The 57,671-nt window shown below is 58.3% G+C and carries 46 protein-coding genes and 18 pseudogenes (1 of these 64 running past the window's edge); 33 read left to right on the top strand and 31 right to left on the bottom strand.

The genetic code is table 11. From position 1 onward, the window contains the following. On the bottom strand, positions 1-864 hold the 5' portion of the coding sequence (locus tag FGD77_RS04355; protein WP_255006662.1) for a PLP-dependent aminotransferase family protein. It extends 153 nt beyond the left edge of the window; 864 of the gene's 1,017 nt are visible here — the first part of the coding sequence; it begins with the start codon at positions 862-864; its stop codon lies beyond the left edge, outside the window. Positions 865-1,016: 152 nt separating this feature from the next. Between FGD77_RS04355 and FGD77_RS04350 the strand changes: the two genes are divergently transcribed. From FGD77_RS04350 to FGD77_RS04300, 11 genes are all read left to right on the top strand, one after another. Next, on the top strand, positions 1,017-2,144 hold the full coding sequence (locus FGD77_RS04350) for an extracellular solute-binding protein (protein ID WP_255006581.1): 1,128 nt from the start codon (positions 1,017-1,019) through the stop codon (positions 2,142-2,144). Between the two features lie 73 nt (positions 2,145-2,217). Beyond that, entirely contained in the window at positions 2,218-3,306 is a 1,089-nt protein-coding gene (locus tag FGD77_RS04345; RefSeq protein ID WP_255006580.1) for an ABC transporter ATP-binding protein, read from the top strand. A gap of 95 nt (positions 3,307-3,401) precedes the next feature. Next, positions 3,402-4,349 carry an ABC transporter permease gene (locus FGD77_RS04340; RefSeq protein WP_255006658.1) on the top strand — a complete coding sequence of 316 codons (948 nt, stop codon included), beginning with the start codon at positions 3,402-3,404 and terminating at the stop codon, positions 4,347-4,349. Further along, the gene (locus FGD77_RS04335; RefSeq protein ID WP_255006655.1) at positions 4,346-5,173 is read left to right on the top strand and encodes an ABC transporter permease; all 828 of its coding nucleotides are present in this window, start codon (positions 4,346-4,348) and stop codon (positions 5,171-5,173) included. Before FGD77_RS04340 ends, FGD77_RS04335 begins: the two co-directional genes overlap by 4 nt. Positions 5,174-5,199: 26 nt before the next feature. After that, positions 5,200-6,780, top strand: a complete 1,581-nt coding sequence (locus FGD77_RS04330) for an alkaline phosphatase family protein (RefSeq protein WP_255006653.1) — start codon at positions 5,200-5,202, stop codon at positions 6,778-6,780. Between the two features lie 286 nt (positions 6,781-7,066). After that, positions 7,067-7,846, top strand: coding sequence for an inositol monophosphatase family protein (locus FGD77_RS04325; RefSeq protein WP_255006651.1), 780 nt, complete (start codon positions 7,067-7,069; stop codon positions 7,844-7,846). Further along, on the top strand, positions 7,846-9,528 hold the full coding sequence (locus FGD77_RS04320) for a Na/Pi cotransporter family protein (RefSeq protein WP_255006650.1): 1,683 nt from the start codon (positions 7,846-7,848) through the stop codon (positions 9,526-9,528). The genes FGD77_RS04325 and FGD77_RS04320 overlap by 1 nt, the downstream gene beginning before the upstream one ends. After that, positions 9,525-10,277 carry an N-formylglutamate amidohydrolase gene (locus tag FGD77_RS04315; RefSeq protein WP_255006648.1) on the top strand — a complete coding sequence of 251 codons (753 nt, stop codon included), beginning with the start codon at positions 9,525-9,527 and terminating at the stop codon, positions 10,275-10,277. The genes FGD77_RS04320 and FGD77_RS04315 overlap by 4 nt, the downstream gene beginning before the upstream one ends. A gap of 115 nt (positions 10,278-10,392) precedes the next feature. Next, on the top strand, positions 10,393-11,643 hold the full coding sequence (locus FGD77_RS04310; RefSeq protein WP_255005911.1) for an IS256 family transposase: 1,251 nt from the start codon (positions 10,393-10,395) through the stop codon (positions 11,641-11,643). 99 nt (positions 11,644-11,742) lie between these two features. Next, on the top strand, positions 11,743-13,020 hold the full coding sequence (locus FGD77_RS04305) for a glutamine synthetase family protein (protein WP_369682757.1): 1,278 nt from the start codon (positions 11,743-11,745) through the stop codon (positions 13,018-13,020). 11 nt (positions 13,021-13,031) lie between these two features. Beyond that, positions 13,032-14,201 (top strand): aldehyde dehydrogenase family protein, encoded by a 1,170-nt coding sequence (locus FGD77_RS04300; RefSeq protein WP_255006646.1) that lies wholly within the window; start codon positions 13,032-13,034, stop codon positions 14,199-14,201. Here FGD77_RS04300 and FGD77_RS04295 read toward each other — a convergent pair. The 10 genes and pseudogenes from FGD77_RS04295 to FGD77_RS04250 form a co-directional block, all read right to left on the bottom strand. Then, positions 14,198-14,428: pseudogene (locus tag FGD77_RS04295) on the bottom strand (hypothetical protein); the annotation flags it as partial. The gene FGD77_RS04300 and the pseudogene FGD77_RS04295 sit on opposite strands and share 4 nt — an antisense overlap. Continuing rightward, the gene (locus FGD77_RS04290) at positions 14,425-15,078 is read right to left on the bottom strand and encodes a DNA methyltransferase (RefSeq protein ID WP_255006645.1); all 654 of its coding nucleotides are present in this window, start codon (positions 15,076-15,078) and stop codon (positions 14,425-14,427) included. The pseudogene FGD77_RS04295 and the gene FGD77_RS04290, both read right to left, overlap by 4 nt. A 49-nt stretch (positions 15,079-15,127) precedes the next feature. Next, positions 15,128-15,523, bottom strand: a pseudogene (locus FGD77_RS22380) (DNA cytosine methyltransferase); the annotation flags it as partial. A gap of 71 nt (positions 15,524-15,594) precedes the next feature. Beyond that, the gene (locus FGD77_RS04280; protein ID WP_255006642.1) at positions 15,595-16,563 is read right to left on the bottom strand and encodes a helix-turn-helix domain-containing protein; all 969 of its coding nucleotides are present in this window, start codon (positions 16,561-16,563) and stop codon (positions 15,595-15,597) included. Further along, a pseudogene (locus FGD77_RS04275) lies at positions 16,560-16,886 on the bottom strand (VRR-NUC domain-containing protein); the annotation flags it as partial. The gene FGD77_RS04280 and the pseudogene FGD77_RS04275, both read right to left, overlap by 4 nt. Further along, positions 16,880-17,062: pseudogene (locus FGD77_RS04270) on the bottom strand (acyl-CoA transferase); the annotation flags it as partial. The pseudogenes FGD77_RS04275 and FGD77_RS04270, both read right to left, overlap by 7 nt. Before the next feature lie 98 nt (positions 17,063-17,160). After that, entirely contained in the window at positions 17,161-17,544 is a 384-nt protein-coding gene (locus FGD77_RS04265) for a hypothetical protein (protein WP_255014070.1), read from the bottom strand. Positions 17,545-17,549: 5 nt separating this feature from the next. Then, positions 17,550-18,152 (bottom strand): hypothetical protein, encoded by a 603-nt coding sequence (locus FGD77_RS04260; RefSeq protein ID WP_255006640.1) that lies wholly within the window; start codon positions 18,150-18,152, stop codon positions 17,550-17,552. 195 nt (positions 18,153-18,347) lie between these two features. Beyond that, positions 18,348-18,698, bottom strand: a pseudogene (locus FGD77_RS04255) (DUF6441 family protein); the annotation flags it as partial. 45 nt (positions 18,699-18,743) lie between these two features. Next, a pseudogene (locus FGD77_RS04250) lies at positions 18,744-19,112 on the bottom strand (hypothetical protein); the annotation flags it as partial. A gap of 120 nt (positions 19,113-19,232) precedes the next feature. On the opposite strand from FGD77_RS04250, the gene FGD77_RS04245 reads away from it, so the two are divergent. Both FGD77_RS04245 and FGD77_RS04240 read left to right on the top strand, forming a co-directional pair. Next, entirely contained in the window at positions 19,233-19,502 is a 270-nt protein-coding gene (locus FGD77_RS04245) for a hypothetical protein (protein ID WP_255006637.1), read from the top strand. Positions 19,503-19,596: 94 nt separating this feature from the next. Then, positions 19,597-20,130: a DUF3489 domain-containing protein gene (locus tag FGD77_RS04240; protein ID WP_255006635.1), complete on the top strand. Its 534-nt coding sequence runs from the start codon at positions 19,597-19,599 to the stop codon at positions 20,128-20,130. Between the two features lie 285 nt (positions 20,131-20,415). Here the strand turns inward: FGD77_RS04240 and FGD77_RS04235 are convergent, their stop codons facing one another. From FGD77_RS04235 to FGD77_RS22375, 10 genes and pseudogenes are all read right to left on the bottom strand, one after another. Then, complete coding sequence (locus FGD77_RS04235; protein ID WP_255006633.1) at positions 20,416-21,780, bottom strand: site-specific DNA-methyltransferase; 1,365 nt, start codon at positions 21,778-21,780, stop codon at positions 20,416-20,418. Further along, a complete protein-coding gene (locus FGD77_RS04230; protein WP_255006632.1) occupies positions 21,777-23,036 on the bottom strand; it encodes a site-specific DNA-methyltransferase in 1,260 nt (419 codons plus the stop codon). Before FGD77_RS04230 ends, FGD77_RS04235 begins: the two co-directional genes overlap by 4 nt. A 494-nt stretch (positions 23,037-23,530) precedes the next feature. Then, on the bottom strand, positions 23,531-26,572 hold the full coding sequence (locus FGD77_RS04225; RefSeq protein WP_255006631.1) for a type I restriction endonuclease subunit R: 3,042 nt from the start codon (positions 26,570-26,572) through the stop codon (positions 23,531-23,533). An 8-nt stretch (positions 26,573-26,580) separates the two neighbouring features. Further along, positions 26,581-27,888: a restriction endonuclease subunit S gene (locus FGD77_RS04220; protein WP_255006630.1), complete on the bottom strand. Its 1,308-nt coding sequence runs from the start codon at positions 27,886-27,888 to the stop codon at positions 26,581-26,583. Then, entirely contained in the window at positions 27,885-30,278 is a 2,394-nt protein-coding gene (locus FGD77_RS04215) for a class I SAM-dependent DNA methyltransferase (protein ID WP_255006629.1), read from the bottom strand. The genes FGD77_RS04220 and FGD77_RS04215 overlap by 4 nt, the downstream gene beginning before the upstream one ends. A 145-nt stretch (positions 30,279-30,423) precedes the next feature. Further along, positions 30,424-31,118: pseudogene (locus FGD77_RS04210) on the bottom strand (RES family NAD+ phosphorylase). Beyond that, positions 31,112-31,525, bottom strand: a complete 414-nt coding sequence (locus tag FGD77_RS04205) for an MbcA/ParS/Xre antitoxin family protein (RefSeq protein ID WP_255006628.1) — start codon at positions 31,523-31,525, stop codon at positions 31,112-31,114. Before FGD77_RS04205 ends, FGD77_RS04210 begins: the two are co-directional and overlap by 7 nt. Positions 31,526-31,604: 79 nt before the next feature. Next, positions 31,605-32,257 (bottom strand): annotated as a pseudogene (locus FGD77_RS04200) (hypothetical protein). Beyond that, positions 32,254-32,997 carry a DNA methyltransferase gene (locus FGD77_RS04195; RefSeq protein ID WP_255006627.1) on the bottom strand — a complete coding sequence of 248 codons (744 nt, stop codon included), beginning with the start codon at positions 32,995-32,997 and terminating at the stop codon, positions 32,254-32,256. The pseudogene FGD77_RS04200 and the gene FGD77_RS04195 overlap by 4 nt, the downstream one beginning before the upstream one ends. A 52-nt stretch (positions 32,998-33,049) precedes the next feature. After that, positions 33,050-33,424, bottom strand: a pseudogene (locus FGD77_RS22375) (DNA cytosine methyltransferase); the annotation flags it as partial. Positions 33,425-33,547: 123 nt separating this feature from the next. On the opposite strand from FGD77_RS22375, the gene FGD77_RS22370 reads away from it, so the two are divergent. Continuing rightward, complete coding sequence (locus tag FGD77_RS22370; protein ID WP_369682702.1) at positions 33,548-34,027, top strand: hypothetical protein; 480 nt, start codon at positions 33,548-33,550, stop codon at positions 34,025-34,027. A 399-nt stretch (positions 34,028-34,426) separates the two neighbouring features. Here FGD77_RS22370 and FGD77_RS22365 read toward each other — a convergent pair. The 4 genes and pseudogenes from FGD77_RS22365 to FGD77_RS04170 all read right to left on the bottom strand — a co-directional run. Continuing rightward, positions 34,427-34,567 (bottom strand): annotated as a pseudogene (locus FGD77_RS22365) (helix-turn-helix domain-containing protein); the annotation flags it as partial. Beyond that, entirely contained in the window at positions 34,564-34,959 is a 396-nt protein-coding gene (locus FGD77_RS04180) for a VRR-NUC domain-containing protein (RefSeq protein ID WP_255006622.1), read from the bottom strand. The pseudogene FGD77_RS22365 and the gene FGD77_RS04180, both read right to left, overlap by 4 nt. Continuing rightward, positions 34,956-35,222, bottom strand: coding sequence for a hypothetical protein (locus tag FGD77_RS04175; RefSeq protein WP_255006619.1), 267 nt, complete (start codon positions 35,220-35,222; stop codon positions 34,956-34,958). Before FGD77_RS04175 ends, FGD77_RS04180 begins: the two co-directional genes overlap by 4 nt. Beyond that, a complete protein-coding gene (locus tag FGD77_RS04170; protein WP_255006617.1) occupies positions 35,219-35,464 on the bottom strand; it encodes an AlpA family transcriptional regulator in 246 nt (81 codons plus the stop codon). Before FGD77_RS04170 ends, FGD77_RS04175 begins: the two co-directional genes overlap by 4 nt. 440 nt (positions 35,465-35,904) lie before the next feature. On the opposite strand from FGD77_RS04170, the gene FGD77_RS04165 reads away from it, so the two are divergent. Further along, positions 35,905-36,501 carry a hypothetical protein gene (locus tag FGD77_RS04165; RefSeq protein ID WP_255006616.1) on the top strand — a complete coding sequence of 199 codons (597 nt, stop codon included), beginning with the start codon at positions 35,905-35,907 and terminating at the stop codon, positions 36,499-36,501. Between the two features lie 26 nt (positions 36,502-36,527). On the opposite strand, the pseudogene FGD77_RS04160 reads toward FGD77_RS04165, so the two are convergent. Further along, a pseudogene (locus FGD77_RS04160) lies at positions 36,528-37,788 on the bottom strand (tyrosine-type recombinase/integrase). A 542-nt stretch (positions 37,789-38,330) separates the two neighbouring features. Here FGD77_RS04160 and FGD77_RS04155 point away from each other — a divergent pair. The 10 genes and pseudogenes from FGD77_RS04155 to FGD77_RS04120 form a co-directional block, all read left to right on the top strand. Beyond that, on the top strand, positions 38,331-39,707 hold the full coding sequence (locus FGD77_RS04155) for an HD domain-containing protein (protein ID WP_255006614.1): 1,377 nt from the start codon (positions 38,331-38,333) through the stop codon (positions 39,705-39,707). Positions 39,708-39,722: 15 nt separating this feature from the next. Further along, positions 39,723-40,244, top strand: a complete 522-nt coding sequence (locus FGD77_RS04150) for a hypothetical protein (RefSeq protein WP_255006613.1) — start codon at positions 39,723-39,725, stop codon at positions 40,242-40,244. A gap of 658 nt (positions 40,245-40,902) precedes the next feature. Then, the gene (locus FGD77_RS04145) at positions 40,903-41,313 is read left to right on the top strand and encodes a transposase (protein ID WP_255006611.1); all 411 of its coding nucleotides are present in this window, start codon (positions 40,903-40,905) and stop codon (positions 41,311-41,313) included. Next, the gene (tnpB, locus tag FGD77_RS22360; RefSeq protein WP_369682701.1) at positions 41,310-41,489 is read left to right on the top strand and encodes an IS66 family insertion sequence element accessory protein TnpB; all 180 of its coding nucleotides are present in this window, start codon (positions 41,310-41,312) and stop codon (positions 41,487-41,489) included. The genes FGD77_RS04145 and tnpB (FGD77_RS22360) overlap by 4 nt, the downstream gene beginning before the upstream one ends. Then, a complete protein-coding gene (gene tnpB / locus FGD77_RS22355; protein ID WP_369682700.1) occupies positions 41,425-41,634 on the top strand; it encodes an IS66 family insertion sequence element accessory protein TnpB in 210 nt (69 codons plus the stop codon). The genes tnpB (FGD77_RS22360) and tnpB (FGD77_RS22355) overlap by 65 nt, the downstream gene beginning before the upstream one ends. 561 nt (positions 41,635-42,195) lie before the next feature. Further along, a pseudogene (locus FGD77_RS22350) lies at positions 42,196-42,471 on the top strand (recombinase family protein); the annotation flags it as partial. Positions 42,472-42,616: 145 nt separating this feature from the next. Then, a pseudogene (locus FGD77_RS22345) lies at positions 42,617-43,120 on the top strand (recombinase family protein); the annotation flags it as partial. 86 nt (positions 43,121-43,206) lie between these two features. Continuing rightward, on the top strand, positions 43,207-44,142 hold the full coding sequence (locus FGD77_RS04130) for a hypothetical protein (protein ID WP_255006608.1): 936 nt from the start codon (positions 43,207-43,209) through the stop codon (positions 44,140-44,142). 56 nt (positions 44,143-44,198) lie between these two features. Beyond that, positions 44,199-45,806 (top strand): annotated as a pseudogene (locus tag FGD77_RS04125) (IS66 family transposase). Positions 45,807-45,937: 131 nt separating this feature from the next. Continuing rightward, positions 45,938-46,075: pseudogene (locus tag FGD77_RS04120) on the top strand (transposase); the annotation flags it as partial. 154 nt (positions 46,076-46,229) lie between these two features. On the opposite strand, the gene FGD77_RS04115 reads toward FGD77_RS04120, so the two are convergent. From FGD77_RS04115 to FGD77_RS04105, 3 genes and pseudogenes are all read right to left on the bottom strand, one after another. Then, positions 46,230-46,796: a helix-turn-helix domain-containing protein gene (locus tag FGD77_RS04115; RefSeq protein ID WP_255006607.1), complete on the bottom strand. Its 567-nt coding sequence runs from the start codon at positions 46,794-46,796 to the stop codon at positions 46,230-46,232. Between the two features lie 38 nt (positions 46,797-46,834). Continuing rightward, positions 46,835-47,880, bottom strand: a pseudogene (gene tdh / locus FGD77_RS04110) (L-threonine 3-dehydrogenase). Between the two features lie 8 nt (positions 47,881-47,888). Beyond that, positions 47,889-49,092 (bottom strand): annotated as a pseudogene (locus tag FGD77_RS04105) (glycine C-acetyltransferase). Between the two features lie 208 nt (positions 49,093-49,300). Here FGD77_RS04105 and FGD77_RS04100 point away from each other — a divergent pair. Beyond that, complete coding sequence (locus FGD77_RS04100) at positions 49,301-49,624, top strand: hypothetical protein (protein WP_255006606.1); 324 nt, start codon at positions 49,301-49,303, stop codon at positions 49,622-49,624. Between the two features lie 175 nt (positions 49,625-49,799). On the opposite strand, the pseudogene FGD77_RS04095 reads toward FGD77_RS04100, so the two are convergent. Both FGD77_RS04095 and FGD77_RS04090 read right to left on the bottom strand, forming a co-directional pair. Continuing rightward, a pseudogene (locus FGD77_RS04095) lies at positions 49,800-50,536 on the bottom strand (IS630 family transposase); the annotation flags it as partial. 247 nt (positions 50,537-50,783) lie between these two features. Next, positions 50,784-52,127 carry a PLP-dependent aminotransferase family protein gene (locus FGD77_RS04090; RefSeq protein WP_255006605.1) on the bottom strand — a complete coding sequence of 448 codons (1,344 nt, stop codon included), beginning with the start codon at positions 52,125-52,127 and terminating at the stop codon, positions 50,784-50,786. 152 nt (positions 52,128-52,279) lie between these two features. Between FGD77_RS04090 and FGD77_RS04085 the strand changes: the two genes are divergently transcribed. The 7 genes from FGD77_RS04085 to FGD77_RS22325 all read left to right on the top strand — a co-directional run bounded on the left by FGD77_RS04085 (position 52,280) and on the right by FGD77_RS22325 (position 56,838). Further along, positions 52,280-52,930 (top strand): extracellular solute-binding protein, encoded by a 651-nt coding sequence (locus FGD77_RS04085; protein ID WP_255006604.1) that lies wholly within the window; start codon positions 52,280-52,282, stop codon positions 52,928-52,930. A 7-nt stretch (positions 52,931-52,937) separates the two neighbouring features. Beyond that, positions 52,938-53,672, top strand: coding sequence for an extracellular solute-binding protein (locus tag FGD77_RS22340; protein WP_369682699.1), 735 nt, complete (start codon positions 52,938-52,940; stop codon positions 53,670-53,672). Further along, positions 53,633-53,968 (top strand): ATP-binding cassette domain-containing protein, encoded by a 336-nt coding sequence (locus FGD77_RS22335; protein WP_369682698.1) that lies wholly within the window; start codon positions 53,633-53,635, stop codon positions 53,966-53,968. The genes FGD77_RS22340 and FGD77_RS22335 overlap by 40 nt, the downstream gene beginning before the upstream one ends. Positions 53,969-54,244: 276 nt before the next feature. After that, on the top strand, positions 54,245-54,577 hold the full coding sequence (locus FGD77_RS22330; protein ID WP_369682697.1) for a TOBE domain-containing protein: 333 nt from the start codon (positions 54,245-54,247) through the stop codon (positions 54,575-54,577). A 96-nt stretch (positions 54,578-54,673) separates the two neighbouring features. After that, the gene (locus FGD77_RS04070; protein ID WP_255006603.1) at positions 54,674-55,621 is read left to right on the top strand and encodes an ABC transporter permease; all 948 of its coding nucleotides are present in this window, start codon (positions 54,674-54,676) and stop codon (positions 55,619-55,621) included. Between the two features lie 185 nt (positions 55,622-55,806). Further along, a complete protein-coding gene (locus tag FGD77_RS04065; protein WP_255006598.1) occupies positions 55,807-56,229 on the top strand; it encodes an ABC transporter permease in 423 nt (140 codons plus the stop codon). A gap of 249 nt (positions 56,230-56,478) precedes the next feature. After that, complete coding sequence (locus FGD77_RS22325; RefSeq protein WP_369682696.1) at positions 56,479-56,838, top strand: sulfatase-like hydrolase/transferase; 360 nt, start codon at positions 56,479-56,481, stop codon at positions 56,836-56,838. Positions 56,839-57,671: the final 833 nt, after the last annotated feature.

Below are 57,671 nucleotides of genomic sequence, written 5' to 3'. Positions count from 1 at the left end.
CTTCGCAAGGCTTAACGTGACACCCAAGGGGTGATGGCGCGAGGGCATAGTGATTGCGAGGCGTGCATCGTTGTGGTCTCTGATCCCGGTACCCACATCCATTCCGTCTGGCTCAACATCAAGATTGGAAATGGTACGGTTAAGTGCCTTCAAAGTCAGACGCACACCGTCTGGCCCGGGATCTTCGAGCCAAACCTTGTCACCCGGGTTGCTGAGCAAGGTCACTGCCAGATGCAACGCAAATGTGGCCCCTGGCACAATCAGAATTTGGTCGGGGTCACAAACGTCTCCGCGGTGGACGGCCAAATACTGAGTTATACTGGTGCGCAGGGCCAGACTACCCGCCGAATCTTCATACCCAAGCATGTTTGGTTTAGACTGCTTAATGCACCTATTCCGGAGTTTCTGCCATTGCTCAAACGGAAACAGATCATAGGCTGGAACGTTTGGAAGAAATGCAGAATATTGAGTGCGGTAAGAGTGAGATGTTAACTTAGCAAACTGCGCCCCAACGTCTGACAGCGGCTTTGGAGCGGACACCTTGCTGGAACGGGCGTCAGGGTACTGTACGGTTGGTTCTGGCAGGTGATCGGGCAGCATTTTTGGAACAAATGTCCCGGCACCATGGCGAGATTCGAGAAACCCTTCAAACGTTAGGTATTCATAGGCTTGGATGATCGTCGGACGCGAAACTTTAAGCTCGCGCGCCAGTGCCCGAGACGAAGGAAGCTGCATATTTGGCTTCAAAGTACCTGCCAATACCGCTGTGCGAATCTGATCTTCAATTTGCCGGTAGATCGGCGTTGAAGCGGAATTTTCGACTTTTAGAAGCGGTAACGCTACGCCTTTTTCTAACCTGGACATCGGAAACCTCCAAACGTGCCACGCTACCTATACCTGAAAGTGGTATGGTTAGAAAGCGTAAACTGGATAGCAACGGTTTAACCAGTTTGACGCAAGCTGCATGTCAAGAAAAGCATGTCTTGCAGCCATCAACACACATAAGGAGGAGCATCATGGCGACGGAAAATACGATTGGTCGGCGTACACTATTGAAGGGAGCTTTGGCTAGCGGATTGGCGACCCCGTTCTTGGCGCGTCAAGCGTTTGCATCGTCTGGCGAGATCAAGGTGTTTTCGTGGGGCGGCTATATCCAGCCCAACATGATCGAGGCTTTCGAGAAGAAAACCGGCACAACAGTCAATCTTTCGACCTATGGCTCTAACGAGGAGGCCAACAGCAAGCTGCGCGCCGCCGGAGGCGAAGGGTTCGACTTGATCTTCCCGTCGGTTGATAACCGCCCGGATTATGATGACGGCAATCTGCTTCAGGAGATCGACGAGAGCCGGATCGACACCGATCAGGTCCAGACGGCGCTCTGGCGCAATTCGCTGCGGCTCGGGGCGTCGCATCGCGGCAAGCGTTATCTTGTCCCCTTCAACTGGGGCACCGAGGGCATCACCTACGACAGCTCGGTTCATGACTTTGAGCCAGGACAGGTCTCTTACGGTGACCTGTGGAAAGACGGGCTGGATGGCCAAGTAGCCGTAAGGCAAAAATCGGTGTTGATCGCCATTGCGCTCTACCTCGATGCTACAGGCGAACTGCCGTCGGATCGTGGCATGGACCTCTACAAGTCCGAGGCTGACACGCGCCGCATCTTTGACGCCTGCGTGGACTTTGCCGCCAAGCACAAGAAAAACATCGGCGCCTATTGGAACAACGCGACCGAGGCGACTGGCGTCTTCACTGACGCGGGTTGCACGATCGGCCAGACTTGGGACACCACTGGCATCCGGCTTCATATCGATGTCGATCCCAAGTGGCGCTATGCAGTACCCAAGGAAGGCGGGCTTGGATGGATGGACACCGTCGGGATTCCGTCGGGGGCCGAGAACGTCGACGGCGCGTATGAATTCATCAACTTTCTACTGTCGCCCGAAATCGGCGCGATGCATGCCAACAATACCGGCTACAATACCGCCGCGGCGGGGGCGACCAAATACCTGTCGGAGGCCAACCGCGAAGCCTTCGACTTCGCCTATCCGGAGGGTGCGATCGATAACCTGTGGTGGTGGCCGGTCTTCACCCCGTGGTTCTCGGAAGTACGCCAGGAATACGTAGAAAAGCTGACCAACGCATAATCCCTCATGCAAGGGCGGGCGCGGACAGATCATTGCCCGTGCCCTTTCCATTCTCCGAAAGGACTTTTTTCATATGCGCGGCAAGGATATCATCCTGGAAAAGGCGTCGGTGACGTTTGGAGCTTTCACCGCGGTCCATCCGCTCGACCTAAAAATCGAGGCCGGCGAGTTCTTTTCGATCCTCGGCCCCTCGGGCTGTGGCAAGACGACGCTGCTTCGGATGCTCTCGGGCTTTTTGCAGCAAAGCACCGGTGATGTGATGATCGGGGGCGAGGTGATGAACGGTATCGGACCAAGTGCAAGGCCGACATCGCTGATCTTTCAGAACCTGGCACTGTTTCCGCTGATGACGGTCTGGGAGAACGTCGCTTTCGGGCTGGAAATGCGCGGCTGGGCCAAAGGTAAGCGCAAGGCACGCGCGCTGGAATTGCTGCAAACCGTCGCCCTGTCAGAGCAGAGCGAGAAAACGCCAGGCCAGCTCTCGGGTGGGCAGCGCCAGCGCGTTGCCATCGCGCGTGCCCTCGCGGTCGAGCCGGCGGTTCTGCTGTTGGATGAGCCGCTCTCGGCGCTCGACCTGAAGCTGCGCCAACACATGCGCGCCGAGCTCAAACAGCTCCAAAAGGCGACCGGCATTACCTTCGTCTATATCACCCACGACCAAGGTGAAGCGCTGACCATGTCCGACCGCATCGCCGTGATGAAGGAGGGCCGGATTGAGCAGGTTGGCACCGCCGATCATGTCTACAGCGATCCGGCCAATCCCTTCGTCGCCAGCTTTGTGGGTGAGAACAACATCCTGCGCGGGAAAATCGCGGGAACGGAGGGCGACATGGCGCTACTGGATGCGGCCCAGGGCCGGTTCCGCGCGGCCAATCCGCACAGCCTCACTACTGGAGACCGCGCCATGCTGTTCGTGCGCCCCGAGCGTGTTGAGATAGCGCAGAACGGCGCGCAGCAGCAGAACGCCATGAGCGCCCGCTTCCTGCGCCGCGATCTGGAAGGGCCGTTCTCCAACCTGCACGTCACATGCGAGGGCGTGGAATTTTCGATCCATCAAACCAACGTACGGACCACCGATTATGCGCCGGACGAGACCCTGACCATACACTTCGCGCCTGAAGCCGCGGTCGTCATGGCAGAAGGGACGCTGAGCGATGACTAACCTGCTGCGCGCGTTCGGTGGGCCGTTGACGGCCTTGATCCTGCTCCTGGTCGGAACCTGGATCATCGGCATGATCGCTTACCCCACAGCTGATCATGATGGAGCGCTCGCTCTGGACCATGGAGCGGCCCGAGGGCGGGGCGGAACTGTCAGTCAAGATCGACCGTCTCTACAACAGGATCGACCTTCTGACCTTCGATAAGATGGACGTCGAAGAAGAGTCCCAATCGTCCGAGCGCGATGAAAAACTGGCGGAGTTCGACGACGAGATCGCGGCGCTGAACGACGAGATCGCCGAATTGGAGGCGGTCGAAACGAAACCGCGCAAGGTCTACACGCTCGAGAATTACCGCCTGATGGGCTCAGCGCATCTGTCGATCTTCATCAAGACGGTGCTGGCGTCGCTCGGAGTCACGGTGATCGGTTTCATTGTCTGTTATCCAATCGCCTACACCGTGGCGAAACTGTCGACGCCTGGCCAAGCGGCGATGATCCTGCTAGCGCTGACGATCCCCTACGCGATCAACGAGTTGCTGCGCATCTTCGCCTGGCAGATGATCCTCAACTACAACGGCTCCGCCAACGCGCTTCTGGGGCTGTTCGGGCTCGACCCGGTGCCGTTTCTCGAAAGCGGATCGGGCGTCTTCATTGCCATGGTCTATGCCTACATCTTGTTCATGGTGTTTCCGATCTACAGCACGATGGAGACGCTCGATAGCAACCAGATCGAGGCGGCCAAGGATCTGGGCGCGGGCGTCTGGAGCGTGCATAGCCGCGTTGTCTTCCCGCATGCGCGCCCTGGTGTGGCGGTGGGTTGCATCATGACCTTCATGTTGTCGGTGGGCTCCTACGCGGTGCCCTACATCATGACGCGCGGCACCGCCGAGCCATGGTTCACGCAGCTGATCTACAACAAGTTCTTCGAGTCCAACAACTGGAACGTCGGCACCGCCTATGCCGTGACGCTGCTGGTGGTCTGCGTCGTTTTCATCTTCCTGATGATGAAGGTTCTGAAAGTACGTCTACAGGATATCGCGAAATGAGTGGTCAAACCAAAGTGGATATCGGTCGCACCAGCAAGCTGGTTCTGAACGTCTATATGGGTGTGTTTTTTCTCTACATGTTCTTTCCGCTCATTATCATGATGGTTGCCGGCTTCAACGACTATCCGCAGCCCTCGGTCACCGTCTGGCGCGGCTTCACGCTGAAGTGGTTTGGCGCACTGATGCAGGATACGCGAATGTGGACGGGGCTGGCCAATTCGCTGTTCATCGCCGCCTGCGTCATCGTCATCGCCATGCTCCAGGGCCTCGCGGGCGCGCTGCTGATCACGCGGCTGCAGTCGCGGGTCACTGGTCTTCTCTATACGATCATGGTGTCGCCCATCCTGACGCCGGGCATTATCGTCGGTATTTCCACGACGATCTTCTGGCGCGACCTCGGGGTCGGCGGCGGGTTCTTTACCGCGATCCTTGCACAATCAACGTTCATCTCGTCCTTTGCGATGCTGATGTTCATGGCGCGCCTGCAACGTCAAGACATCAGTCTTGAGGAAGCGGCGCTGGACCTCGGCGCGACCCATGCCCAAGCATTCCGACGCATCACCATCCCATTCCTCAAGCCGACAATCGCCACTGCCTCTGTGATCGCCTTTCTGCAGTCGTTTGAGAACTACAACACCACGATCTTTTCCATCGGCGGGGAGCATACGCTGGTCACCGAAATCGGCTCGCGCATGCGCTTCGGCTTGAGCCCGACGATCAACGTGATCGGGATCATCTTCGTCGTACTGACCGTCATTTTTGCGACCACCTATGTTCTCTTTCGTGAACGCGAACGGCGCAAGGCAGCTGCAATCGAAGTGTAATAGCAAGAAATGGGAATGTTTCCTTTATGAATGTACTGTTTATTACTGCCGATCAATGGCGCGGTGAATGCCTGTCATGTCTGGATCACCCCCAGGTCAAGACGCCAAATCTGGATGCCCTTGCGGCAGACGGTATCACGTTCAAGCGGCACTTCGCACAGGCTACGCCTTGCGGGCCGTCACGCGCGTGTCTTTATACCGGGATGTATATGCAAAACCACCGTTCGGTGTTGAACGGTACGCCTATGGATTCCAGACACACCAATGTGGCATTGGAGGCCCGCAAATACGGATATGAGCCGATGCTTTTTGGCTATACAGACACAAGTTTAGATCCCCGAAAGTTCGGGGATGGGAAAACTGTACCGGGTGGATATGAAGGTGTACTGCCCGGTATGGACCCGACGTATGCCCTCACGGGCGATTGGAAACCATGGTTGGACGAGTTGAAGGCAAAGGGGTATGAGGTCCCTGATGATCCGGACGAGATTTTCAAGCCTATACAGGCGACCGAAAGTTCTTGCGGCAAGGGAAAAACTTTTCACCCCGCCTGTTTCAGAGCAGAGGATAGTAACTCCGCATATCTGACCGACAAGGTGATAGAATATACCACGAAAAATCAATCGTCTGCTTGGTTTGCTCATTTGTCGTTCTTTTCACCGCACCCGCCTTTTATCGCCCCGGAACCCTTCAATGCGATGTATGACGCAGATGAAATGCCCATGCCTATCCGGCAGGTGACGCCAGAGAAGGAATCTGCGCAGCATCCTTGGCTGGCGTACTATTTGTATAATCAAAGCGGTAAGGGCTTTAGTTTTGGTGAAGACTCTGAGGACAACCTGACAATTTCCGACGAAGACCTGCGTCAGATCAAGGCAACCTACTTTGGAATGATGTCCGAGGTGGATGCACAAATTGGGCGTTTGATAAATCATCTCAAAGAACTGGGCTGTTACGACGACACGCTGATTATTTTCACATCAGATCACGGTGAACATCTTGGAGATCACTGGATGTTTGCGAAATATAGTTATTTCGATCAAACATTCCACATCCCGTTGATTATGCGTGATCCGTCGGAAAAGGCGGACAAGCATCGTGGAGCAGTGATTGAGTCCTTCACTGAAAGTGTGGATATCATGCCGACAATTCTTGATTCAATCGGAGCGGCAACCCCAAACCAATGTGACGGCCACTCTCTGTTACCGTTCTGTCGTGGCCTTGAACCACAACATTGGCGGCAGGAGTATCATGCGGAGTTTGACTTAAGGAGCCCCTACGGGAATGAGGAAAGTAATCCACTAGAACTGAAATCCAATCAATGCACGGCGAACATTGTTAGTGGCAATCAGTATAAGTATGTTCACTTCACTGCTTTACCGCCGCTCTTTTTCGATCGTGCGGATGATCCGAACGAATTTCGAGATCGCTCGTCGGATTCCTGCTATCGGGACCTGATGATTGAATACGCCGGCAAGATGTTAAGTTGGCGTATGGAGCACGACGATCCCGCTCTTACTAACCTGTATCTGGCGGATGACGGAACTGTCCTGCAGAGCAACCGTCCGAGCTCAAGTGGCACAACACTCAAAGATACATCGTTATAACTGTCCAATCGCAACGCGAACTGGATTTGCTTCATGTGCTGAAGCAGTCGGGCGGTTCTGCGCGCGCCACGGTACCAGTCGCATCTGACAGTCGCAATGAGTTCGATCAATGTGGCGGAGACACTGGTCAATATCAATGGCAATCGCGTGCATCTGCTGGGTGGCAAAATGCAAAGTGACAAACGCGCCGTGTTCAGGTTTGTGACCAATCGGCAGCCTACCAGATAATTCTAAGCATCGCTGGGAAACTGGAATTCAAATCTCGTATTACAAGGAGCCGATGCCGATGCTGACAAATAATGAATATGCCGCTCATGCAGCGAAGATCGCCGAAATAGCAAGCGAAGCAGCCCGTGGCTTTTTTCGGGGTCGACTGGGCGTTGAGTTCAAGGCCGATGAAAGCCCGGTGACACAGGCCGATAAAGGGATCGAGGCCGATATTCGTGCCTATCTGGCCGAACATTTCCCGGACAACGGCATTTTTGGCGAAGAGCACGGGATCGAAGGCGGTGACCGTGAGCATCTTTGGGTGATCGATCCAATCGATGGTACACGGTCCTTCCTGTCGGGTAACCCCATGTTCGGCTTTTTGCTGGCCTATTTGAACGGTGGCGTGCCACAGGTGGGCGTGATCGCGATGCCTGCTCTGCATGAAACTTTCATAGGTGTGAAAGGGCAAGGGGCAACGCTGCAGGGTCAACCGATTTCATCCTCGACACAGACCGCTCTGGACCGGGCGATCCTGTATGTAAATGAAGGCGAAAAAATTTATCGCGACTACCCGACGATCTTTGAACAACTGATACGTGCCGGGCAGACCCGCCGTTTTTCCTATGACTGCTATCCGCACGCGCTGGTGGCCGCTGGTCATGTGGACGCAGTGGTCGACTATGATCTTCAGCCCTATGATTATCTGCCCGTGTCGGTGGTAGTCGAGGCCGCGGGCGGCGTCATATCCGATTGGCGCGGTGATCAGCTAACTTTGAATTCCGATGGTAGGGTTGTCTCGGCCGCGACGCCAGAGCTGCATGCCGAGCTGTTGGCATTGGTAAACGGATCATCATAGTGGCGATTGTCGGTTTTCTCACAAGCCTCGCCGGTGCGGTCATGTTGCTGTTGTTTGCCGTGCGGATGGTGCGCACCGGCATGGAGCGCAACTATGGCGCGTCGTTCCAAAGGGTGTTGACCGGACAACAGAGCAAACTTGGGGCCAGCCTGGTCGGTGTAGTGCTGGCTATCGTGCTACAAAGCTCAGCCGCCGTGACGCTCCTGACTGCCGGGTTCGCAGCCAGTGGTTTGATCGCGTTTTCGGCAGGTTTGGCAATTGTGCTGGGTGGTGATCTGGGTTCGGCTCTGATTATCCAGATTTTATCGTTCAAACTGGACTGGCTTGTTCCAACGCTTCTGGCTGTAGGTGGTTGGCTGTTCGTCAAGACGGAAAACCGCAAATTGCGCCAAATGGGCCGCATTCTGATGGGGATCGCCTTAATCTTGCTGTCGCTACGCTTGTTGCGCGAGACGATGGATCCGATCCGCGACAGTGTCTTTTTGCCAGCGATTGCGGAGTACCTTGCGAGGGATTACATCACCGCGTTTCTGGTTGGCGGTGCTCTGGCCTTTGTGATGCACTCGTCGGTCGCGGCTATTTTGATGTGCGTGACACTTGTGCAGATCGGAGCAATCCCATTCGCCGCAGGAATGTCGCTGGCTCTGGGTGCTAATTTTGGTTCAGCCCTGATCCCAGTGTGGCTGACCCGGGGCATGAATGTTCGCGCCCGCAGAATTCCCCTTGCTAACATAGCGCTGCGCGGCACTTGGGCGGTGATCATACTTTTTGGCGCCAATCTGGCGCTGCGCACTGGGCAATTCGGCGATTTGCAAGGCGGACAGATGCTGGTCTACGTACACTTGGCCTTCAACGCCTCGCTTCTGATCCTAGCATTGCCTTTGTGTTCTATTTTGCAGGCTCCGACCGAGCGCCTGTTGCCCGAGCCGTCAGGTCCAGAAGCGGTCCAAGCGCCCGACCGCCCCGTCAGCGCTCTCAACCCATGCAACATCGGTCCGCCGCAACAGGCACTTTCCGATATGAAGCGTGAACTGCTGCGAATGAGCGATCTGGTGGAATCTATGTTCCGCCCGGTGTTGTCGCTGTATCAGAGCGGCGAAAAGGCGCAGCTCAAGGCCATCAAGGCCGTCGGTCGCGAGGTCAACGGCAGCTTGCCGGGCATCCGCGCCTTCGCGGCGGCTATCCCTGCCGATGAGTTTGGTAAAGAGAATGCCAAATCCGTGCGTGACTTGATGGAATATGCCATCCGTCTGAAAGCGGCGAGCGACGTCGTCGCAAAGCGCCTGTGTGTTTTGGCGGGCAGGATGCGCTCGAATGATGCAACGTTTTCCAAAGATGGTTGGTATGAGTTGGTGCGCCTGCATGAATCTATTTTGGCCAATATGAAACTGGCCTCGAACGTGTTGATCTCGGATGATCTGGAAAGTGCGCGCCTGTTGAGCCTCGAAAAGACCGAGATCAAGCGTGTTGAGCGCGACAGCCGCGAGCACCATTTGAAGCGGTTGCAACAGGGCTCGGCCAAAAGTTTCGAGACCAGTGACATCCACCTCGAGACGTTGCGTGCACTGCGTGAGTTCAACAGCCATATCGCGGCCGTGGCTTATCCGATTTTGTACAGAAACGGTCAATTGCTCGAGACGCGGCTCATCGAAAACATACCGATGCTGGGAGATGATGAATGACTGTGTCGCCCGTTGAAATTATCAACCCCCGCGGAATGGGCCGTGTCGTACTGATCTGCGAACACGCGTCGAACCGGATTCCGGCAACTTATGCCGGGTTGGGTCTGACAGTGAAGGATCGCGACAGCCATGCGGCCTGGGATCCAGGCGCGCGCGCCCTGGCACTGCAATTATCAAAGGCGCTGGACGCACCCGTTGTTGCCAGTACGGTTTCGCGCCTGGTGTACGATTGCAACCGCCCACCAGACGCACCGGGTGCGATGCCGGAGAAATCCGAATTGATCGAAGTTCCCGGTAACAAAAACCTGACACCAGACGCACGCAACGCGCGCGCCGATGCGGTGTACGGCCCATTTTGCGCTGCGGTGGCGCAGGTGTTGGATGCTCGAGGCCCGGATGTGGCTGTGGTCACGGTTCATAGCTTTTCGCCGACGTTTTACGGCCAATTACGGGCCGTGGAACTGGGGCTTTTGAACGATGAAGATAGCCGTCTGGCAGACCTCATGCTGGAACGGGCTGACACGCTGGCGCTTCGTCGGATCGAGCGGAACCAGCCTTACGGCCCCGAAGACGGCGTTACCCATTCGCTCAAAATTCACGCGGTCAAACGCGATTTGGCGAATGTCATGTTGGAGGTGCGCAATGATCTGTTGCGCACCCAAGAAGATATAGCGGCCATGGCTCAGGATATCCTGACACTGTTAGAGCCTGCGTTGGAACAAATGATTTTAAAGGAGATCAGTTCGTGAGCAAATCAATGACTTTTGACGAGTTACGCGCGAAAGTTGGTGATGCCCTGAGGGGCGGCATATCATGGCGGTGTTCAGACGCCGTCGATTCTCTGCTGAGAAAAGGATATGCCACATGTCAGAGACTACCATTACCCAACTGCCCGATCCATCGGGATTTAGCACCGACGCGTTCACGGATGTCCTCCGCGATGGCGCACGCAAGTTGATCGAACAGGCGATCCACGCCGAACTGGCGACGCTCATGGCCGCCTTTTCCGGAGAAAGGCTGGAGGACGGGCGGGCACGCCTGGTGCGCCATGGTCACCTACCCGAACGCGAGGTGATGACCGGCATTGGGCCAGTGCCCGTGAAAGTGCCGCGCGTGCGGGATCGGGGCGCTGGCGAAGACAAGATCACCTTCACGCCCAGCATCCTGCCGCGGTATCTTCGCAAAGCGAAATCGGTCGAAGAGCTGCTGCCGTGGCTATACCTCAAGGGCGTGTCCACGGGTGATTTCACCGAGGCGCTGGAGGCGTTGCTGGGTCCGAACGCCAAGGGCCTGTCTGCCAAGACTGTCACGCGGCTGAAGGCTGACTGGTGGAAAGACTACGAGGCTTGGCAGAAACGCGATCTCGGCAACCGCCGCTTTCTCTACATCTGGGCGGATGGCGTCTATTTCAAACCGAGAATGGCCGAGGAAAAACAATGCGTTCTGGTGGTTGTCGGGGCCGACGAATATGGCCGCAAGGAACTTCTGGCCATGACCGACGGCTTTCGCGAAAGCACGCAAAGCTGGCGCGAGCTACTGCTCGATCTCAGACGTCGCGGCCTGAAACAGGATCCCAAGCTTGCCATCGGCGACGGCGCCCTGGGGTTCTGGACGGCGCTGCGCGAGGCATTCGCCACGACGAGGGAACAGCGGTGCTGGGTTCACAAGACCATGAACGTGCTGAACGCGATGCCGAAATCCGTGCAGGCAAAAGCCAAGGGCCATCTGCACGATATCTGGCAGGCCGAGACAAAAGCCAAGGCCAACCTCGCCTTTGATTTCTTCGTCGAAAACTACGGAGTGAAATGGGATAAGGCGGTGGCCAAGCTGGTTAAAGACAGGGACGCGTTACTGACCTTCTACGATTATCCGGCGGAACACTGGAAACACATCCGGACGTCAAACCCGATCGAAAGCACCTTTGCCACCGTCCGGCATCGCACCAAACGAACCAAGGGGTGCCTCAGCCGCAAGACCGGTCTGGCCATGGCCTTCAAGCTGATGATGTCGGCGCAGAAGAAGTGGCGCAAGCTCGACGGTCAAAACCGCATGCCCGAGATCATCCAGGGGATTGAGTTCCGCGATGGGATCCGCCAACTTCAAGCTGCCGCCTGATCAAGCGTCACCAACTTTTGCCCATATCTCACTTTTGACGATTTAAAAGCACTGGTCGCATCCGGCGATATAGACACCGTTTTGGTCTGCCTCGTCGACATGCAGGGCCGCCTGTTGGGCAAGCGTTTTCATGCTGGCCACTTTCTGGCCGGTGCATGGGAAGAAACGCATTGTTGCAACTACCTGCTGGCCACTGACCTGGAAATGGCAACGCCTGACGGTTATGCCTCGACCAACTGGGAACGCGGATATGGCGACTATGTAATGAAGCCCGACCTTGCCACCCTTCGCCCTGTGTCGTGGCTTGAGGGTACAGTGATGGTGCTATGTGACGTGTTGGATCACCACACTCACCAAGAGATTTCTCATTCTCCCCGCGCGGTGCTGAAAAAGCAGATAAGGCGGCTTGAGGCGATGGGCTATGACGCCATGATGGCGACCGAGCTTGAGTTTTTCCTGTTTGAGAAAAGCTATGATGAAATCCGCAAAGACAAGTTTCGCGATCTGGAGCCGATTAGCGGCTATAACGAAGACTATCATATCCTGCAGACAACCAAAGAAGAACATGTGATGCGACCAATCCGCAATCATCTGTGGAATGCGGGTATTCCCATCGAGAATTCCAAGGGTGAAGCCGAGGCCGGTCAGGAAGAGCTGAACATCAAGTACGCCGCCGCACTGGACACGGCCGATTATCACACCATCGCCAAGCACGCGATAAAAGAAATCGCTTGGCAACAAGGCCACGCAGCAACTTTCCTGCCAAAATGGCACCATGACCGGGCCGGCTCGTCCAGCCACGTGCACCAGTCACTGTGGAAAAACGGCAAATCACTGTTTTTTGATGAGGCCGACGCGCTTGGCATGAGCACGCTGATGAAACACTACATGGCGGGTCTTTTGAAATACGCTCCCGATTACATCTATTTTCTGGCCCCTTATATCAACAGCTACAAACGGTTCTCCAAAGGCAGCTTTGCACCCACGCGGACCATTTGGTCGGTAGATAACCGCGCTGCCGGATTCAGATTATGCGGCGATGGCACCAAGGCTGTACGTGTCGAATGCCGCATCGGCGGGTCTGATCTGAACCCCTATCTGGCTATGGCCGCGCAGCTGGCCGCCGGAATCAAAGGGATTGAGGAGGAAATACTTCTTGATCCGCCGACTTCCGGAAACGCCTATGACGGCAACACCGGTATGATCCCGCAAACCCTGCGCGACGCGCGCGAAACCCTGAATGGGTCCGAAATGTTGCGCGCGGCAATGGGGGATGACGTGATTGACCACTATACCCGTACAGCCCTGTGGGAAATCGAAGAATTTGACCGCATCGTCACGGATTACGAAGTGGCACGCGGATTTGAAAGAGCTTGATTGAGGGCATTATGACACAAACACTGAAATGTATCTCACCGATTGATGGATCGGTTTTTGCCGAACGTGACGTGCTGTTACGAGACGCAGCAATGGCGATTGCGAAAAAATCACGCGCAGCACAGGCAAACTGGGCAGCCCGCTCTTTGCAGGAACGCATTGACCTCGTGATGGCAGGTGTTGCTGCCGTGGGCGCGATGAATGACGAAATCGTACCGGAATTGGCACATATGATGGGCCGCCCGGTGCGGTATGGTGGTGAATTTGGCGGCTTTAACGAACGCGCCAGCCATATGGCCAAAATTGCCCAAGATGCGCTGGCCGATATCGCCGTAGGCGAGAATGCTACTTTTAAGCGCTATATCAAACGTATCCCGCACGGTGTAGTGTTGGTCGTAGCCCCTTGGAACTACCCCTACATGACGGCGATCAACACAGTGGCCCCGGCCTTGATTGCGGGCAACACTGTGATGCTGAAACATGCCACGCAGACGTTGCTGGTGGGCGAGCGTATGGCGCAGGCCTTCCATTCGGCGGGTATCCCCGAAGACGTGTTTCAGAACGCCTTTCTGGATCATGACACTACATCCGACCTGATAGCGAATCGCGCTTTTGATTTCGTGAACTTCACCGGCTCAGTCGGTGGTGGCAAGGCTATGGAGCGCGCGGCGGCTGGTACGTTCACCGGCATTGGGTTGGAACTGGGCGGCAAAGACCCCGGCTATGTCATGGACGATGCTGAGCTGGATGTGGCGGTGGACACACTGATCGACGGCGCGATGTTCAACTCGGGCCAGTGCTGTTGTGGGATTGAGCGGATTTATGTGCGTGAAAGCCTGTTTGACACCTTTGTGGAAAAGGCAGTGACTATCGTTAACGGCTATAAGCTGGGCAATCCGATGGACCCGGAAACCACAATCGGGCCAATGGCAAATGTCCGGTTTGCAACCGAAGTCCGCGCCCAGATATCCGAGGCGTTGACCGCCGGTGCCAAGGCACACATCGACACAATGCCCGGCGATGATGGTTTTGCGTACCTCACTCCTCAGATTCTTACGGACGTCACCCACGATATGCGGGTGATGCGCGACGAAAGCTTTGGCCCCGTCGTGGGCATCATGCCAGTTAAATCGGATGAAGCAGCAATCGCGCTAATGAACGACAGCAATTTCGGCCTGTAACTGCCCAACTTGTGCTGGCCACCGTCCACCTTGCAGCCCAGCGCAGCACGCTGCATCACGACGTATTCGAGGCCAAAGCCGAAGCCTTCTTCGGTGATGTCCTCGGGGGGCGGCAGTTCAAGCTGTGCCTTCTCGACGCGGAACGCCCATTCCAGTGCTGCCTGCACGCCCAGCGCGCGTTTCACCTTTGTCCCGCCAGCCCGGTCAATCCGTCCCTGCATGCTCATGGCTGCCATCCTTCAAAGAGAGTCATTTGCGCTGGGCCCTCCGGTTCCTCGCTCGGCCGCCAGATCCACGGGCCTGAGGCCATGGGCAGCTGCGAGAGAGCGCCACGCATGTGCCGCTGCCAGTGGGTGAACTCCGTTGCCGAGCAGGCGCAGAGCCCGTGCCCGATGGGCCAGCCCATCAGCCATCCGACGAAGAGCGGATTGAGCCGCCGCCGCGTCCGGGCTTTCAGGATGCGCCGCGAGACGACCCGCCCATGCGAGGCAATCAGATAGGCCCAGAGCGGGCGCGAGATCGGGGCGTGCCGCGAGGATTGCCGCCCATCCGGCGGGGTCCCCTGGTCCGGGTGGGTGAAGCCCTGTTCTGCCCGGTAGTGCAGTATATCCATCCGGGATTTGCCATCGGCGCGGGTCACGCTGGCCGGGCTGCTGCCCTTCCAGTTCTGCGCGGCCGGTGTCGGCCATTGCGCCGCCTGCGCTGGCAGGGGCGTTGTCCCGCCCGAGCCGTAACTCTGCCCCGATCCCCCCTTCGCGCCGTCCGTCGCTTTCGGCGTCGACCAGTTGGTGATGCCCAGCGCCAGCGCCTCGGCCTTGCGGGTGAAGTCGCTGTTGCCCGCCGGGTTGTAGCGGTTGGTGCCGGGATGCAGGCTCATCGGTGTGGGCCAGGATGAAGATGCGCAGCCGCTGGTGCGGCGCGCCAACTTCTGCCGCGCTGAACAGGCCCGCCGCAGGCGTGTAACCCATGTCCCAAAGCTCTCGCAGCACGGTTTCAAGGCCGAGGTTGACGTAGCCGGGGACGTTTTCGAGGAAGACCCATGCGGGACGGCATTCCTCGATGACACGGGCGACGTCTGGCCAGAGGTGGCGGGGATCGTCGGCACCGCCACGTTTTCCGGCGGCGCTGAAGGGCTGGCAGGGATATCCGGCGAGGACGATGTCGAATGCACCGTGAAAGGGCCGGGGATCAATGCTTCGCAGATCATCCCAGATTGGGGCTGGGGCGAAGTATCCTGCAAGCTGGGCGGCGATGAGCACAGTTCGGGGCCAGTCTTCCCATTCGACAAAGGCGCTTGTGTGATAGCCGGGCTCGGCGAGCATGAGGCCCAGATCCAGGCCTCCGCCGCCTGCGCAGAGCGACAATCCGTGCCGGGGACGTGACACCATGCCATTCACCGCGCCCCCCGCTGACGCAGCCTGTCCGCTGTCACCAGTCCGCGCGCCAGCATCGCCTCGCACATCGCGTTGCTGATCATGCCGTTGGGCAGGTATTCGTCGGAGTTGACCTTGGCCGCATAGAACGTTGCCAGCTCATCCGGGCTGGGTGGTGGCTTGCCGTGGGTCTTGCGGCTGCGTTTGGCTTTCTGGCCGCTGGCATTTTCTGCGGCCGCCTGCGCATCGCGTTGGGCGGCGCGTTCCATGAGCCGGTCCAGTGCCTTGGGCCCATCGGGCGGATCGGGGTGTTCGTTCCGGGATTCGGTCGCGACCTCAACGATCCGCTTCTCAGATAACCCGAGGTGATCGATCCATCGCCGCACATGGGTCCGCGCTGGCCAACCCTGCCACCAAGCAGGGAGGCTGGCATTGGCGGCAAAGCCCAGCGCCGAGAGCAGCTCTGCGAAAAACCGATCAAACTCGATTTCGCGCGCAGCCGCGTCCTCCTCCTCCTTTGCTGGTTTACTTAAAGGTTCTCTTACAAGGTTCGTCTCCGGATTCCGGAGATGGCTTTGGGCAAAATCAGGAGATGGCTTTGCCGATAATCCGGAGATGGCTCCATCACCGGAATCAGCAGTTGGGTCGGCGTTCTGTTCTTCCTCCGTTCCGGCAATTCCATCTCCGGTTTTCGGAGTTGGCTCTGGTGGAAACCCATCCTCGAACCCCAGGATGTAGCGCGTTGCTTTGCGCTTGTGGGTGCGCGGATCATAGCTGCGAACCCGGTGGATCAGGCGCAGCTCCTCCAGCCTGGTGAGATGGTTGTTCAGCGCTGAGACCGACATTTCCGCGTCGTCGGCCAATCGTACCTGCGTCGGGAAACAGCCGAAATCCGGATTGTGCCGGTCACAGAGGAACCAAAGCACGATCTTGGTCGCAGGCTTCAACCCGCGTTGCTGGATCGCCCAGACGGTTGCCTTGTGGCTCATGATGCAACCCTCCGCGCTGGGCGGACACGGGTGGTGAATCCATGATCAGCCAACGCGCCCAGCGCGTCGTCGAGCGAGCGCACGAGCGCCCAGCCGAAGCCCTGCGCCAGCACGGCATCGCGAAACGCCTCCTGCGTGGGGCGCAATCGGCCTTTCGGGGCTTTGAGTTCCAGAAACAGAACGCGACCGTCGCAGAGCACCATCAGGTCGGCAAAACCCGCATGCACGCCCATGCCGACCAGAATGGCCTGGCGTTTCGCGCCGCGGGGGCCAGCCACGGACACTTCATTGGCGCAGTGATGGATGATGGCCGTGCGCGGTAGTGGTAACGAAGCGGTGACAGTGTCACCTCGGGGTCTCCCGGCTCGCCGTCACGCAAAATCAGCAGGCCATCAGTCGGGATGCGCTCGGGCAGCACCTCGCCGCGCAGAATTGTGGCGGGCAGCGCCGAGAGCCGCGCGTGCAGCGCGGCGAGGATGGTTTCGCGAGGTGTGGGCATTCTAGCTTTCTCCACGCAAAAATCACTGCCGCGCTAGGTCTCGGTGTGCTAGACCCATCAGAATGGAACAAAGAGTGTGGTCTTATCTATCGAGTCTATCAGATCTGGTTGAGCTTGGTGCTTTTCATCGGAATTTCGAACATTGCACCGCCCCCAACCAGCTCGGCCTGTTTCTCGATAGTTTCCCAGAGCGCCATCAGCCGTTCCATTTGCTTGGTCAGCTTGGCCTTCTGAAGGCCTGGCGCAAGGAAGAAGCCAACCAACTTCGACCCTTTGAACGCCTGTTGTTCGGCCTTGTTCTTGGCAATCCGCCGGTCAGCAGAAATAATGATCCAGTGGCCCTCTGAAGTCAAAGAGGCGATCCACTCGGTGTCTTTTACCCCAGGGCCAAACTTCTGTCTCAAGTGAATTATTTCGTGCTTGCCAGCGAAAAGGGCCGCAAGTGCCTTCGCCATTGCTGGGGGGAGGTTTTCATCAACCATCACCTTCAAGCGGCCAACAGCTCCTGATGGAACCGGACCGCATCCTGTACTACGGACTTGTCGACTTCATACATTGCTGCGACGCGGGAAATGGAGCCCTCGGCCTTCACGGCTTCGGCCAACACAATCGTCGGCACTCCTGAAGCGGACGCTACCGGCTGACCAAAGGATCGGGTTGGGTCCACCACGATACTGTCTTTGCTACGATAGGGCCGCCAGCGCGCGACAATGTCGCCCTCCAGATCCAGATCTTTGAAACTTTGCTCGACCACTTGCTTGAAAACGTACTGTTTCTGCTTGAGGTCAAGCAATTTCGGCTCGCCTGCGGCCTCCAGGCTCTCCAAGAAAATTGTTCGTCCATCGGTCCGGAAACGACCAGACGAAAAAGGTCTATCCGTTTGGATGCACTGTTGAGCATAGTCCATACAGTTCCGAACGGCCTTCAGTCCGATTCCCTTTTCAAGAAACGCCCGCACGAAGCGAAGCTCAATCAGGTCGCGAAAGCTCAGCTCGATGTCATCGTCGATCTTGGGAATGTCCGGCCTCCAAAGTGGAGGAACATGCCGAACTTCGTCATTTTTCTTGTTCTTGTAGTCGTAACCATCCAACCACCGCCGCAAGTTCCGCGGAGGTGCCTTCAAGAGCTTCGCAGCATCGGCCACAGAATATAGGCCAACCCCAATGAACTCGTGGATGGGCGTCTGTTGGTTCATCGTTTCAGTTTGTAGCGAGGCTGTCGCCGAAAGCAACTGGAATGCTGGGACCGGGCGATCCTGCTAACTGGACCAGAAGCCAGAACGCGGCTAAGTTTTGCGCCCTTGTCGACCAGCCGCCACCCAATTCGCCACGATCAACCCCGGCACGGCGTCATGCGCCCGCGCTGCATCCCGCGCCAGATTGAGCCGCTTGGGCAGCTTCACCTGTGGGACCAGTAGAAAGATCGGCGCGGTGACCTTCCCGCGTCCGGTTTTGGAACGCGACACTACCGCCTGGCCCTTCGTGTTCAGCCGCCCCTCAGCCACCAGCAGGCTCGGACCCGTCCGGCGATAGACGAACCGCAGACGCAAACCGCGCCGCCGTTCCCATTCGCCGGGGGTGATCCGGCCGCCGCGCGTCGATTTCCCTGCAGCGGGCAACGGAATTGCCAGCCAGAAGTTATCCGTCTTGGTCAAGGGGCGGTTTCGGTCCATTTTCGGTCAGGTCACCCAGACGTCGCGTTCCTGCCGTGCGAGGCGAAACACCAGCGTCTCGGCCCGGGCCCGATCCACCAGCGTGCCCTTCTTCTTCTGGATCGCCAGTTGGCGTTCCTGCGCCTGGTAGACGGTCAGCGCGGTGCGGGCCTTGAGGTAGGAGGAGCTGTCGGCTGGCCCCGAGAAGCCGCTGTCGCCGCCGGTGCTGCGCCGCTGCTGGTCCGGATCGGTCATCTCGGCGCGGCGCACATCCGAGGCGGCGGCGTTGATCGACCCGTCGCTGTAAACTGCTAGCCGCCCGGCTTTGCGCGCCTTCTGAATGGCCCCGCGCGACAGACCGGAATGGGCGGAATACTCGCGCTCGGACATGCCTTCCATGGTGCTGCTTGCCACGATTAAAGCAATGATATTGCTTGGTATTCAGTTGATTACACTCGCCCGCAGAGCGATTCTGATTGCACGAAATCGATGCAACTCACCCCCTCCGGAGGCCAAACCATGACCCGCCTGAACCCGATCACCACACCCCGTCACCAGCTTCGCGCCGAGAAGGCCCGGCGTAACAAGGAAGCCGCCCTGAACGTGTTCACCGGCAAGAAGGCCGAAATCGACACGATGCTGGAGCGCCTGCAAGCCCTGAGCGACGACCATTTCGGGACCAACCCCGACGAGATCAATTGGGGAAATGTCGGCACTCTCGAGCATTACGCGAGCCTCCTCAAGCGCATCACCGACAGCGCTTTCGAGGAGGGTGAACACGCCGATTGAGGCGCGCGCGCGAAGGCGCGGCCCGTCTATGCGGCGGGCTTTACTCGGTAGAAGGGCTGGCACCGGCGCTGGCCCTCGGAAACCGGAGGACCACATGACCAAACTCACCGATACGCAGTCCCTCATCCTCAGCGCCGGAGCCCAGCGCCCCGACAACATTGCCATGCCGCTGCCCAAAGGACTGCACGGTGCCGCCGCAAAAAAGGTCGTCACCATGATGATCGGACGCGGCTGGCTCGAGGAGGTCGACGCCAATATCCGCAATGGCGAACCGCTCTGGCGGGAAACTGGTGACGGCCACGGTACCACATTGGTGGTCACAGATGCGGGGCTGCTGGCCATCGGGATCGAGCCGGTCGTGGTCAGGACAGTAGCCTCGATCCGCGAGCACGCGAAGGCGGAACCCGGTGCGAAAGCACCGAAGCCCCGCTCGGGCACGAAACAGGCAATGCTGATCGAGATGCTACGCGCCCCGGAAGGTGCCACTATGGAGGCGATCATGGCCGCCACCGGGTGGCAGGCCCACACCGTGAGAGGTGCCATGTCGGGGGCCTTGGGCAAGAAGCTGGGGCTGGTCGTGACCTCGGCGAAGGAAGATGATCGCGGGCGGGTCTATCGTATCCGCTGAACGTCGAACGCGGTGGGCGGTATCGGCGAGGGGAGATCGAAAGCCTCACCGATGCGATTTGTCATGATCCTGAAGTTCAGCTGACATCCTGAATGCTGCCCGCGCTGCGTCCGTCAACCCGAACCTCGTCACATAATCTGCCAGTGCATCTTCGAGCTGCGCGATGCAGGCCTGCAATCTGGCTCGTTCGTCGTCAGGGGACTTCCCGTCTGCGCCAGTCTTCATCTGCGCCTCCCGACACGAGTGGACCCTCACCCTACCTTGCATGCCGTCGATGGTAAACGATCAGGACAGGCGGGCGTTGGTGCTGACGGGACCAGCATCGCCGCTTGCAAGTGCCGCCTTCTTTCCTGTCGCCAACTCCCACCGCCGCACGGCCACATCGCAATAGACCGGGTCCAGTTCCATCGCGAAACACCTTCGCCCAGCGCGTTCGGCAGCGATCAACTGGGTGCCGGAGCCGCAGAACGGCTCGTATATCAGATCGCCGGGATCGCTGAACGCCGTCAGCACTGCCTCGACCAGCGCCACAGGGAACACCGCCGGGTGCGACCCCGCTGCGCCCAGCCCGCCCTTGTGGCGCATGATGCGGAAAACGCTGTCGGGGATGCGGTGGCTTTGGATCGCATTGCCGGTGCCGGTCTTGGCGTGAACGGTGCCGTCGGCTCCGCGCAGCCCACCGCCGCCAAGGGTCTCGCCCGCGTGCTTGGACGGGACCGTCTTGTGCGGTTTGCGGGGCGCGCGGTTGAAGTGGAAAATGAACTCGTGCGACGGGGCCAGGCGGCCTTGCCAGTCGCCCGGCAGGCCCGGACCCTGATCCCACACATACCAGCCAAAGCGTCGCCAGCCAGAGCTGCGCATCCATTCGACCCATCCTTCCCAATAGGGCTGCCATTCGCCATCGCGGTGGACCAGCCCTAGGTTGACCAGCAGTTGCGCGTCAGCCGTGACCGGGGCCGCGGAAAACACGCCCTGCATCAGCGCATCCCAATCCCCGACCTTTTCCTTGGCCGCGCCGTAGTCGCGCTGTTGGGCGTAAGGCGGCGAGGTGAACATCAGCGTCGCTTGCTCGCCCTGCATCAGCTTGGCGACGACGTCCGGATCGGTGGCATCGCCACAGCACAGCCGATGCTTGCCCAGCACCCAGATATCGCCCGGCTTGGTGATCGGCTCGGCAGCCGGTTCGGGGATGGCGTCGGCGGCACCGTCAGAGATCTCCGTGCGGTCGTCGGCATCGGCCAGCAGCGCGTCCAGCTCATCCTCGGGGATCCCGATCAGCCCGAGGTCGAAATCCTCGGCCAGCAGCGCCTGCAGTTCCTGCATGAGCAGCGCCTCGTCCCAGCCACCCAACTCGGTCAGTTTGTTGTCGGCGATGCGATACGCCCGGCGCTGCGCCTCGGTCAGATGACCCAGCACGATCACCGGGGCCTCGGGCAGTCCGAGCTGGGCGGCAGCCAGGACACGGCCGTGCCCGGCGATCAGCTCGCCGTCGGCGGCGACCAGCACCGGCACGGTCCAGCCGAACTCGGCCATGCTGGCGGCAATCTTTGCCACTTGGTCAGCGTCATGGGTTTTGGCGTTGCGGGCATAGGGGCGGAGCCGGTCAATCGGCCAGTGCTCGATCCGGCCCGGCAGAATTGGCGCGTTCATGAAGCCAGCCTCTTGGCCGTCAGGTCGGCGAAGGTCTCGCCGGTTTCCCCCAGCACGGCATTTGCACCGGTGAACTGCTGCCAGCGATCGATGGCGACATCGACGTAAGCCGGGTTCAATTCGATTCCGAAGCAGACCCGCCCTGTGGTTTCCGCCGCGATCAGCGTGGTGCCGGATCCCATGAAGGGTTCAAACACCGCCTGGCCGGGGCTGGAATTGTTCAGGATCGGGCGGCGCATGCATTCGACTGGCTTCTGGGTGCCGTGAACAGTGGCGGTGTCCTGGTCTTTGCCGGAAATGTGCCACAGCGTCGTTTGCTTCCGGTCGCCCGCCCAATGTCCCTTGCCGGTCTTCTTCACGGCATACCAGCAGGGTTCGTGCTGCCAGTGGTAATCGCCTCGGCTCAATACAAGCCGGTCTTTGGCCCAGATGATCTGCGACCGCACGTTGAAACCGGCCGCGACGAGGCTTTCGGCCACGGTCGCAGCGTGCAGCGCGCCATGCCAGACATAGGCGACGTCGCCGGGGAACAGCGCCCAAGCCTCGCGCCAATCGGCCCGGTCGTCGTTCAGCACCTTGCCGGTGCGTTTGGTCTTCGCCGCCCCTGCCTGGTTGCGCCAGCTTGGGTCATATTCCACGCCATAGGGCGGGTCCGTGACCATCAGCAGCGGCGTCACATCGCCCAGCAGCCGCCCGACCACATCGGCGGACGTGCTGTCGCCGCAGATCAGCCGGTGTGATCCGAGTTGCCAGAGATCGCCCGCAACCGAAACCGGCGTGACCGGCGGTTCGGGAATGTCATCCTCACCCTCGACAGCACCACCTTCAGGTTGATCCGGATCCTGCAGCAGCGCGTCCAGATCCTCGTCGGTGATCCCCAGCAGTGACAGGTCGAAATCCTCAGCCAGTAACCCGGCGACCTCGTCGCGCAGCATAGCCTCGTCCCATTCGCCCAACTCGGTCAGTTTGTTGTCCGCGATGCGGTAAGCCCGGCGCTCGGCTTCATCCAGGTGGCCAAGCCGGATCACCGGCACGTCCTTCAGGCCCAGCATCGTCGCGGCCAGCACCCGGCCATGGCCCGCGATCAGCTCACCGTCGTCCGCCACCATGCAGGGTACGGTCCAGCCGAACTTCGCCATGCTGGCGGCGATCTTCGCCACCTGGTCGTCGCCGTGGATCTTGGCATTGCGAGCATAGGGCCGCAGCCGATCAATCGGCCACGTCTCGATCTCGCCTGGCGCGAAGACAAGGTCCATGGGGTGGTTCTCATTTTGGCAGGGCGGACATGCCGGTGCGCGCGGCCAAGACCGGCAGCGGCAGAATCGGGATCCACGATGTGAGGAAAAACGAAAGCGCCCGAGAGGGGTTTCCTCCGGGCGCTATCCTTCGATGATCAATAGGTAGGTCAAGGGGGGGCAGCTTTGTCAAACGAAAAACGGAAGTGGATTCAAAGGCTTCTCCGCGGCTGGCTTCCGCTGGCTGGCTTCCGGCGCGGTGGCTTCCACGGGGTGGATTTTACTATTTTTGTCAAGAATCCACCTTGAGAGGATAATCCGCCGTCGTAACTGTCTGTTATATTTACGTTTAATTACAGGCGTATCTCGGGGTGGCTTCCAAGTGGATTCCCCGGTGAAGAAGCCAGGCGCTAGCGAAATGCCGCGCTGCGCCCCCCCGTATACGTTTCGGGGCGGGGAGGAACCATGCCAAGGGGGGGCTGAGGCGCTGAACCCCATCGCCCAGCGTCTTGGCGTCAAGCGCCGGGCCGATTGTCCAAGTTTTTGTTGAGGACCTGCTCAATGTTCTGGCTCCAGGCAGCCTTGAACGCTGGATCAGACGCAAACAGCTTATAAAGTTCCAGCTCGTCTTTCCGCCGTTTCAGCATCACGTCCTGCAGCATCTTTTCCAGTGCGAGGCCACGGTTGTAAGGGTCAGCATTAGCCTCATACTTTGCAGGGTAATCCGGGTGAGCACGGATGCTATTGACGATATTGACGAACTTGACCCGCTGCTCCTCGGGCGTCGCACTCCATCCCTGAAACCACCGCTCGTTGAAGCTGCGAATGATTTCATCCAGCGGGTCCGTTTCCGGGTCGCCGTCGCGGTTGCCGCGTGGGTTGGGGTTCTGAGGCGTCAGTTCTGTGTCCGATGCATCCAGCCCGATTTCGTGGTTCAGTTTGGTGCGCTCCAAGCCATAGGACGAGAGATCAACGGCCTCCAGAAGCTCGTCGAGCATGTCTTGATCGGGATCCTTGATCTTGAGCTTGGGGATCAGGAACTTCAGCAGCCAGAACAGTTTCTCCCATTCGAGAATCTCAAACGGGATAATTGACGCCATCTGTCCGTAGATCTTCACGAACTGCTTGGCCTTGATCTTGAAGTCGATTTTGTCCGGGTCGGGCAACTCCAGTTCCGAGTTGAAGCGATTGGCCGCGATATCGATGATCGGGCTTAAGGTTTGGGCATCCTCACCAGCAAAATACCGTGAGACGAAGTCTTCGACCTCCTGCCATTCGTAAACGCCGACCTCATCCAGTGCGTCCTTCAACTCGTGCAACACGTTGACGTCGGTCGCGTCGGACAACGTGGTCACGGTGTAGAACGGATCGAATGCGGTCTTGATGTCATCGACGCTGTTGAAGAAGTCGAGGATGAACAGGTCTTCCGTCCGCTTGCCCAGCTTCGGAGCAGAACGGTTCAACCGCGACAGCGCCTGCACCGCCAGCACGAACTGCAGCTTCTTGTCCACGTACATGGCGGTCAGCTTGGGCTGGTCGAACCCCGTCAGATACTTGTTGGCGACGATCAGCAACCGGTAGTCGTCGGAGTCGAATTTCTCCCGCGTTTCGCTTTCGGGAAAACCGTTCATCTCGGCTTCTGAGTATTTTATGCCGTCGACGGTCTTCTCGCCCGAAAAGGCGATCAGTGCCTTGAACGGGCCTCCTTGAGCATCGAGCAGCTTGGTCACCGCCTTGTAGTAACGGATCGCGGCTTCGATGTTCTGGGTGACGATCATTCCCTTGGCCTTGCCGCGCAGCTTCTTGGTGTTCACGACCTGCGGGATGAAGTGGTCCAGCATGATCTCGGCCTTAGTGTTGATCGTGTGCTGGCTGCGCTCGACATGGGCGCGCAGCTTCTTCTGGGCCTTCTTGGTGTCGAAACGCGGGTTTTCCTCCACCGACTTCTGGATTTCGTAATAGCTTTTGTAGCTCGTATAATTGGCCAGCACGTTCAGGATGAAGCCTTCCTCGATGGCCTGCTTCATGCTGTAGAGGTGAAACGGCTTGAAGCTGCCGTCGGGCTGCCGCTCGCCGAATTTCTCCAGCGTTGTGCCCTTGGGCGTGGCGGTGAACGCCAGATAGGATGCGTTGCCGCGCATCTTGCGCGATTGCATTGCGGCCAGGATGCGGTCTTGCGGATCATCTTCGTCCGGGTCCACGTCACCCGCGCCCATCGCGCGGTTCATGTTGTCGTGTGCTTGCCCGCTCTGGCCGCTGTGGGCCTCGTCGATGATCACCGCAAACCGCTTGTCGCTCAGGTCCGAAATGCCGTCGATGATGAACGGAAACTTCTGGATCGTCGTGATGATGATCTTCTTGCCGTTCTCCAGCGCCGCTTTCAGATCGGCCGACCGCATGGCCGGGGCGACGATGTTCTTGACCTCGGAGAAATCCCTGATGTTGTCGCGCAGCTGTTTGTCCAGCAGGCGTCGATCCGTCACCACGATGACGGAGTCAAACAGCGGCTGGTCCAGACCCTTGGCCCCAGGCAAGCCTGCGCTGTCGGGATAGGTTTCGATCAGCTGATAAGCCGCCCAGGTGATCGAGTTCGATTTGCCCGACCCCGCCGAATGCTGGATCAGATAGCTGTGGCCGACGCCATTGCGCGCGGCGTGGTCGAGCAGACGGCGCACCACGTCCAATTGCTGATAGCGTGGGAAGATCAGCGATTTTTTGGGCAGGGGATCGTTTGCCTTGCCCTCCAGCAGAACGAAATGCTGGATGATGCCCGCAAGGCTGGCAGGCATGAACACCTCTTCCCACAGATAGGCCGATCTGTGGCCGGTCGGGTTGGGTGGATTGCCCTCACCGTTGTTGTGGCCCTTGTTGAACGGCAGAAAGAAGGTGGAGGGCCCGGCCAGCTTGGTGGCCATGAACACTTCGTCGGTGTCCACCGCCATATGCACCAGCGCGCGGCCGAATTGCAGCAGGGGTTGGGTGTTGTCGCGTTTTTCCCGATATTGCTTTTGACCGTGAAAGCGGGCGGTCTGGCCAGTCCAGGCGTTCTTTAGCTCGACGGTGATCAGGGCCAGGCCGTTCAGGAACAGCACCATGTCGATCTCTTCGCCCGGATTGCTCTGGGAATAGCGGACCTGGCGGGTGATGCTGAAGGCATTGGCGGCGAAGTTTTCGTGCACGCGGGCGGCAGAGCTGGCCAGCGGTGCGGGGTACATCAGATCGAACCGCGCGTCATCGACCGACAGGCCCTTTTTCAGCAGATGCAGCAAGCCGTCCTTCTTGATCAGCCTGTCAAAGCGTTCGAGGATTTTGGCCTGCCAATCGCCGGGATTGCGGTCGCGCAGCTTGGCCAGTTCCTTTCCTTGGGTGGTTTCCAGAAACTGCCAGAAGATCGCGGTGTCGAGCGCATATCTGGCATCAAAATCACCGGGCTGGCCGATGCGATAGGGGGCAGAACCCGGCAGTGCGGGCTGGCCCGCAAGCTCTTCGGTGGTGTGGCCGGTCAAATGTTTCTGAATGGCCTGTTCCAGCGCGATTTCCCTGGTATTGCTGACCATGTGACCCCCTAGACGACCTTGATCTTGCCGGTGACGGCCGCGTTGATCAGGCTGGCCTTGTATTCTTTGAGTGCGGCGATCTGGTCTTGCTTAATCGAGATGGCTTCACCGACGCGCGCATTCAATCCATCGCAATAAACCGAAATCTCTGGTTGTTCATCAACCGGGGGCAATACGACAAACATTCTGCCGAGGTGGGACGGGCCATAATGTGCAATCGTGCTACCAGCTTTTAGAAGCTCGACCTGGACGTTGAACAAATCTGAAGAGAGGAAATGCTCGAGATATCTTTTCTCAATGCTTGCGCGCTTAATTTTCAGCTTTATCAGGCCTGTGTAGAGAATAGCCCCTGCCGCCTCTGGGCCAACTTCTGAGACAAAACCTGTCGACGCGCTGCCGCTGATGACAAGGTCGCCCTCGGACAGTTTGAAGTGATCCCATTTTCGGCGAACTTTAGCAGTCGATAAGAAATTGCAGCCTTCCAGGGTCACTTGACGGCCACGAACGCCTGAAATCCGGATCAATGGCACGCCGCTGTCGTGAAAATCGACAGCCATGATACCGGGGCCTTCTTGGACCTCTATTTCTTTGGTGAATCGCTTCACCTCCCAATGCGCTGGGATTTGGCCGATCCAGTCGATGCCGCTGTCCTTCATCGGGGCGGCGGGGTTCAGGCCGCGGGTAACGGCATGCTGGATCAGGATCTGCCGCCGCTCGCGCAAAAGGGCGATCTGCGCCTCCTTGATCCGCACCGCCTCCTCCACCCCCGCGCATTTCCCATCCAGAAACTCCGCAATGGCGCGCTGTTCGTCTGGGGATGGGATAGGCAATTTCAGGTATTTGAAATCCAGATATGACAGGTTTTGGCGTAGGCCCGAACCCAAGGCATAAAAGACCTTCTTCACGTCGTAAGAATGAAGCAGATAATGCAGGAAAACTTGGTTGATCTGCGCCTTCGGTCGCAGGTTTATGTAAGCGGACGTGATGATGCCGACGTCTTTCGCTAGTCCGGTTCGAAGGCTCGTCATATCGTTCTGCAAATCAGTGCCACGAATGATGATGTCACCGGGCTGGACGATCTGATAGGTTTCGAAGCTTTCGGGAACCAGCCCGGTCAGCTTGTCCTCGTCCTTCACGATAACGCGACCATAGCTGAGAGACAGCACGGTGTTTTGCTTCATACGCGTGTTTTTTTCCCGGTTTTCGTAGACGCACTGGCGGCCGGGCTCGACTTGCCATTCGCTAGGGACATCGCCGATCCACTCAACGCCGCTGTCCTTATAGCTGCCATAGGTCGGATACGCCGCCAAACTCATTCTGCTGGCTCCAGCTTGGTAGCGATCTCGACCCCAAGAATATCTGCCATCAGCCCGTCAGCCTTTTCCTCCAGCGCAAGAATATCCTGCGTCACGGCATCCAGGCTGCGCAGCGGCTTGTGGCGGTAGAAGTATTTGTTGAAGCTGATCTCGTACCCGATCTTCACCGTATCCAGGTTAATCCAGGCCTCGGCCACATGCGGCTGCACCTCGGCGCGGAAATAGCGGTGGATGCTGTCTTTCAGCGGCACTGCCTCGCTATCGCGCAAGTCACTGCTGGTCTCATAGGTCAGGAAATTGCCGTCGGGCTGGCGATAAAGACCAAAATCAGCAAGCTCCTCCAAGTCACAGCCCAACCGGGCCGTGATCGCCTTCAGCTCAGACGCGCTGAGTTTGCGGGATTTGTCGACGACCTTCTCCGCATCCTCGGCATACCAGCTGACCGCGTTCAGGATCGCGTTCCGCTCAGTAGCGGATAGCTTGATCTTGCGGGCCTTCAGGATCTTGGCCACCTTATCGCGAAAGGCGTTGAAATCGGCGGTCTCTTCGGTGCCGACAGCCTGCATCAGCTGCATGCCCACCGCGACCAGATCGCGCAGACGGACCCAGAGCGCCGTATCGACCAGCTTGCCGCGCTGTTTGGCGTTCAGGGTGATGTCCTGTTCCTCGCACCAGGTTTGGATCGCCTTGGCCTGCGATTTCAGAAAACCGGGCTGATAGACCTCCTCACCATGCTCGGCCCAAAGATGCGCCATCGGTTCGCGCAGGGATTTGTCGAACCGCAGCGTTTCCAACCGTTCCGCGCTGAATTGGGCGCGGCGACGGTCGGGGCGTTCGATGGTGACCTTGTGATAGCCGAAATCGGTGTTGTCGAAGATCTGCACGGCAATGCCTGTCGGATCACCGTTCCCGTCGATCCGGCGCTCGACCGGTTGGAAGGCGAGATGCGCGGCGACGATTTCGTCGATATGTTGAGGCGCGAATTCGCAGTTCTTGTCGCCAAGGTTCTTGCGCAGCTTGCGGAACAGCAGGTTAGCGTCGATCAGCTGGACCTTGCCGCGGCGCGTCTCGGGCTTGGCGTTGGTCAGAAGCCAGATGTAGGTGGTGATGCCGGTGTTGTAGAACAGGTTGTTGGGCAGCTGGATGATCGTATCCAGCATGTCGTTTTCGATGATATGGCGGCGAATGTTGGATTCGCCACTGCCCGCGTCGCCGGTGAACAGGCTGGAGCCGTTATGCACCGACGCAATGCGCGCACCGATGGGGCTGTCCTTGGTGGACTTCATCTTGCCCACCATTTCCATCAGGAACAGCAGTTGGCCGTCGCTGGAGCGCGGGGTGGCGTCCAAGGTTTCGGTTTTGCCCCAGTAATCGTTGAGATCGACCTTGAAGCGGGGGTCGATGACATCCTTGCCGTCCTTGATGTGTTTCAGCTCGCTGTTCCAGCTTTTGCCGTAGGGCGGGTTGGACAGCATGAAGTCGAAACGATGTGCGGCGAATTCGTCGGTGGACAGGGTCGAGCCGACCTTGATGTTCTCGGGATTGTTGCCCTTGATCATCATGTCGGATTTGCAGATGGCATAGGTTTCGTCGTTGATTTCCTTGCCATAAAGGTAGACGTCGCCGGTCGCCTTGATCTGGCCCTCGGGGTCGATGATGTAGTTTTGCGATTCCGTCAGCATGCCGCCACTGCCGCAGGCGGGGTCGTAGATGGTCATGACGGGGGGCAGCCGGTCCCGGATCGGATCGAAGACCAGGTGGGTCATCAGGTGGATCACCTCACGCGGTGTGAAGTGTTCGCCCGCCTCTTCGTTGTTTTCCTCGTTGAATTTGCGGATCAGTTCTTCGAACACATATCCCATACCAAGGTTGCTGAGGCCGGGCATGGCATTGCCTTCGGGATCCTCGAGCAGGTGCGGCGTCAGGTTGATGTACGGCGAGATGAACTTTTCCAGCACGTCCAGCAGGACCTGCTTGTCGGCCATGTGGCGCATCTGTTCCAGTAGCTTGAATCGCTGGATGATCTCTTTGACGTTGTCGCTGAACCCGCCCAGGTAGTCTTCCACGTTGGCCAACAGGATCTGCTGGTTGTTGGTGGCGGTGGCGTGAAGCTGTTTCAACGTCCATTTGCTGGTGTTGAAAAATACGTAACCGGAGGCCGCCTTGAGTGGGGCATCGTCCAGTTCGATCGCCTTCATTTCGTCCTTCTGAAAGCGGACCTCCTCTAGAACCTCGGCTTTCGTGGGTTCCAGAAGGGTATCGAGGCGACGCAGCACGACCATCGGCAAGATGACATCACGGTATTTCCCCCGGACATAAACGTCGCGAAGGCAGTCGTCAGCGATAGACCATATGAAAGAGACGAGCCTGTTGTGAGCAATTTGGTTCATGAGCGAGTTTTGCAGTCCTGATGAGATGCTAGATCAGTTGATGGCGGCATTTTATTGAATGAATTGAGCTTTTTTACGGCCGTAGCCGATCTAATCGTAGTGGTGAGTAGGCTGCACTGCAACGTCTGATCATTCCGGTTCAATGCTAATGGACCCCAATGGTCTCTCCAGTATCCAGCCTCTTAACATAATCGACCGCGCTCCCATTCCAGTGATAAGCGAAATGCGCCCCCTGTGCGGGGATCGGAACCACATCCGGCCAGAATGCGGCGATGCAGTTGCCGCCCGCAAACCTCACACTGGGCCAGGTTATGCCGTCGGAGCCCGCCGCGCGGCGCTGGGCACCGAAGACCTGAGAGGCGGCATAGTCATCCGGGTGCAGCAGGTCATCCATCCCGGAGACATCGTCAAATTCGGCATCGACAGACCCGATCAGCTCGCGGAACTGCGATGTCCAGCCGGGGGCTTCATCCGTAACCAGCATGGTTTTCGTGTGGTGGTGGATGGTTTCGGCAATCGCCACCTCGGTGCTGTCGCCCGCGTAGTACAGGCCAAACGTCCCATCGGTGAACCGTCCCGGCCGCAAAGGCGAGCAGTGAACAAAGGGGGCCCATGACCCAGCTTGCGCCGGTTCCTGTGATGCGTCGGTCCTCGGGGACCTTTGCGAGATCGCCGATGCTGTCACGGATACGCGGGTTGAACTTGGCCTCGGTACGAGGCCAGCGCCTCCCAATCGGCAGGGTCGGCAATGTCCTCGAACAGGTCAATCGGCGGATAGATCGAGCGGATGATCCGGGCTGTGCGCGGCCAGACCACGCGGCGCACCGGCGCTGTCACCATGCACCACGCTCGGCGTCCAGATAGCTGCGCAGATCGATCAGATCAGTGATCTCGCCACGCATCATGACGTCGAGCGCGCTTTGGCCGTTGAAGGCCGCGTTCGGCTTTCTGATCCAGGCATAGCCGCGCGCGGGATCGCTGAAGAGATAGCGCAGGCCCTTGTGAATCCCCATCAGGATGGCCATGCGCGCCCGCAGATCGCGGTCGATCCGGCCGATGCTGCCGTCCTTCCAGCGCGCCCATGTGCGCTGGGCCATATCACCCAGCAGCGTGCGGGCCTCGATATCGCTGAGCTGCCAGGCGCGGAACAGGTTCACGGTGGTGCGCGCGAGGGCGGCCGCCTCCTCGTCCGTGATGGCGGGAAGGTCCGGGCGGGACGCGGTGGGTTCGATTGTGGCAAACTGCATGGTAAATCTCCTGTGACACAAATATATAGATTATATGCCATTTGACAAGATGCCGTTTCCAGAGAGGCCGCTGCTACAATCACCGCCATGGCTGCACCTTCGGCATTGCCGCCGTCACCTCAACATCGCGTAACATCCGCCCCACCACCAGCCCGTCGCGCACCCAATCCAACGCCTGCCACCAATCCTCATAGCCGCGCCGGGCGGAGGTGATCTGCTCGGGGTGCACTGCCAGGTGACGGGGCAGACCAGCACCTCCACTGTCCGCCATTTGCCCTGGGTCAGCACCCGTTCGGTGCCCACAACTTCCGTCACGGCCCGAATGCCATGCTGATTTTGCCGCGTTTCCACCGGAACGCAGCGCGGCACGACACCGGGCATCCAGTCCGGCGTCAGTCCGGCGCGGGCCAGTTCCGCCACGCGGATGGCCATGCGGATGCCGCCCAGCGCGTCGGGCATTCCGGCGACGATGGCGGCGATGACCTCGGCATCTGCATGGGTGTAACTTCCCATCTTGTGCTGGCCACCATCCACTTTGCAGCCCAGCGCGGCACGCTGCATCAAGACGTACTCCAGACCAAACCCATAGCCTTCCTCGACCACATCCTTCGGCGGTGGCAGTTCCAGCTGTGCCTTTTCCACCCGGAACGCCCATTCCAGCGCCGCCTGCACGCCCAGCGCGCGTTTCACCTTTGTCCCGCCAGCCCGGGCAATCCGTCCCTGCATGCTCATGGCAGCCATCCTTCAAAGAGAGTCATCTGCGCTGGGCCCTCCGGCTCTTGGCTCGGTCGCCAGATCCAAGGGCCCGAGGCCATGGGCAGCCGCGAGAGAGCGCCACGCATGCGCTGCTGCCAGCGGGTGAACTCCGTTGCCGAGCAGGCGCAGAGCGCGTGCCCGATGGGCCAGCCCATCAGCCATCCGACGAAGAGCGGATTGAGCCGCCGCCGCGCCCGGGCTTTCAGGATCCGCCGCGATACGACCCGCCCATGCGAGGCAATCATTGAAGCCCAGAGCGGGCGCGAGATCGGGGCGTGCAGCGAGGACCGCCCATGCGGCGGGGTCGCCGGGTCCGGGTGGGTGAAGCCCTGTTCCGCGCGATAGTGCAGGATATCCATCCGGGACTTGCCATCGGACCGCGTGATGCTGGCGGGACTGCTGCCCTTCCAGTTCTGCGCCGCCGGTGTTGGCCATTGCAGCGCCTGCGCACTCAGCTTGGGCTCGCCCCGGCTGTTGATCTTGCCGCGTAGCCGGTCGACCTGATCGTCCGCCACCGGCGTCTGCCATTGTGCCGCCTGCGCTGGCAGGGGAGGCATCCCGCCCGAGCCATAGCTCTGGCCGGGCCCACCCTTCGCTCCGTCCGTCGCCTTCGGCGTCGACCAGTTGGTGATGCCCAGCGCCAGCGCTTCCGCCTTGCGGGTGAAATCGCTGTTCCCCGCCGGATTGTAGCGGGCAGTGCCGGGATGCAGGCTCATCGGTGTGGGCCAGGATGAAGATGCGGAGCCGCTGGTGCGGCGCGCCGACTTCTGCCGCGCTGAACAGGCCCGCCGCAGGCGTGTAGCCCATCTCCCAAAGCTCTCGCAGCACGGTTTCAAGGCCGAGGCTGACATGGCCGGGGACGTTTTCGAGAAAGACCCATGCGGGACGGCATTCCCTGATAACACGGGCGACCTCGGGCCAGAGGTGGCGGGGATCATCGGCCCCGCCGCGCTTTCCGGCGGCGCTGAAGGGCTGGCAGGGATACCCGGCGAGCACGGTGTCAAAAGCACCGCGGAGCGGCCGGGCATCGAAGCTGCGCAGATCATCCCAGATTGGCGCCGGGGCAAAATACCCAGCGCGCTGGGCGGCGATGAGCACGGCGCGCGGCCACTCCTCCCATTCGACAAAGGCGCGGGTGTGATATCCGGGCTCGGCGAGCATGAGGCCCAGATCCAGGCCTCCGCCGCCTGCGCAGAGGGACAACCCGTGCCGGGGACGTGACACCATGCCATTCACCGCACCCCCCGTTGCCGAAGCCGCTCTGCCGTGACCAGCCCGCGTTCCAGCATCGCCGCGCACATGGCGCTGCTGATCATGCCATTGGGGGAGGTATGCTTCCGAGTTGACCTTGGCCGCATAGAACGCCGCCAGCTCGTCCGGGCTGGGTGGAGGGCCTACGTCGCGCTTGCGCTGCCGCTTGGTTTTCCAGCCGCTGGCATTTGCCGCAGCAGCCTGCGCATCACGCTGGGCGGCGCGTTCCATGAACCGATCCAGCGCCTTGGGGCCATCAGGCGGATTGGGGTGATCGCAGCGGGACTCGGTCGCGACCTCGATGATCCGATCTTCGGAGAGCCCGAGGTCATCGATCCAGCGGCGAACGTGCTGTCGCGCTGGCCAGCCCTGCCACCAGGTCGGGAGGGTCGCATCGGTGGCAAAGCCCAGCGCGCCGAGCAGTTCTGCAAAGAACCGATCAAAATCGGAATCTCGCGCCTGCGCGTCCTCCTCCTCCTTTACTGGTTTCCTTAGTGGTTCTCTTACAAGGTTAGTGTCGCAATTTGAGACACGGGAATCGTCATTTTTGAGACACGGGTTTGCGCCAAACTGAGACACGGGCCCGTGTTCTGAAACGAGACACGGGTTCGGGTCTGTCTCGAGCGACAAGCCCTTGTCGATATGCGATTTTTCGGCAAGTGACCCGTGTCTCAAATCCGGACATGGGGTTTCAGCCTCTCCTGCCTCGAAGGGATTGGTTGAATCGCCCTCGGTTTGGCGCGGTCCGCGCGGCGTAAACCCTGGCTCGCAGCCCAGCAGATAGCGGGTGGGGCGCTGCTGCCCGGTCTTGGGGTCTATCACCCTGATCCGGCGAATGAGTCCGCGTGCCTCCAGCCCGTCGAGATGACGGTTCAGCGTTGCCCGGCTGATCTCGCAATCATGCGCCAGCCGCGCCTGCGAGGGAAAGCAGCCATAATCCGGATTGAACCGGTCGCAGAGGTGCCAGAGCACGATCTTGGCTGTGGGCTTCAACCCGCGCTGCTTGATCGCCCAGTTGGTGGCTTCATGGCTCATGGCGACGCCCTCCGCGCTGGAAGCTGCACGCGGCTGGTGAACCCGTGATCGGCCAACGCGCCCAGCGCGTCGTCGAGCGAGCGCACGAGCGCCCAGCCGAAGCCCTGCGCCAGCACGGCGTCGCGAAACACCTCCTGCGATTTGCGTAAGCGGCCCGTCCGGCTTTTGACCTCGAGGAACAGCACGCGGCCGCCGGAAAGCACGATCAGATCGGCGAAGCCGCAATGGACACCCATGCCGACCAGGATCGACTGCCGCCTGGCACCGCGCGGCCCGGCCTCGGTCACCTCATTGGCGCAGTGATGGACGATGGCGTCGCGGGGTAGCACTAAACGCAGGGCCTGGACGATGGCGCGCTGGATCTCGGCTTCCGGTTGGTTGCGCTTGCTCATCGCGACACCTCCGGATCCGGTTGGGGGTCGCCGCGTCCGGGATGCCTGGCATCGAGCACGACCAACAGGATGCGCGCATCCTCGCGTTCCTGCGGTGTTTCGCCATGGCGGATCAGCACATTGCAGGCGAGCCGGATCAGGTGGTCGGAATGGTGGGCCACGTCGGCCACGACAGCGCGAGCTTCGCGCCGCCGCTCGTCGATCCAGTCCGCGCGCGCCGCGTCCCGCGCGTGGGGTCCGCGAACGGGGGTGGGCGCGTTCATCGCCGACCTCCTGCCGTTTTGGCACGCGGCATCTCCTGCGCGGCCAGCCAGTCCTCCACCGCGCGGCGCCGATAGAGCACCATGCGCCCCGCCCGCACGCAGGGCGGCCCGACCCGCCGGGCTTCCCATCGCCCTAGGGTGTCGACCGTCACGCCCAGCGCATCGGCCAGATCCTTGCGGCTGATCCAGCCCGACAGCAGGGCTGTGGCGGTCGTCTCCGGTTCAGTCTGTGATTGAATCATCTCTGCCTCCTGTTCGCCGCCCGGCGTGGGCGGATGTCGTCAGACAGCGAGAACAGATCGGCAGGGGTGGCGGGGTGGCGCAGGGTGGCGCTCATTTGCCAGCATCGATGCCACCCCTTGTTTTATTGACGTTTTGCGAGGGGACGATTTGGATCGAAACGAATCAATCAGCAAGTTCAACTGTCAAGAACGGAGTTCGGTTGTGTTCCTGATTTGTTCTGGCGTTCATCCTTAAGGAGAGCGGTTTTGAGAATCAGACGGAGAAGGAGGCGGATATGGATGAGATGGTTATTGATCTGAGATTGATCATTCCCTGCCGCCCCGCCGTCGCGGGTTTTCCGCGCGGCTGATCCCCATTCCCGCCTGCCAGGCCTGAGATCGCCTCAGTCAATGGTGCGGGATGTTGGCCAACGCCAAATAGATAAGAAAGGAGGTGAGGCATGGCATTGCCACCGCGCGTTTATTTCACATTACACGAAGCCTCGGTCCGCTGGGAATGCTCGCTCGCCGACATTGCTGGCTGGGCGTCGGTCGGTCGTTTTAACATCGTCACGGCCATCGGTGGCTTTCCCAACGGCCTGCAGCCACTTTCAGGATTTGGGGCTGTACTGGTCACTGACATTCTCCAAATGTTCCGGCGTTGCGGAACTGGCCCTACCACCTGTCGGCTTTGGCGCGTGCGGCCGCTGGGCCAGGAGGAGTACGTTTCGTTATCGGAACACTCGAGTGGGATCGAGGTCACGCTGGCGGACCTGCTGATCATGGCCGAGGACGTTCGCCGTTTCGAAGCGGATTTCGATCTTCTGCGGCGCCCGGCATCGCACATAGGATCGACCGCGCGCTACGATTGGGATGAGATGTATATCTCGCTCATTCGCCGCGTTCATGAACACGGTGTTCCTGAAACACAGGCCGAGTGGGTCGGAGAAGTGCAGGAATGGTTCGTGAAAAAGTCAGATAGCGGCGAGGTGCCGGATGAGCGGACGATCCGGCGCAAACTCACCCCGATTTGGAAATCGCTGCGCGAGACTTGCTGATCATCAAAACACCGAGGCACGGAAGATCATGCCGTCTTCTGCTCCTCGCCGGAATCATGGACCAGTTTCGGCTTGGGCCGGAATGCGTCGGCCACAGCATCGACGCCCGCGCGCAGTGGCGAATCCATCAGATGGGCGTAGCGCTGTGTCGTCTGCATCTGGCTGTGGCCCAGAAGCTTGCCGATCATTTCCAGCGACGCGCCGCCGCTGACCAGCAGTGAAGCGAAGGTGTGGCGTAGATCATGGATGCGCACATCCGGGATCCCGACCTGCTTCTGGATATTGGCCCAGAAGCGGCGGATTTCCTTCACGGGCTGGCCCGGAACATCGCCGGGAAAAAGCAGTTGGCATCCGCGCGGCACCAGCAACTGGCGCTGGCGCACGATCGCCGCCGCCTCGTCCGAGATTGGAAGGCGGTGGATCTTGCGCTGCTTGGTCATGCTGGCGGGCTTCGACCAGCTCAGATGCTCAAGGTTGAAGTGTTCAAACCGCGCTTGGCGAACCTCGCCGACGCGCGCGCCGGTCAGCATGCACATCCTGATGATGTCAGCCGCGCGGCGGTCCTCAGCCGTCTCCAGCGCCTCGGCCAGCTTGCGGATTTCTTCATGGCTCAAAAAAGCGCTCGCGTGGGTTTTCGATCCGGCGGCGGAAACTCGAGGCCGGATTGTCCTCGCGCCAGCCCCAGCCGACAGCATAGGTGAACATCTTGCGCAGCACCTCGCCGGTCCGGTTGGCGCGCACTGGGGTCGGCTTTGCCCCCTGCAGCTTCCGCGCCCGGTTGTTCGGCTTGGCTTTCGAAGGTCGGGCGCGACCGGCCGCCACCTTGTTCAGCAGCTTTTCCACATCGTAGGGTGTGATCTCTGTCACCAGCCGGTTGCCCCAATCCGGAGCCACCAGCTTGGCCAGCATAGATTTCTGGTCGGAGGCGTTGGTGGGCGAGAGGTGTGGCAGGTGCACTTCCGTGTACCGCTCGATCATGTCCTTGATGCGCGGCGCATCGCGCCCGGTCTCCTTTTGCCCCAGCGGGTCGGCCCCTGCGTCGATCTCGCGCCGCAGTTCTTTTGCCCGCTCCCGCGCGGCCGTGGTCGACCATTCCGGCCAGCGTCCGATGGTCATCCGCCGCTGCCGCCCGGCATGTCGATAATCGATGGTGAAGGCCCGGTTTCCCGAGCGGTAGATGCAGACCGCGAACCCCCGCACATCGGTGTCAAAAATCTGATAGTCCCGCCCCGGCGCTGGCTCGGCCTCGCGCACAGACTTTTCATTCAATCGCAATCGGTTGACCATGCAACTCACCCTCCAGTCGTCATCACATGACGCGTAGATTCGCGCCGCTAGCAAGCGAAGCATGTCGGCCGGGGTGGCGGGGTGGCGCAGGGTGGCAGTGATGTGACGACGGCGTGCCACCCGGAGATGTCTCTAAGGCTCGATGGCGCAAAAGCCGACATTCGCTGCGTCTGCGAATTTTGGCTTTATCGTATTGGGAAGCAGACGTTTGGCGGTACTTGACCCTCTTAACTACAGCGAACAGCACCCTTGAGCTCAAAAGTCCAGGTGCCGCGAAATTAAGTAAAGACCGCGATAAATTGTCTCGATCCCCAACTACCATCAAGGGTTTGAGCGGACTGTTTGAGGAAAGAGTCTTGAGATATCTTGAGGTGCTCGAAAGATGCTGTGTAGAAGTTCGGCGGCGCACCAGCAAAATCGACCAATATCGAGAGGTTGTGTGTCGCGTCGTGATTTCCACTAGGGCTTGCAGGCATCACACAATGCTGTAGCATTGACTTTATAGGCATCCCCGATTAGAACAATAAGAGAACATTTACAGCGTGGCTATTCAAAGAGTTCGAGACCCCGTCCATAATCTTATTGAGTTTGATACTCGTGATGAGCTTGAGCGCGTCGTATGGAAGCTGCTTCAGAGCAGACCGTTTCAACGGCTGCGTAGAGTAAAGCAGTTGGGCTTCTCCGAACTTGTGTATCCAGGCGCAACGCATACGCGGTTTGCTCACAGCATCGGCGTGTTTCATACGGCTAGAGAACTTATGGAGATCGTCAGGAAGAAGACAGATGATCAGGGGTCACGTGAGAAAATCGCCTTGGCTGCTGCCATAGTGCATGATGTGGGTCATGGCCCATTCAGCCACGCTTTTGAAACCGTTGGAAAGCGTCTGAAGTTGAAGCTGGCCGATCATGAAGTTATGAGCGATGAGCTTATTCGAAATGGCGAAATTGCTGAAATTCTGAATGCAGATATCATGGATGGTTTCGCATCAAGTGTTGCTAACATGATTAAGAAAGAAGGTAAGATCACGCTTCACAACTCAGTTGTTTCCAGTCAATTTGACGCAGACCGTCTTGATTACATGCAGCGTGATCGGATGATGACAGGAAGTGAACATGCTGCCATTGATCTGACTTGGTTGTTGGCCAATCTCGACATTGGTGAAGTGACAACTGGCGTTGACGATATGGCTGTTGGTTCAGTACCGACCTTCGTAATCGGCCCGAAGGCGATACAAGCGGCTGAATCTTATGTTCTGGGGTTATTCCAACTTTACCCGACAATCTATTTTCATAAGACCACACGAGGTGCTGAGAAGTTATTCGCGGAAGTTCTGGTTCGACTCGTCGAGTTGGTTGGAGATGACGCTGTGGGGAAAACTGGATTACCTTCGAACCATCCACTGATCAAGTTTGCCAAGGAACCTGAGAGCCTCGAAACAGCCTTGGCTTTAGACGACACGGCTGTTTGGGGCGCACTTCAGCTTTTACTTGAAGCAGATGATCCAATCCTCTCGGAGTTTTCAGATCGTCTCCTGAACCGGAAACTTTTCAAATGCTATGACATTCGGGCGGAAATTACCCACAGATGTGACCCCCACAATTCGATGGACCTGCAAAATATAGAGAAAATTGAAAAATGTTGCGCCTCGGCGGTGGTGAAGCTACAAGAATGGGAAAAGAAGCAAGAGGCAGTCGTTCCCCGTATCATCACAGATGAGGCCGAACGAAAGCCCTACAAGGCAGGTGGTGGTAGCAATGGCTATACTGAGCAGATCAACGTGCGTACCGATGGTGGCGAGTTGATCGACATCAGGCAACGGTCCGAGATAGTGAAATCTTTGAGTGTTTATAGGCTGACTCGCGCATACTATGATGAATCAGACGCTGAAGCCTTACAGGTAATAAAAAGATATTGTTGAAGGGGAGATCAACTGATGTCCGATATTAGGATAGAAGAAGTTACAAATCTCATTCGAGATGCAGGTGGTCGGATCGTAGGTCGGACGCGGTTACAGAAGATTGCGTACCTGCTTACTGCGACGGGTCTCGATGATAGCTTTCGTTTTGCATACAAGCACTACGGCCCTTTCAGTGAAGAGTTGGCTTCATCTGCAAAGTTTGGTGCATTGTTTGGAAACCTCAATGAGCGCCAAGATCAAACGGCATGGGGTGGGACGTATTCCACGTATACTATTGATAATGTTCAAGAACTTGAACAAGGCAACCCACGCCATAGCCTTGCAACCCTTGCCGCTGCTGCCGACTCGATCGAGTTGGAGCTGGCCGCTACTGCGGTCTTTTTGGCCCACGATGGTTACGATGATCCCCGGAATGAAACGGCTCAACGTAAGCCTGAAAAGGCAACAGCCGTGCGCTTAGCTAATGCCAAGGCTCTCTTGGCCAGCCTGTCACAGATAGATGTTCCTACACCGATTCCGCAAACACTGTTGGCGTGATCACACAATCGTCCGAACCGCAGTTCGCGATCGTTAGTAACGGACTCTCGTCACTAACGATCGCTTGATTGCATTGGTCGGATATTTTTTCTGTTTCAAAGCCCTTCATCCGCCTCCTTTCAAAGAAACAGACTTACCCCAGTCGGGAATTTTTCAGTGGGGAGGGGGAGGTCAAGCGTTTATATGCAGCAATGGTGACCGTGATGAATGGCAGCTCAGGGCCGTTCGCGATCATGATCCAGTGAGATAAGGGATCGGCCACCTCAACGCCACCTCAACCCGCATACACCGTTTTGGCGCGGTCGGTGACGGTGAAACCCGGTCAATGTCGGGTGTCGTCGGAGTAGAAAATGCGCGGAATCAAAGGCTTGGCGCGTAAGTCACTGAAATATCTAAGTTATTGGAATCGCAGATATTTCGGCTCATAACCTGAAGGTCGTAGGTTCAAATCCTACTCCCGCAACCAAAAAACAACGCTAAATCAAAAGCTTAAAGTCCGACCTAATCAGTCGGGCTTTTGCTTGTGCGGTTTACATCAACGCCACATCAACACCGGACCAGAAAAACCGCACCAGCGTGCATAAGCGGGCATTTGCAGGGTAAGGCTCCGGCGGCGGCCGTCTGACTTTGGCTACGATCCGATGATAAGTCCGATGTTATGTCCGATTTCATTTACCGCCCTCAAATCGAAGTTCTCTCTGCAGCCGATGGCATTCGTCGTCGGCAATGGTCGGATGAGGGCAAGCTCCGGATCGTCGAGGAAAGTTTTGTCGGCCACCGGCAAGTGACAGCGACGGCGCGGCGGCATGGCATTTGCCGATCACTGTTGACGATCTGGCGGCGACAGTATCGCAACGGTGAGCTTGGTGCGGGCCGCCCGGTATCCTTCGCCCCGGTGACCGTCACGAAGGGTGTCCCTGCCTCTCAAACGGGGCCGGTTGATCCCCCTGATCTTCCACGGAACTCTCAGGTGGAGATAGCCCTGCCGAATGGCCGTCGGCTTGTCGTGCCCACCGGGGTCGAGCCGGAAGCGCTTGCGCGGATCCTGTCAGTGGTGGACGGGCAATGATCGCGTTTCCGGCAGGCGTGAAGGTCTGGATCGCCGGCGGCGTGACTGACATGCGGCGGGGCATGAACACGCTGGCATTGCAGGTGCAGCAAGGTCTCGGGCGTGATCCGCATGCGGGAGAGATATTTTGCTTCCGCGGCCGCAAAGGCGATCTGGTCAAGATTTTTATGGCATGAGGGGGTCGGCACATCACTCTATCTGAAACGTCTCGAGGCAGGCAAGTTCATCTGGCCGGTGAGCCGCACGGGCGACGCAGTCCAGGTCTCCGCAGCCCAGCTCGGTTATCTTCTCGAAGGTGTTTGGGGATACCCCCTTTGGTGATGCTGACGAATCTTTTCCAGAGGAGGTTCAGGTCCTTGATCCGCGCCATCCGCTCTTTGGGCGCAGGTTCCGGTTCTTGGCCGATCGTTGTTTCGCAGGGGCAGTTCTTCGCCCTTCTACGAGGTTGCGTATCGCGATGGCGTGACACTGAATGTGCCGGTGGCGGTGACCGAGCCGTGTGTTTTGCTGACTTCTCCTACCAAACTGAGCGTGGAAGCTTTGCTGGAGCTACTAAATGTGGTAAGTTTAGATCATGAGCACGGCACCCGAAGATCTTTGGACGATGCTGCCGGTGACGCTGAGGCGCCAGATCGTCGACGACATAGCCGTGGTTCTGGCGGAGGTCTTTCGTGATGTCCGAGTTGATCCAACTGACGCATCTGAAGCGCAAGGCCGTCGTCTACATCCGACAATCGACGCCGCATCAGGTCGTGAGCAACCAAGAGAGCCTGCGGCTGCAATACGCGCTCAGCCAACGCGCCCACGATCTTGGATGGCATGAAGCTGACATTGACGTGATCGACGCCGATCTCGGTCTGAGCGGCGCCTCGTACCGCACATCGCAGCGGGTTCCCGGAACTTGTCGGTCGGGTCGGGCTCAGCGAAGTGGGAATGATCCTGTCCGTCGACGTGACGCGGCTCGCGCGCAACTGCTCGGATTGGTATCCTCTTCTGGACATCTGTGGGCTGCGGGGGTGTCTGATCGCCGATCGCGACGGCGTCTATGACCCCGGCAGTGCCAACGGACGCCTTCTGCTTGGCCTCAAGGGCACCATATCCGAACTCGAGCTGCATACGATCCGCAGCCGCCTGACGACCGGCTCGATCGCCAAGGCACAGCGCGGGGAGCTCGCCCTCACCTTGCCGGTCGGCCTCGTACGGGATGCCGGTGTCGTGCTGAAGGATCCCGATATGGGTGTTCAGGACCGGCTTGGTCTTGTGTTCGAACTCTTTCTGAAGCTGCGCAGCACTCGCCAAGGTGATGCGCATGCTGAATGCTCGCGGTCTCGATCTGCCACGCAGGGACCGGCACGGCGAGTTGCACTGGGCTCGCGCGACGGTTTCCGCGGTCGCTGCGATCCTGAAGAATCCCGCTTACGCAGGCGCTTTCGTCTATGGCCGAACCCGCATGAGGGACACGACCCCGGACGGTCGGTCTCCGGCAAAAGCGAAAGTGGCGAGACCTCTCGAGGAATGGCGTATTGTCGTGAAGGACCGGTATCCGGCCTATATCGATTGGCCGACCTATGAGAAGATCCGCAGCATCGTGAGCGACAACCGGGCCGAATACATGCGCACCAAGACAAGAGGCATCCCCCGCGACGGCGACCTTCTCTTGCATGGCATCGTGTGGTGCGGACGGTGCGGCCACAAGATGTATGTTCGATACAAGGGCGGCGGAGAGTATGTCTGCAACCACTTGCGCACCCACTCCGGGTTGCCCACTTGCCAGCATATCCGGGCCGAGGCAGTGGACGCCGCTGTTGCCGACGCATTCCTGACCGCGCTGGCCCCCGCGGAACTCGATGCTCTGTCACGCGCCCGCCGGGCCAGAGCAAGGTCGACGGAGCCTTGCGCGCAAACGCCGAACGCGAGGTCGAGCGCACACGCTATGCAGCGGCTTTGGCACAGCGGCAGTACAATCGCGTCGATCCTGACAACCGTCTCGTGGCCGCCGAACTTGAACGCCGCTGGGAAAGCGCGCTGATGGAGGCTCGGGCGGCGGAGGCGGCGCTGGCCGAGCAATCCGCACAGCAACCGACCGCGCCTCTGGCAATGGGGAAGGCTTTCACCGGCAAGGTGGTGGCCTTGGCGGGACGTCTGCCGCAAATCTGGGCGGATCCCGCCACCACTGACGCGCATCGCAAGTCGCTCCTGCGCTGCCTGGTGGACAAGGTGGTGCTCGACCGGACGTCCGAGCGCGCGCTGGTCCGCATCGTATGGCGCGGCGGGGCGGTGACCGACCTCGATGTCAAAATGCGGGTCACGGCGATCGCAAAACTCGCTCGGGGTGGCGAAATGCGGGCGCGCCTGCTCGACCTGGCGAAAGAAGGCAGGCCCGACAATGAAATTGCTCGCCTTCTCACCGAAGAGGGTCACGGATCGGCCAACTGTGCCGACATGGTTCTTCCCGTCACCGTGCAACGTATCCGGCTGGCCGAAGGCATCAAGGCGCCCCCTTCCCGCAGGCGGTGGGAGCACGATCCCGGCTTCCTGAGCACAACGGAGCTCGCTGCCAAGTTGGGGATTCCGGTCAACTGGCTCTACGTCCAGATCAAGAAGAAGCGTCTGCTCATCGAACCTCAGCCAACCGGTGCCTATCTGTTTCCCGACACGTCAGTCGTGTTGGACGGAGTGCAGAACCTACGAAATCACGTGATCGGCGAACTGGATTTGAGAATCTGTCAGCCTGACAATGGGGGGGGTATCAACATGGGTGATCGCTGGAAGGAATTGACTGGCGCAATCCGCGCTGGACGCAACGCCCTGAAAAGGTTGGATAAATAGCGCTCATAGTCCTGTTTTGCATGGGCATTTCCGAACCGGCATGGTAGATTGTGACCATGTCAGATGCCGCCTCCGAACTCGAGAAACTGCGCGCCGAATTGGCCGCCACGAAGGCCCAGCTTGCCCGTTCGAACGCTGTTGTGTCGGCCTCCGAGGCGCTGATCGCCTAGCCTGAAGCTTGAGATCGCCATGCTCAAGCGCGACAAGTATGGCCGCAGCGCCGAACGCACCGCCCGGCTGATCGACCAGCTCGAGTTGCAGCTCGAGGAACTGGAAACCGCTGCGGCGGAGGATGCCATCCGCGCCGAGCAGGCGGCGGAGAAGACGAAGGTTGCAGGCTTCGAGCGGCGCAAGCCGGTGAAGAAGCCGTTCCCCGAGCATCTGCCGCGCGAACGGGTCGTGGTCGAGGCCCCCTCAAACTGCGCGTGCTGCGGATCCGAACGGATCGTGAAGATGGGCGAGGATGTCACCGACACGCTGGAGGTGGTGCCGCGGCAGTGGAAGGTGGTCCAAACCGTCCGCGAGAAGTTCACGTGTCGCGATTGCGAGAAGATCAGCCAGCCTCCGGCCCCGTTCCACCCGATCCCGCGCGGCTGGGCAGGCCCCAGCCTGCTTGCCATGATCGTGTTCGAGAAGTTCGGCCAGCACCAGCCCCTGAACCGCCAGGCCGACCGCTATGCCCGCGAAGGCGTCGAGTTGAGCCTGTCCAGGCTCGCCGACCAGGTGGGCGCGGTGACCGAGTTGTTGACACCGCTGAACGCGCTGATCGAGGCGCATGTGTTCGCCGCCGCACGGCTGCATGGCGATGATACGACAGTGCCGCTGCTCGCCCGCGGCGGCACGAAGACCGCGCGGCTCTGGACCTATGTGCGCGATGACCGCACCTTCGGCGGCACCGCCCCGCCGGCGGTGGTCTTCCGCTTCTCCCGCGATCGGGGCGGCGAGCATCCGACCGGGCATCTCAAGGGATGGCAGGGCATCCTGCAAGCTGATGCCTATGCCGGATACAACCAGCTTTACGACCCGAAGCGAGTGCCGGGGCCCGTTGCTTCGGCCCTGTGTTGGGCACATGCCCGCCGCAAGTTCTTCGAACTCGCGGATGCCGAGAAGAACATTCGCAAGGGCAAGAACGCCAAGGAGATCTCGCCGATCGCGTTCGAGGCGGTGAAGCGCATCGACGCCCTGTTCGAGATCGAGCGCGACATCAACGGCAAATCCCCGCCGCCCGCCTCGAGGTGCGACAACGCCAGTCGGTCCCGCTGGTCGCCGATCTGGAGCGTTGGCTGCGCGAAGAACGTGCGCTGCTCTCGAAGCACGCCAAGGTCGCCAAGGCGATCGACTACCTGCTGTCGCCGAAGCACTGGTCAGGATTCACCGCGTTCCTCGAAGATGGCCGCATCTGCCTGACCAACAATGCCGCCGAAAGATCGCTGCGCGGTGTGGCCCTCGGAAGAAAATCATGGCTCTTCGCAGGGTCCGAGCGTGGCGGGCAGCGCGCCGCCGCCATGTATTCCCTGATCGGCACGGCCAAACTGAACGGTATCGATCCGCAGGCCTGGCTCGCCGACGTCATCGCCCGCATCTCCGACATGCCGGTCTCACGCCTGCACGAGCTTCTGCCTTGGGAATGGGACGGAGCAACGCAACACGTCAAGGCAGCCTGACCGCGGTACACAGCGGATGCTTACGCGACGACCGCGGAGAGAACCCAAGAGCCCGGCACGCATGATGGACTGCAACAAGGATCAGAACTTGACGGAGGCGATTAGAGAACGGGTTGGGACACAACCCAACAAAGAAAGCCACGAATATCTCGGTGCTGGCGGCCATAGGCGTGCGCTGGGACGGGCAGAAGGTGCTGCTTCCAATCATGAATATGGGCCGCGAGAGTAAAGCTGCCTGGACCGAATTTCTCGGCGATCTCGATGCGCAAAAGTTATTCGCAATTCATAGCCACCCTTGATGGCCAATCAAAGCGATTTATGGCATGCTACGTCCTGCTTGGATAAACCCGACTGCGAAGATTTGTTCAGACAATAGGCTTGAATGCGCCGCAATCCATGTGGGTAACAAAATTCACTCCTCCTTTACGAACCTTCGACGATTAAGATAGCACGCGCGGGCCGGTCTTTAGCCTGAATTGAATGTGGTCGGTCCGCCGCATATCGGATTGTATCCCCCGCACCCAGTGTCTCTTTGGCTCTATCCGATGTGGCAATAAGTTCTCCACTGAAAACCGCGAGGTTCTCAACACAGCCAGAACGATGCGGATCGCTTTCCAAGATGCCATTTGCCTCAAATTCGAGGTCATAGATTTCAGTAAGTCCGACGCTTTCGGGAGCGCTGAGAATTCTTATTTTACAGCCGGTTCCGCGGGAATTAATTATCGGAACCTTTTCCGCCCGGACCACTTCTTTGATGGGGTCTTCCTCGGTAGTGCCGTCGTCCAGAAGGCCCGAGAAATCCATACCGAGCGCCTGTGTAAGGTTCCACAGACTGGCGACAGTCGGGCTGCTTTCTTGACGCTCGATTTGCGACAGCATTGATTTGGATACGCCGGAAAGCTTTGCGAGTGAATCAAGGCTCAGTCCACGCGATTTTCGGGCTTCCTTAAGTCTTGTCGCCAACCGTTCGTTTATCTTTTGGTTTGCCAATGTCTCTCCACCTTGGTGTAGTCGCTTCTACACCTTGCTCACGTAGATGAGTTCAGCTTGTTCCAATCAAGCACAACTTTGCCACTTAGTCCAGATCGCATCACTTCAAACCCGATGCAAAAATCATCCACATCAAACCGGTGGGTGATCACATCACGCACGTTCAATCCGTTTTGCAGCATGGCGATCATTTTTATACCAGGTTTCAAAAATCTCGCGGTAGTAGACGCCTTTGATGGTAATGGCCTTGAATACAATTCGCGACCAATCCACAGGCGATTTTCCAGGGGAATGCCCAGTAACGCGATGCGGTACGCCCATCACCAGATTTTCCACCATCTGATCCAGCGCCATCTGGTTCCCGGACATCTCTAACCCCACGTCAAAACCTTGGGACATCTTCAACGCGCCCTCGACCTCGCGTAGCTCCTGTTTTGCGACATTTACTGGAAACAAATCGACCACGCGTGCCGCAAGATCGAGCCGGTCCTGATTGACGTCGGTAATCACCACATGACGTGCTCCAACGTGACGAGCAACAGCCGCAGCCATGATCCCAATCGGGCCAGCGCCAGTGACCAATACGTCCTCACCAACCAGATCAAAGGACAGCGCGGTGTGAACAGCGTTGCCCAACGGATCCAGAATCGCACCAATGTCGTCGTCAATTTCATCCGGCAGCGGCATTGCGTTAAACGCAGGTAGGCGTAGGTATTCCGCAAATGCGCCCTGCTCATTCACGCCTATACCTCTGGTTTCCGGATCAAGATGAAACTTGCCCGCACGAGACTGGCGGGACTTTTTTGCCAATCAAGTGGCCCTCGCCCGAACAGCGCTGACCTATCGTCAGATCGTCGACATTTTTGCCGAGCTCGACAATCTCACCCGCAAATTCATGGCCGGTTATCAATGGCACAGGGACCGTCTTCTGCGCCCAGTCGTCCCAGTTCCAGATATGAACATCGGTACCGCAGATGCCGGTTTTGTTGATCCGTATCAGCACATCGTACGCGCCAATTTCTGGCACTGGCGCGCGCTCCATCGACAGACCTACCTCTGCCCGGGCTTTAACCAGCGCTTTCATTTGATTGCTCATGATATTGCCCCCACTGCACGTCCGGCTTTGGCAAAACCATCCAGTGCAAAATCTAAATCTGTCTTGGTTAAGGCAGCATTCATTTGTGTTCTGATCCGCGCCGCGCCTTTTTGGCACAACAGGAAAGAAGAACCCGGCAACATAGACGCCGTGATCAAACAGCTTTGTCGCCATTTGTTGTGACAGCCGCGCATCCCCTAACATGACGGGCACAATAGGGTGCTCACCATCCAGCAGATCAAAGCCCAGTGATGCAAGCCCGTCGCGCCAGTATTTGGTGTTCTCAAACAGTTGCCAACGCAGATCGTCCCCTGCCTCCACCAAATCAAGCGCAGCAAGAGCGGCGATCACCATAGCAGGGGGCAGTGAATTTGAAAACAGATAAGGTCGCGCGCGCTGACGCAGCAGATCAATCACGGCCTGTGGTCCGGCGATATAACCGCCTATGGCCCCACCAAGTGCCTTGCCAAAGGTACCGGTCAATATGTCTACATCGACACCGTAATGCGCTGCCATGCCACGCCCCTGTGGCCCCATGAATCCGGTGGCGTGGCAATCATCAACCATCACCAGCGCGGCATATTTTTGCGCCAGATTGGTGACATCCGGCAGGTTTGCCAGATAGCCATCCATCGAAAACACACCATCCGTCGCAATCATGATATGGCGCGCGCCGCTATTACGCGCTTCTTTCAGCTTTGCCTCAAGATCGTCCATATCGGAATTTGAGTAGCGATAGCGACGTGCTTTGCACAAACGAATGCCGTCGATAATTGACGCATGGTTTAATGCGTCAGAAATAATTGCATCCTCGGGTCCTAAAAGTGGCTCAAACACGGCAGCATTCGCATCAAAACAAGCAGCAAACAGGATGGAATCCTCCTTGCCCAGAAACGCCGCCAACCGTTGTTCAAGCTGTCGGTGTATATCTTGTGTGCCACAGATAAATCGCACTGACGCCATGCCAAACCCATGGGCGTCGTAGCTATCCTTCGCCACTGCGATCAACGCCGGATGATCGGCAAGCCCAAGGTAGTTATTGGCACAGAGGTTCACCACATTTTCGCGTTGCTGGCCCGCATGTTCAACAGTAATCCGCCCGCCCTGCGGCGAGGTGATCAAACGCTCTCGTTTCATCATGCCTTCAGCCTCGATCGAGGCGAGTGTTTCGCTTATCTGGGTTAAGAAGGCAGCAGTCATCATCATCTCCTACTGGAATAGGGACGCTATAGCGGAAAAAAATCCGTAATCAAGGATTTTTTCTTGACTCTCCCTATTCTCACTGGATAAGTGTTCGACATTCGGGTTGTGCCGGTTTGATTGGCGCACTGCGGAGTGTGAAACCAATGCAATCAAGGCTAACCACCCTGATTTCGTTCTTCCCTCCACAGAGGTATCAGGAGGCAAAATGCTCACAAATACAGATCAGTATGAAGAACTTGCGGTGATGCTTCCCAATCACTTTATATCCCTTGATGTGACTGTTGAAGCTACCGACATGTGGAATGTTCTGTCGCGATGCGCCCTGGAATTTGCATCACATGATATGCAGTTACTCAAAGTCTCGCGTGTTCATGATAGCGCAGTTTATTTTCGGTTGGATTGCCGACGGTATTCAGATATCGCCCGGCTGGAAGCGGCGCTGAAGTTGCCTGATGCGCCTAAGGCTCTAAAGTGGGGAAATCACCATTGGACGCCGAAAATAGACAGGGGTTGTCTAACAGGCTGCTGAAAAACGATTTTGGCGGACCTGTCTCGTCCACTTGATCAATGAATGCCACGATGGCTTTTCGTCAGCTCAACGAGAGAGCCCGAAAAACCTGCCTATTTCGGCACAAGGCTTGCGATGGCGGACTTTTTCAGCAGCCTGCTAATAGGGCACCGCTCGTCAAGCCTGCAGAGTTCATGACACTCCCCAAGAAGCGCAAGAACTCTTTGGCCCGGTGGCGCGGCAGGCATTCGCCGATGACCATGCCCGACTTTACGTCGAGTGCCGCGAACAGCGTGGTTGTCCCGTGGCGCTTGTAATCATGCGTCATCGTGGCCGCACGACCCTTCTTGAGCGGCAGTCCCGGCTGGGTCCTGTCGAGCGCCTGGATCTGCTACTTCTCATCAACGCAAAGCACGACGGCCCGCTCGGGCGGATCAAGGTAAAAGCCCGACGATATCGGTGACCTTCTCCTCGAACATCGGGTCGTTCGAAACCTTGAACCCATGCGTCAGGTGCGGCTTCAGCCCTGCTTCCGCCCAGATGCGCCCCACGCTTGAAGGCGAAATGCCCACGGCCTCGGCCATCAACGCGCGGCTCCAATGGGTGGCATTCGGAGGTGTCTCCTGCACCGTCTTGGCAATCACATTGATACGCGTTGCCCGTGGCAGCGGCGGGGACCCCTGAGGGGCGGGTCTTGTCTCGCCTGAGGCCGTCCACGCCTTCGTCAAGGTAACGCGCCTGCCAGCGCCAAACGGTGGGCTTCGACGTGTTCGCGCGTCGCATGATCTCGTTGGCCCCGCAGTCGTCTGCCGTCGCCAGCACGATCTCGGCACGCCAGACCAGCTTGCGGGCAGTGTTTCGGCAGGCAATCACGGCTTGAAGCTGGGCGCGGTCGGCGGGGCTCAGATACAAGCAGATGTCATCTCGTCTCATGCCGATACTATGGCACGCTAAAAAAAGAATGGGAATCGTCTGTCAGGTGGGGAACACTACGTCTAGTCATCTGGAACTGTAATTCGTATCATTTATCCGAGTCCGGATTGCTCCAAAACGCGGGCGAGGATGAGTAAGTTTTCGTCGAGCTCGGCTTCTTTCACGCTGGCAAACCCCAGAAGCAAACCGCTTCGGCTTGACGAACGTTCTCGGAAAAGGGGAAATGGGAAACGAAGTAACACCAGCCTCACGCCCCCCGTTCGGATATTTCTGCGTCATCCGTACCCGGAGGTAACCAGCCGATTGCGTTCATGCCGCTGTCAGGAATTTCCATATCCAGCAGGCCGGGCAGTATTTGGGCGGCCCTCTCGGTGAATAGTTTCCGACGGGCGCCGTAGACATTTTGCATCTGTCTGATATGCGCAGAGAAATACCCTTCATCAATAAAATGGGCCAACGTTTCCTGATCTAATACTGAAGTACTACGGGCGAATGATGCGATGGCAGACCGGAAGGTGCCAACAAGTGATTCCGGCAACACAAAATAACCGATGCGCATCGACGGAAACATGGATTTACTGAAAGTACCGATGTAAATAACGCTGTTGGTGGAATCGATACTGCGCATCGAGGCAAGGGGGCGACCATTGTAGCGGAACTCGCTGTCATAATCGTCTTCGATAATCCAGGCACCGTTCTGTTGCGCCCATCTGAGCATGCTTAGCCGCTTCGCAAGGCTTAACGTGACACCCAAGGGGTGATGGCGCGAGGGCATAGTGATTGCGAGGCGTGCATCGTTGTGGTCTCTGATCCCGGTACCCACATCCATTCCGTCTGGCTCAACATCAAGATTGGAAATGGTACGGTTAAGTGCCTTCAAAGTCAGACGCACACCGTCTGGCCCGGGATCTTCGAGCCAAACCTTGTCACCCGGGTTGCTGAGCAAGGTCACTGCCAGATGCAACGCAAATGTGGCCCCTGGCACAATCAGAATTTGGTCGGGGTCACAAACGTCTCCGCGGTGGACGGCCAAATACTGAGTTATACTGGTGCGCAGGGCCAGACTACCCGCCAGATCTTCATACCCAAGCATGTTTGGTTTAGACTGCTTAATGCACCTATTCCGGAGTTTCTGCCATTGCTCAAACGGAAACAGATCATAGGCTGGAACGTTTGGAAGAAATGCAGAATATTGAGTGCGGTAAGAGTGAGATGTTAACTTAGCAAACTGCGCCCCAACGTCTGACAGCGGCTTTGGAGCGGACACCTTGCTGGAACGGGCGTCAGGGTACTGTACGGTTGGTTCTGGCAGGTGATCGGGCAGCATTTTTGGAACAAATGTCCCGGCACCATGGCGAGATTCGAGAAACCCTTCAAACGTTAGGTATTCATAGGCTTGGATGATCGTCGGACGCGAAACTTTAAGCTCGCGCGCCAGTGCCCGAGACGAAGGAAGCTGCATATTTGGCTTCAAAGTACCTGCCAATACCGCTGTGCGAATCTGATCTTCAATTTGCCGGTAGATCGGCGTTGAAGCGGAATTTTCGACTTTTAGAAGCGGTAACGCTACGCCTTTTTCTAACCTGGACATCGGAAACCTCCAAACGTGCCACGCTACCTATACCTGAAAGTGGTATGGTTAGAAAGCGTAAACTGGATAGCAACGGTTTAACCAGTTTGACGCAAGCTGCATGTCAAGAAAAGCATGTCTTGCAGCCATCAACACACATAAGGAGGAGCATCATGGCGACGGAAAATACGATTGGTCGGCGTACACTATTGAAGGGAGCTTTGGCTAGCGGATTGGCGACCCCGTTCTTGGCGCGTCAAGCGTTTGCATCGTCTGGCGAGATCAAGGTGTTTTCGTGGGGCGGCTATATCCAGCCCAACATGATCGAGGCTTTCGAGAAGAAAACCGGCACAACAGTCAATCTTTCGACCTATGGCTCTAACGAGGAGGCCAACAGCAAGCTGCGCGCCGCCGGAGGCGAAGGGTTCGACTTGATCTTCCCGTCGGTTGATAACCGCCCGGATTATGATGACGGCAATCTGCTTCAGGAGATCGACGAGAGCCGGATCGACACCGATCAGGTCCAGACGGCGCTCTGGCGCAATTCGCTGCGGCTCGGGGCGTCGCATCGCGGCAAGCGTTATCTTGTCCCCTTCAACTGGGGCACCGAGGGCATCACCTACGACAGCTCGGTTCATGACTTTGAGCCAGGACAGGTCTCTTACGGTGACCTGTGGAAAGACGGGCTGGATGGCCAAGTAGCCGTAAGGCAAAAATCGGTGTTGATCGCCATTGCGCTCTACCTCGATGCTACAGGCGAACTGCCGTCGGATCGTGGCATGGACCTCTACAAGTCCGAGGCTGACACCGCGCCGCATCTTTGACGCCTGCGTGGACTTTGCCGCCAAGCACAAGAAAAACATCGGCGCCTATTGGAACAACGCGACCGAGGCGACTGGCGTCTTCACTGACGCGGGTTGCACGATCGGCCAGACTTGGGACACCACTGGCATCCGGCTTCATATCGATGTCGATCCCAAGTGGCGCTATGCAGTACCCAAGGAAGGCGGGCTTGGATGGATGGACACCGTCGGGATTCCGTCGGGGGCCGAGAACGTCGACGGCGCGTATGAATTCATCAACTTTCTACTGTCGCCCGAAATCGGCGCGATGCATGCCAACAATACCGGCTACAATACCGCCGCGGCGGGGGCGACCAAATACCTGTCGGAGGCCAACCGCGAAGCCTTCGACTTCGCCTATCCGGAGGGTGCGATCGATAACCTGTGGTGGTGGCCGGTCTTCACCCCGTGGTTCTCGGAAGTACGCCAGGAATACGTAGAAAAAGCTGACCAACGCATAATCCCTCATGCAAGGGCGGGCGCGGACAGATCATTGCCCGTGCCCTTTCCATTCTCCGAAAGGACTTTTTTTCATATGCGCGGCAAGGATATCATCCTGGAAAAGGCGTCGGTGACGTTTGGAGCTTTCACCGCGGTCCATCCGCTCGACCTAAAAATCGAGGTAGAAGCGAGTTCTTTTCGATCCTCGGCCCCTCGGGCTGTGGCAAGACGACGCTGCTTCGGATGCTCTCGGGCTTTTTGCAGCAAAGCACCGGTGATGTGATGATCGGGGGCGAGGTGATGAACGGTATCGGACCAAGTGCAAGGCCGACATCGCTGATCTTTCAGAACCTGGCACTGTTTCCGCTGATGACGGTCTGGGAGAACGTCGCTTTCGGGCTGGAAATGCGCGGCTGGGCCAAAGGTAAGCGCAAGGCACGCGCGCTGGAATTGCTGCAAACCGTCGCCCTGTCAGAGCAGAGCGAGAAAACGCCAGGCCAGCTCTCGGGTGGGCAGCGCCAGCGCGTTGCCATCGCGCGTGCCCTCGCGGTCAGTCGAAGCGGTTCTGCTGTTGGATGAGCCGCTCTCGGCGCTCGACCTGAAGCTGCGCCAACACATGCGCGCCGAGCTCAAACAGCTCCAAAAAGGCGACCGGCATTACCTTCGTCTATATCACCCACGACCAAGGTGAAGCGCTGACCATGTCCGACCGCATCGCCGTGATGAAGGAGGGGCCGGATTGAGCAGGTTGGCACCGCCGATCATGTCTACAGCGATCCGGCCAATCCCTTCGTCGCCAGCTTTGTGGGTGAGAACAACATCCTGCGCGGGAAAATCGCGGGAACGGAGGGCGACATGGCGCTACTGGATGCGGCCCAGGGCCGGTTCCGCGCGGCCAATCCGCACAGCCTCACTACTGGAGACCGCGCCATGCTGTTCGTGCGCCCCGAGCGTGTTGAGATAGCGCAGAACGGCGCGCAGCAACAGAACGCCATGAGCGCCCGCTTCCTGCGCCGCGATCTGGAAGGGCCGTTCTCCAACCTGCACGTCACATGCGAGGGCGTGGAATTTTCGATCCATCAAACCAACGTACGGACCACCGATTATGCGCCGGACGAGACCCTGACCATACACTTCGCGCCTGAAGCCGCGGTCGTCATGGCAGAAGGGACGCTGAGCGATGACTAACCTGCTGCGCGCGTTCGGTGGGCCGTTGACGGCCTTGATCCTGCTCCTGGTCGGAACCTGGATCATCGGCATGATCAGCCGAGCCCACAGCTGATCATGATGGAGCGCTCGCTCTGGACCATGGAGCGGCCCGAGGGCGGGGCGGAACTGTCAGTCAAGATCGACCGTCTCTACAACAGGATCGACCTTCTGACCTTCGATAAGATGGACGTCGAAGAAGAGTCCCAATCGTCCGAGCGCGATGAAAAACTGGCGGAGTTCGACGACGAGATCGCGGCGCTGAACGACGAGATCGCCGGGTTGGAGGCGGTCGAAACGAAACCGCGCAAGGTCTACACGCTCGAGAATTACCGCCTGATGGGCTCAGCGCATCTGTCGATCTTCATCAAGACGGTGCTGGCGTCGCTCGGAGTCACGGTGATCGGTTTCATTGTCTGTTATCCAATCGCCTACACCGTGGCGAAACTGTCGACACCTGGCCAAGCGGCGATGATCCTGCTAGCGCTGACGATCCCCTACGCGATCAACGAGTTGCTGCGCATCTTCGCCCGGCAGATGATCCTCAACTACAACGGCTCCGCCAACGCGCTTCTGGGGCTGTTCGGGCTCGACCCGGTGCCGTTTCTCGAAAGCGGATCGGGCGTCTTCATTGCCATGGTCTATGCCTACATCTTGTTCATGGTGTTTCCGATCTACAGCACGATGGAGACGCTCGATAGCAACCAGATCGAGGCGGCCAAGGATCTGGGCGCGGGCGTCTGGAGCGTGCATAGCCGCGTTGTCTTCCCGCATGCGCGCCCTGGTGTGGCGGTGGGTTGCATCATGACCTTCATGTTGTCGGTGGGCTCCTACGCGGTGCCCTACATCATGACGCGCGGCACCGCCGAGCCATGGTTCACGCAGCTGATCTACAACAAGTTCTTCGGGTCCAACAACTGGAACGTCGGCACCGCCTATGCCGTGACGCTGCTGGTGGTCTGCGTCGTTTTCATCTTCCTGATGATGAAGGTTCTGAAAGTACGTCTACAGGATATCGCGAAATGAGTGGTCAAACCAAAGTGGATATCGGTCGCACCAGCAAGCTGGTTCTGAACGTCTATATGGGTGTGTTTTTCTCTACATGTTCTTTCCGCTCATTATCATGATGGTTTCTTAGAAGCTTCAACGACTATCCGCGGCCCTCGGTCACCGTCTGGCGCGGCTTCACGCTGAAGTGGTTTGGCGCACTGATGCAGGATACGCGAATGTGGACGGGGCTGGCCAATTCGCTGTTCATCGCCGCCTGCGTCATCGTCATCGCCATGCTCCGGGGCCTCGCGGGCGCGCTGCTGATCACGCGGCTGCAGTCGCGGGTCACTGGTCTTCTCTATACGATCATGGTGTCGCCCATCCTGACGCCGGGCATTATCGTCGGTATTTCCACGACGATCTTCTGGCGCGACCTCGGGGTCGGCGGCGGGTTCTTTACCGCGATCCTTGCACAATCAACGTTCATCTCGTCCTTTGCGATGCTGATGTTCATGGCGCGCCTGCAACGTCAAGACATCAGTCTTGAGGAAGCGGCGCTGGACCTCGGCGCGACCCATGCCCCAAAGCATTCCGACGCATCACCATCCCATTCCTCAAGCCGACAATCGCCACTGCCTCTGTGATCGCCTTTCTGCAGTCGTTTGAGAACTACAACACCACGATCTTTTCCATCGGCGGGGGAGCATACGCTGGTCACCGAAATCGGCTCGCGCATGCGCCTTCAAACCCGAGCCCGACGATCAACGTGATCGGGATCATCTTCGTCGTACTGACCGTCATTTTTGCGACCACCTATGTTCTCTTCGTGAACGCGAACGGCGCAAGGCAGCTGCAATCGAAGTGTAATAGCAAGAAATAGGAATGTTTCCTTTATGAATGTACTGTTTATTACTGCCGATCAATGGCGCGGTGAATGCCTGTCATGTCTGGGATCACCCCCCAGGTCAAGACGCCAAATCTGGATGCCCCTTGCGGCAGACGGTATCACGTTCAAGCGGCACTTCGCACAGGCTACGCCTTGCGGGCCGTCACGCGCGTGTCTTTATACCGGGATGTATATGCAAAACCACCGTTCGGTGTTGAACGGGTACGCCTCTGGATTCCAGACACACAATGTGTGGCATTGGAGGCCCGCAAATACGGATATGAGCCGATGCTTTTGGCTATACAGACACAAGTTTAGATCCCCGAAAGTTCGGGGATGGGAAAACCGGCCCACGAGGTGGATATGAGAGGTGTACTGCCCGGTATGGACCCGACACGTATGCCCTCACGGGCGATTGGAAACCATGGTTGGACGAGTTGAAGGCAAAGGGGTATGAGGTCCCTGATGATCCGGACGAGATTTTCAACCTATACAGGCGACCGAAAGTTCTTGCGGCAAGGGAAAAACTTTTCACCGCCTGTTTCGAGCAGAGGATAGTAACTCCGCATATCTGACCGACAAGGTGATATTAGAATATACCACGAAAAATCAATCGTCTGCTTGGTTTGCTCATTTTGTCGTTCTTTTCACCGCACCCACGCCTTTTATCGCCCCGGAACACTTCAATGCAGAATATATGACGCGGAATTCGAAATGCCCATGCCTATCCGGCAGGTGACGCCAGGAGAAGGAATCTGCGTAGCGGCATCCTTGGCTGGCGTACTATTCCCCGTATCGTCAAAGCATGGTAAGGGCTTTAGTTTTGGATTTGAAGACTTCTGAGGACAACCTGACAATTTCCGACGAAGACCTGCGTCAGATCAAGGCAACGACTACTTTGGAATGATGTCCGGGTGGATGCCCAGAATTGGGACGTTTGATAAAATGCATCTCTCAAAGAACTGGGCTGTTACGACGACACGCTGATTATTTTCACATCAGAGTCACTGGTGAACATCTTGGAAGGAGATCACTGGATGTTTTGCGAAATATAGTTATTTCGATCAAACGCATTCCACATCCCGTTGATTATGCGTGATCCCGTCGGAAAAGGCGGACAAAGCATCATTGGAGCAGTGATTGAGTCCTTCACTGAAAGTGTGGATATCATGCCGCGAAACGCAGTTCTTGATTCAATCG

This window comes from Roseovarius sp. M141, assembly GCF_024355225.1.
GTDB lineage: Bacteria > Pseudomonadota > Alphaproteobacteria > Rhodobacterales > Rhodobacteraceae > Roseovarius.
Note: the sequence above shows the minus strand (reverse complement) of the source record. Positions and strands in the feature narration are given on the sequence as shown.

Bases quoted from the DNA above. Each gene is read 5' to 3' on its own strand.
- FGD77_RS04230 (WP_255006632.1), bottom strand. From the start codon at position 23,036: ATGGACCTTGTCTTCGCGCCAGGCGAGATCGAGACGTGGCCGATTGAT.
- FGD77_RS04340 (WP_255006658.1), top strand. From the start codon at position 3,402: ATGATGGAGCGCTCGCTCTGGACCATGGAGCGGCCCGAGGGCGGGGCG.
- FGD77_RS22330 (WP_369682697.1), top strand. From the start codon at position 54,245: ATGGCGCTACTGGATGCGGCCCAGGGCCGGTTCCGCGCGGCCAATCCG.
- FGD77_RS04335 (WP_255006655.1), top strand. From the start codon at position 4,346: ATGAGTGGTCAAACCAAAGTGGATATCGGTCGCACCAGCAAGCTGGTT.
- FGD77_RS04265 (WP_255014070.1), bottom strand. From the start codon at position 17,544: ATGGTTGATGAAAACCTCCCCCCAGCAATGGCGAAGGCACTTGCGGCC.
- FGD77_RS04215 (WP_255006629.1), bottom strand. From the start codon at position 30,278: ATGAACCAAATTGCTCACAACAGGCTCGTCTCTTTCATATGGTCTATC.
- FGD77_RS04180 (WP_255006622.1), bottom strand. From the start codon at position 34,959: ATGAGCAAGCGCAACCAACCGGAAGCCGAGATCCAGCGCGCCATCGTC.
- FGD77_RS04175 (WP_255006619.1), bottom strand. From the start codon at position 35,222: ATGAACGCGCCCACCCCCGTTCGCGGACCCCACGCGCGGGACGCGGCG.
- FGD77_RS04280 (WP_255006642.1), bottom strand. From the start codon at position 16,563: ATGAGCCACAAGGCAACCGTCTGGGCGATCCAGCAACGCGGGTTGAAG.
- FGD77_RS04205 (WP_255006628.1), bottom strand. From the start codon at position 31,525: ATGCAGTTTGCCACAATCGAACCCACCGCGTCCCGCCCGGACCTTCCC.
- FGD77_RS04345 (WP_255006580.1), top strand. From the start codon at position 2,218: ATGCGCGGCAAGGATATCATCCTGGAAAAGGCGTCGGTGACGTTTGGA.
- FGD77_RS04245 (WP_255006637.1), top strand. From the start codon at position 19,233: ATGACCCGCCTGAACCCGATCACCACACCCCGTCACCAGCTTCGCGCC.
- FGD77_RS04100 (WP_255006606.1), top strand. From the start codon at position 49,301: ATGCTCACAAATACAGATCAGTATGAAGAACTTGCGGTGATGCTTCCC.
- FGD77_RS04305 (WP_369682757.1), top strand. From the start codon at position 11,743: ATGCAGGGCCGCCTGTTGGGCAAGCGTTTTCATGCTGGCCACTTTCTG.
- FGD77_RS04240 (WP_255006635.1), top strand. From the start codon at position 19,597: ATGACCAAACTCACCGATACGCAGTCCCTCATCCTCAGCGCCGGAGCC.
- tnpB (WP_369682701.1), top strand. From the start codon at position 41,310: ATGATCGCGTTTCCGGCAGGCGTGAAGGTCTGGATCGCCGGCGGCGTG.
- FGD77_RS22335 (WP_369682698.1), top strand. From the start codon at position 53,633: ATGCTCTCGGGCTTTTTGCAGCAAAGCACCGGTGATGTGATGATCGGG.
- FGD77_RS04310 (WP_255005911.1), top strand. From the start codon at position 10,393: ATGTCAGAGACTACCATTACCCAACTGCCCGATCCATCGGGATTTAGC.
- FGD77_RS04165 (WP_255006616.1), top strand. From the start codon at position 35,905: ATGGCATTGCCACCGCGCGTTTATTTCACATTACACGAAGCCTCGGTC.
- FGD77_RS04350 (WP_255006581.1), top strand. From the start codon at position 1,017: ATGGCGACGGAAAATACGATTGGTCGGCGTACACTATTGAAGGGAGCT.
- FGD77_RS04235 (WP_255006633.1), bottom strand. From the start codon at position 21,780: ATGAACGCGCCAATTCTGCCGGGCCGGATCGAGCACTGGCCGATTGAC.
- FGD77_RS04315 (WP_255006648.1), top strand. From the start codon at position 9,525: ATGACTGTGTCGCCCGTTGAAATTATCAACCCCCGCGGAATGGGCCGT.
- FGD77_RS04290 (WP_255006645.1), bottom strand. From the start codon at position 15,078: ATGAGCCTGCATCCCGGCACCAACCGCTACAACCCGGCGGGCAACAGC.
- FGD77_RS04325 (WP_255006651.1), top strand. From the start codon at position 7,067: ATGCTGACAAATAATGAATATGCCGCTCATGCAGCGAAGATCGCCGAA.
- tnpB (WP_369682700.1), top strand. From the start codon at position 41,425: ATGCGGGAGAGATATTTTGCTTCCGCGGCCGCAAAGGCGATCTGGTCA.
- FGD77_RS04300 (WP_255006646.1), top strand. From the start codon at position 13,032: ATGACACAAACACTGAAATGTATCTCACCGATTGATGGATCGGTTTTT.
- FGD77_RS04170 (WP_255006617.1), bottom strand. From the start codon at position 35,464: ATGATTCAATCACAGACTGAACCGGAGACGACCGCCACAGCCCTGCTG.
- FGD77_RS04150 (WP_255006613.1), top strand. From the start codon at position 39,723: ATGTCCGATATTAGGATAGAAGAAGTTACAAATCTCATTCGAGATGCA.
- FGD77_RS04090 (WP_255006605.1), bottom strand. From the start codon at position 52,127: ATGTCCAGGTTAGAAAAAGGCGTAGCGTTACCGCTTCTAAAAGTCGAA.
- FGD77_RS04070 (WP_255006603.1), top strand. From the start codon at position 54,674: ATGATGGAGCGCTCGCTCTGGACCATGGAGCGGCCCGAGGGCGGGGCG.
- FGD77_RS04195 (WP_255006627.1), bottom strand. From the start codon at position 32,997: ATGAGCCTGCATCCCGGCACTGCCCGCTACAATCCGGCGGGGAACAGC.
- FGD77_RS04085 (WP_255006604.1), top strand. From the start codon at position 52,280: ATGGCGACGGAAAATACGATTGGTCGGCGTACACTATTGAAGGGAGCT.
- FGD77_RS04220 (WP_255006630.1), bottom strand. From the start codon at position 27,888: ATGAGTTTGGCGGCGTATCCGACCTATGGCAGCTATAAGGACAGCGGC.
- FGD77_RS04330 (WP_255006653.1), top strand. From the start codon at position 5,200: ATGAATGTACTGTTTATTACTGCCGATCAATGGCGCGGTGAATGCCTG.
- FGD77_RS22325 (WP_369682696.1), top strand. From the start codon at position 56,479: ATGAATGTACTGTTTATTACTGCCGATCAATGGCGCGGTGAATGCCTG.
- FGD77_RS04145 (WP_255006611.1), top strand. From the start codon at position 40,903: ATGTCCGATTTCATTTACCGCCCTCAAATCGAAGTTCTCTCTGCAGCC.
- FGD77_RS04225 (WP_255006631.1), bottom strand. From the start codon at position 26,572: ATGGTCAGCAATACCAGGGAAATCGCGCTGGAACAGGCCATTCAGAAA.
- FGD77_RS04065 (WP_255006598.1), top strand. From the start codon at position 55,807: ATGCAGGATACGCGAATGTGGACGGGGCTGGCCAATTCGCTGTTCATC.